Below are 50,017 nucleotides of genomic sequence, written 5' to 3' on the forward strand. Positions count from 1 at the left end.
GGAAAAGACACACTTTTCTTTACTTAACCCCATATTCACTTTCACGAATATGCCCCTTTTACCCGTGCTGAGTGTGGAGAGAGAACTGTGTAACTACTGGATGGTCACCTCGACATGTCGCTCGCGCGGAGCCACACCGAAGTAGCTGCGCCCAATTGGCTCCCACGTCTTCGAGTTGGCGTTGCAGCGAACTGTCTGTCCGGCGAACTCGTCAACCAGGAATCCCCAGCTCAGACGACCAGTTTCACCCTTGCGCACTTCGTATGGTCCGATCTTCTGCCCGAGGCTCCAAACCATCTCTCGGGAGTATTCCCAGGAGTACTTGCGGTTGAGCTCCTTGCTGACCTTCACACTGACAGAGATATTGGTCCACCACTTCTTGGTCTTGGACTCCTTGATGGTCTGCGTCAGCGGAATCGGCTCATCACCGATGTCATTCTTCGTAGAGACAACGCCCTCAACGTCGTAGCGAGAGCCGGTGATTTCCACGAACTCAGCCACCGAACCCGGAGCTTCACAAGTGGTTCCCGGTGCCGGACCGCGGTCAACTGCCGCCGGCTTGGGCACTGGTACCCACTCCTCCGGCGCGAACGGTTCACCGGCTCCTGGATTCGGGGCAGCCACCGCTGTCGGAGCACCGAGTCCGAGCGCAAAGACCGTCGTCAAGCACATGGCGACAACACGCTTTTTCATAACTGCTCCTAGTCGTTAATCGTGGCGGATGCCGGGCCGCCGTCACCGGAGTTACCGCTGACAGGCGCCCACTGCTGACGGTGCTCGCCCTCCTTGGTGGTCTTGTGCCAGACCACGAAGCGAGTCGACGGCCCCTTGCCGTTGTACTCACCGAAGTAGGGCTCACCGCGCCACAGGCCGGTCTTCTGGTCACAGGTGCGAACACGGCCAATGAAGGACTTCATGTGCACGCCGTAGTCTGCGCGAACAGTCTCACCGGGGTTGACGGTCACCGGGCCCAGCTTGTCGCCAACCGACCACTGACTGACCTCGACGATGCCGTACTTGTTCTTCACCCCGTGGAGGAACACGTCCCACATATTTCCGGAGCTCATGGCCTTCACAGACTCGTTGACTCCCTCTGTCACCTCGAGGGTGTACTGAATAGGGCGGTCAGTGCGGTTGATGAATGAGTTAGTGCCGTTGTAGCGGTCCCATTCGTCGGTAATCCACTGCTCCCAGGGGTGACGCTTGGCATCCTTGACCGGGTCACACTTATCCGTGTTGGTGAAACCGGTGTGGTGCTCATCTTGGTCAGGGGTCTGGGTCAGCGGGGTCGCCGCGACCTGTCCAACGATGCCTGGCGCAAGAAGACTTGCACCCATCACCGCGCAGGCCAGGGCCTTCTTTTTCACGCTCAACATGGAGAAACTTCCTTCTACTTCGAGGCTTTAGGGGCTCTGGCCGCCTTAAACGGCGTACTCCTTGACCTGCGGAGCAGCACCGTCGACGGAGCGATCAGCTTCGTTGGCGCGCATGGAAACGCGAATGTGACGCTCCTTCGGGATGGTGCCCCAGTACGGACGACCCGCGTCAATCCACTTTCCGCCCTTACAGGTCAGGTGAGTACCTTCGAAGGACTGATTCAGGAAGCCATACTCCAGAACACCGGTGTAGCCAGGCTTGACTGGGTACGGGCCGAGGGTCTGGCCAACTTCCCAGGTCTGAGTGGACTGGTAGCCGGCGCTAAAGGTGACATGGAAGAGCTTGAGCAGGTCGAAGTCGACCGAACCGCCGACGTTCCAGGACTTGGTCTTGCCCTCCTTCAGGGTCTGGGTCAGCGGCAGGTCGGTGTCGCCGTAGTTAGCGACAGTCGCAGTACCTTCGACCTCGAACTTCGAGCCGGTGATCTTCAGGGACTGGCCGGACTGGCCTTCAACGGAGCAGGTGCCACCGACGGTGCCCGGGGTAGGGGCTGGGGCAGCTTCCGCCATCGGGGCGACAGCCAGCGAGGACATGGTAACCAGGGCTGCAATGGAGCCGGAGAGCAGGGTCTTCTTCACGGCGAAATCCTTTCAGGATGTGACGAGCAACTCGTAAGGAAATACTTGAACTGACACCTGCAAAGGTAAGTCGAAATTCAGCGTTTTGTAATGGAAAATTTTCGACTGACTTTACGACGGCCGCAGCGATTATCCACATAGTAAAAATGGAATCCCACCGATTTCTGTCACGCGAAAATACGACATCTAATTGACCCTGACCAGCAATTATGGGCGCAACAATAAGATTTCGTCGATCAATTTAAACGCATTAGAACTACGCCTTTTGAACCAATTCAAAAATGCCTCGGTCGGCCACTTGGTACTAGACAATCAACATTTCGGCCACTAGCCCACCTACATAAAGACACCAGAGAGTAGCCGAATGGCCACCCCCAGGCGCGGGCAGGTAGAGAGACCTCCACACTTCACACTCTTGATTAAATAGTTATGATTTCTTTATTAATCACTGGCGAAGTCCGGCAGTCCACAAAGCCCTGACACTTTGCCGAGGCAGATATCTTTCGGAGTACTACCTAATGTTTCGACGCACTTCCGTTCTTGCTACCACCATTGCATCCGCAGCACTTTCCCTGAGCGCGCTGACCGGCGCTCCGGCCGCTACCGCAGCACCGACAGCTACAACCAGCAGCGACGACCTGCAGGTTAAGGAATACGCTCTTTCCGATACCTTCTCTTGCGACTACTACAACCTCCCGTGGTGCCGCTAAAGAGCGCTGACCCCCTACCCCTCCTCTGCCGCCCCTTCACGTGAGCGCGGCTACTTCGCGGTGCCGTCGAGCCCCTCTAGCAGTGTGGCAAAATCCGTGACATTAGTATCCACCCGCGTGTTTGTACTGCGTCGCTGGTTCGGCTCGCCAACACCCCGATTCCCCTCGCTGGCCCCGCCCGCTGAATGCTCCGCACCCTTTTCTTCAGCTTCGTTCCCAAAATCTGGACCAAAACCGACTACGGCCGAGCGAACACCGACAAGGTACTCGGCAAGCTCACGAGCTGCACGCACCACGCGATTATTCATCTCCGCGCCGGACACTCCGCCGGCGCCATTTCCGGCACCATCGCCAGCACCAAAGTCCTCAGTGGCTGCAAATACAGCAGTCGGCATAACCGTGCCGCGCAGGTAGCTAAACAGCGGACGCATCGCATACTCCAGCACCAACGAATGCCGTGCTGTGCCAGCCGTCGCAGCAATAATGACCGGCATGGAAGTCAGCGCATCCTTATCCAGGGCGTCGAAAAACATCTTGAACAACCCAGAGTAGGACGCTGCGAACACCGGGGTCGCGGCAATCAATCCATCAGCACCGCTGACAGTATCGAGGGCGGTGCGCAATTTTTCGTCGTAAAGCCCTGTGGACATCACAGTGCCGAGACTGACAGCGAGTTCGCGCAGCTCAATGTACTCGATCTCGAGACCTTCGCCGCGCTTGGAGACCTGCACGTCAACAGCTTCCGCGATGCGATTCGCGAGGATGCGCGTGGTCGATGGGTCGGAAACGCCAGCGCTTACTACGACAAGCTTTCTCACTGCTGATTCCTTTCCGCCGGGCGGACCAGCAGGTGCGGGGAATCTGCGCCTTCGGCGACGAGCGAGGCGTGCGTCGGCGGGTCGGAGGGCACGTGTGCCGGACGGCGGCGCTCGAACTCTTCACGCAGGACCGGAACGATTTCGGTTCCCAGGATCTCAACCTGCTCCAACGCCATCTCCAGCGGCAGGCCGGCATGATCGATGAGGAAAAGCTGGCGCTGGTAGTCACCAACGGCATCTGCATAGCCCAGGTAACGTTCGATGATTTGCTCAGGCGTGCCGACGGTCAGTGGAGTGATGTTCTCGAATTCTTCCAACGATGGCCCATGTCCATAGACCGGGGCATTGTCGAAGTAGGGGCGGAAAATTTCCTTGGCTTTCTTCTCCGCCTCAGCGGCGAAGACCTGCCCACCAAGTCCGACAATTGCCTGATCAGCAGCACCATGACCGTAGTGCTCAAAGCGCTGGCGGTAGAGATTGACCATGGCTGTGGTGTGCTCGATATTCCAGAAAATGTGGTTATGGAAGAAGCCGTCCCCATAGAAGGCGGCCTGCTCAGCAATCTCGGTGGACCGGATTGAGCCATGCCACACGAAAGGCGCTACCCCGTCGAGCGGACGCGGAGTGGACGTAAAGGACTGCAGCGGCGTGCGGAATTGACCTTGCCAATCCACACTCTCCTCACGCCAAAGGGTGCGCAATAGGTGGTAATTCTCAATGGCCAGCGGAATCCCCTTGCGGATATCCTTGCCAAACCACGGATAAACCGGCCCGGTGTTGCCGCGGCCCATCATGAGATCCATGCGGCCTTCGGAAAGGTGCTGGAGGTAGGCGTAATCCTCGGCGATGCGCACGGGGTCGGTGGTGGTAATCAGCGTTGTCGAGGTCGACAGAATCAGATTTTCGGTCTGCGCTGCGAGGTTTGCCAGCAGAATCGGCGGGTTCGCCGGGGCCACAAACGGTGGATTGTGGTGCTGGCCGGTAGCAAATACATCAAGGCCAACCTCTTCAGCCTTCTTCGCTAGCGCGACAGTTGCCTTAATTCGCTCATGTTCAGTAGGGATTTGTCCGGTCGTGGGATCTTTTGTGACGTCGCCAATTGTAAAAACTCCGAATTGCATGGCTCCATATTAAGACCTTTTTGTTGACACGTCATCCCTCACCGGCTTATAGTTGACACGTCAACACCGGGAGTTGGTTCCGGCGGACAAAAATACTTCGAAACATTCGAGATACTTTTAACTTTTAGGAGATTCACTATGGCTCTTCAGTCTGGTAACTACGTTCTTGATGCACAGCACTCCACCGTTGGATTCACCGTTCGTCACGCTATGATCACTAAGGTCCACGGTCAGTTCACTGAGTTTGAGTCCGTTATTAATTTTGATGCCGACAAGCCGGAGAATTCCACGGCAAAGGCGACCATTCAGGCGAACTCCATCAACACCAACAATGAAGAGCGCGACAACCACCTGCGCTCGAAGGACTTCTTCGGCACCGACGAAAACCCGACCTTCGAGTTCGTTTCCACCGCTATCGAGCTCCAGAGCGAAGAAAAGGCCACCGTTACCGGCGACCTGACCATCAACGGCATTACCAAGCCGGTCACCCTGGATGTCGACATTTTCGGCTCCGCTGAAGACCCATGGGGTCAGACTCGCGTTGGCTTCGAGGCAGCTACCAAGATTGACCGCACCAATTTCGGTATCGATTACAACGCTCCTATTAAGACTGGCGGCCTGCTCCTTGGCAATGAGATTTCCCTGCAGATCGACGGCTCCGCAGTCAAGCAGTAACTAGCAGCCGGAACCCAGCAGCCAGAACCCCAGAAAAGCGTCCTGCATCCTCATGCAGGGCGCTTTTGCGCAATCAATGTGCAATTAATCTGCCCCCGCTGTGAGAAAAGCATGGTGCGGGAGCAAAAAAGTGGCATGCTTAGACAGGTGAGTTCCAGTAAAGACACTTCCCAGGGCACCGAAACCACCAACGAGACAACGCAGGACGCTCAGACTGCGCAGGCCGCTCAGGCCGAGCAGTCCCGCGCCGCCCGCGTTGCCGCCCGTCGTGGAAACATCAAGGCACCTCGCCGCACTCCGCTGAAGACACTGGACCAATCCTCCAAGCTGCAGAACGTCCTCTACGACATTCGCGGTCCGGTGACTACTCTCGCCGAGCAGATGGAGGCCGACGGCCACCGCATCATGATGCTCAACACTGGCAATCCGGCGAAGTTCGGCTTTGATGCACCTGACACCATCGTGCAGGACATGGTCCGGGCCCTCCCCCACGCACAGGGCTACTCCGAGTCCAAGGGTATTTACTCCGCACGCCGTGCCGTCGTCACGCGCTATGAGATGGACCCGGATTTCCCCCGTTTCGACGTCAACGACGTCTGGCTGGGCAACGGCGTCTCCGAGCTGATTTCCATCACCACGCAGGCGCTGCTCAACGAGGGCGATGAGGTCCTCATTCCAGCTCCGGATTACCCGCTCTGGACGGCAGCAACCACCCTCGCCGGCGGCAAGGCCGTCCACTACACGTGTGATGAGGAGAACAACTGGGCCCCGGATGTCGAAGACATTCGCTCGAAGGTGACGGATCGCACGAAGGCGATTGTCATCATCAACCCGAACAATCCGACCGGCGCGGTCTACACACGCCAGACACTCGAAGCCATCGTGGATATCGCTCGTGAGCACTCACTCCTGCTGCTTTCCGACGAAATCTACGACCGCATCCTCTACGACGATGCAGAGCACATTTCCACTGCCTCCTTGGCCCCGGATTTGCTCTGTATCACCTTCAACGGCCTGTCCAAGACCTACCGTGTGGCCGGCTACCGCGCTGGCTGGATGGTGCTGACTGGCCCGAAGCGCCACGCAGAGGGCTTTATCGAGGGCATCAACTTGCTGGCCAGCACCCGTCTATGCCCGAATGTCCCTGCTCAACACGGCATTCAGGTGGCACTTGGCGGTTACCAGTCCATCGAGGACTTGATCCTGCCAGGGGGTCGCCTTCTGGAGCAGCGCAATGTCGCCTACGAGGGACTGACCTCAATTCCGGGCGTGAGCTGCGTGAAGCCGATGGGCGCCATGTACGCATTCCCGAAGCTGGATCCGAACGTCTACGAAATTCACGATGACGAAAAGCTGATGCTCGACATCCTGCGTGAAGAGAAGATCCTGATGGTCGGCGGCTCTGGCTTCAACTACCCGACGCCGGATCACTTCCGAATTGTCACCCTGCCGTGGGCACGCGACCTGAAGGAAGCCATCGAGCGCCTGGGCAACTTCCTGGTCAGCTACAAGCAATAGCAGTACTTAAGGTTGCGCACGCTACTGGTTCTGCCCTTCTCACATATCGATGCGCTATTCACTTATGGACACACTGGAGCGCATCGATGAGTGAGTATTGCATCGATAGGTGGGCCATAGCGCTGATGACCACGGCTCGGCGCGCCGGAATGGCGGTACGCCTTCCGGTGCTGGTGCAGCGATTAGGTTATTAAGGGTGGGCAGGCATTCAAAAGATTCAATGAACTCTGACAACCAGCAACCTTTTCGCGTTGCTCCGGGTTCCGACATAGGTGCGCATCTCGACGTACTGAAGAACTCGAACAACGGCTCCCCTACCGGCCGGTTCCGGGCTGTCAATGCCGCGAATCAACCCAACTCTGCAACTTCGGCTGCCCCAGCACGACATGCAGAGCCTGCCGCACATTCAAAACCAGCACCGGCACGGCAAAACGAACCTGCGCAAGCCAAACCAAAACCAACGAAACCGCGGCACAACCCCACAAGAGCACGTCGCTTGCTGGCCACAGTTCTCACAGTTGCTGGTATTGCCACTTTCCTCGCAGTGATTGGGCTCTGGCCATCGGGTGAAGCTCCGAGCCCAGGGCCGGGATTCCTGCAGTCACAGACGTCAGCTGCAGAGACGGTTAAGGGAACCGTCGTAAAGCACAGCGTCGGCGCGTGCAATTCGCCTGACAACGGACGTGTCTTCGACGACCAGCCGCGGCCAGGGCTGACGGCTTCGCTCAACGACTCAGCTGCGCCGAAGTGCCAGCTCTCGGTCATTGAACTGACCTCAGGCCCAGACGAGGGCAAGAAGACTCTTTTGGAGGCATCCGGCCTGCCCGGCGAGATTGAGCTGGCGGAGGGCGACAAGGTCGTCCTGGCAATTCACCGCCCAAACGCGGCCGGTACCGGAGCTGTCGACAATGGTGCCGTGCCGGATCCGGGGTTGATGACACCAGCTCCTGGCGTTGTTCCCGCGCCTGCCCCTGAGGGAGCAGAGGGGGAGCCTGCTCCTGATGCTGAGGCTCCGGCACCGACTCCGGCACCAGCTCCGGCACCAGCTCCGGCCCCGGAGCAGGAACCAGCACCTGAATCCGGCGCAGAAGCTCCTGCTGCTCCTGCTCCACCCGCACCACCTGCCCCCGAGGCTCCCGCGGCCGACACTAACGTCGTCGATCTCGCACCTCATCAGGTTGTCGACACCGCTAGCATCGGGAACACCTACACCTTCCTGGACATGGATCGCACCACGACAATCTGGTTGTGGCTCGGCGCGGCAGTACTTCTCATCATCCTCGTCGGCATGACTCGCGGGGTCTTGAGCCTCATTGGTCTTGGCATCACGTTGGCCGCAGTGATGGGATTTCTGGTTCCGGCACTGCTACGCGGCGGCGATCCTGTGGCCTTAGCCATCACGGCGGGCGCGGCGATTCTCTTCCCAGTGCTCTTCCTCGTTCATGGCATCAACTGGAAGTCAGCTTCCGCACTGGCGGGAACACTCACCACGATGGTGCTGGCGGCGGGCCTGGCCAACCTCGCAATCTCCACGTCGCAGCTACGTGGTCTCGGCAACGAGGACAACCTACTTATTCAGCTTTACCTGCCTGACGTCTCCGTCACAGGTCTGCTTCTGGCGGGATTCATCATCGGCGCGTTGGGTGTGCTTAACGACGTCACCATCGCCCAGGCCTCTACCGTCCAGGAGCTCTACGAAGCAGCTCCGCGGTCGCGGCCTATGGAGGTCTTCCGCTCGGCAATGCGCGTCGGTCGCGACCACATCGCGTCGATGGTCTACACACTAGTACTGGCGTACCTCGGCACCGCACTGCCGCTATCGATTTTGTTAAGCGTCTCCGACCGGCCGCTGATGCAGGCGTTGACCTCCGACGTCGTGGCCACAGAACTGCTGCGTTCCACCATCGGTGCGGTCGCTTTGGTACTCGCGGTGCCGATTACCACCCTCATCGCCGCCTATACCGTGGCTCCGGAGGGTATGAAGTTTCCGAAGCGCTCGAGAGCGGCCAGTATTTAGCCGCGGCCGAGGCAGGTGACATCCCAGCCTGCGGCACGCCACTGATCGGTTGGCAGGCAGTTGCGGCCGTCAAGCACCGCTGCGCGCTTGACCAGTTTCTTCGCAACCACCGGGTCGATATCGCGGAACTGCTGCCACTCGGTGGCGACGACAACCATCTCCGAGCCTTCCAGAGCTGCTTCGATGCTCGGTGCGTACTCCAAGGTCGGGAAATTCTTCTTGGCGTTCTCCATGGCCTGTGGGTCGTAAACGCTCACCGAAGCGCCTGCCAACGACAGCGAACCGGCAATCGACAGCGCCGGGGAGTCACGCACATCGTCAGAGTTCGGCTTGAAAGCCGCACCCAGCACAGTCACGGTGTGACCGAGCAACGAGCCACCGAAGCTGCCGCGTACCAGGTCAACGGTCTTTTCACGGCGACGCATGTTGATTGCATCGACCTCGCGCAGGAAAGTCAGCGCCTGGTCAACGCCCAGCTCACCAGCGCGGGCCATGAATGCGCGGATATCCTTCGGCAGGCAACCGCCGCCGAAGCCCAGCCCCGCATTGAGGAAGCGGCGGCCAATTCGAGCGTCCATACCGATGGCGTCGGCAAGCGTGGTGATATCCGCACCTGTGACCTCACAGATTTCAGAGACCGCGTTGATGAAGGAAATCTTGGTGGCGAGGAATGCATTCGCCGACACCTTCACCAGCTCTGCGGTGGCGGTGTCCGCGACGATAAACGGCGTCTCACGCTCAAAGATAGGGCCGAAGCACTCGCGCAGACTTTCCTCAGCGATCGATTCGACTTCCTGACCTGCACCATTGAGGATCATGCCCGGCTTCTGGGTGCCCAGCACCACACGGTCCGGCTCGAGAGTGTCCTTCACCGCGAAGCCCTCGCGCAGGAACTCCGGGTTCCAGGCAATCTCGAGACTGGTGTTCTTCAACTCATCGTCGCCGGATGCGGCGCGCTCACTGATCATCTCCGCAGCCAGCTCCTGCAAGCGCGGTGCGGTACCGACGGGCACAGTGGACTTACCAAACACTAAATGCTTGCCGACGACGCGCTTGGCCAATTCGGTAACAGCTGCGTCCACATAGCGAACATCGGCTGCGTACGAGCCCTTGACCTGCGGAGTTCCGACACCTACGAAGTGGACGTTCGCAAATTCAACAGCCTCGTCGTAGTTAGTGGTGAAACGTAGTCGCCCCGACTCAACGTGCTTCTTTAGCAGTTCGGGCAAGCCGGGTTCAAAGAAAGGAACTTGGCCTGCGGACAATGCCTCAATCTTGGCGGGATCAACATCTACGCCGAGAACCTCGTGGCCTAACTCCGCCATCGCCGCGGCATGAGTGGCGCCAAGGTAACCCGTACCAATAACCGTAATACGCATAAGGGCTATTATTTATCGAAAGATAAAAGGCCCTCAAGCCGATTTAACCCTTAAATGGTGTGAACTAAAGGCCCATATTTAGGCTTTTCACCTGCGGAAACTCTTTATTGAACAATTGTTTCCATTTCTTCACCGAGAATTCACTCGGGGCTATTCACAATTCATTTATATTCCGAGTTCATATCCCGAGTTTCAGGTGCCTTATTCCTCATCACGGAAGTTCAGGTACGCACGCGACGGCGTCGGGCCGCGCTGCCCCTGATACTTCGAACCGAGCTTGCCGGAACCGTAAGGCACTTCTGCCGGCGAGGACATCTTGAACAGTGCCAGCTGGCCGACCTTCATATTTGGCCACAGTGCGATAGGCAAGTTCGCCACATTGGATAGCTCCAGCGTGATGTGACCTGAAAACCCTGGATCAATAAAGCCGGCGGTCGAGTGCGTTGCCAGGCCCAGACGCCCCAGCGAAGACTTACCTTCCAGGCGGCCTGCCAAGTTCGGAGGAATAGTGAAGTACTCCAGGGTCGATGCCAGGACGAACTCGCCCGGGTGAAGAATGAAGGGCTGCCCTTCTGGAACCTCGTGCGGGGACGTCAGTTCTTCCTGCGGCAACTTCGGATCGATGTGCGTGTACTGCGAGTTGTTAAAAACTCGGAAGAACTTGTCCAGACGCACGTCGATGGACGAAGGCTGAATCATCTTCGGGTCAAAAGGATCAATGCCGAGATGGCCGGAGCCTTCGGCATCGATAGCGGCACGAATATCACGATCTGAGAGCAACACATAGACCAGCTTAACCGCTCTGTAATGCACAGCGTGCGCGGGTTGCAGGATATGCCCGCGATAAATTCAGCGGAGCTGCTGCCAACCAATTTTTTCGACGCGAATCGAGAGTGCTACATTGAAGTTACAGAGGGCGACTGATTTCCTGCATGCCACACCTACTGTGCCAATCCCGTGGCGTGCTTTTAATCATTCCGCCTACTGTGTGCCGATGTAGTTCAATGGTAGAACTCCTGCTTCCCAAGCAGGCGGCGCGGGTTCGATTCCCGTCATCGGCTCCACTTAGACGTCGAAAATGATAAGTAGGCGTTTGCGTTAGCGAGTATGCCCCAAGGGGGTCAAGAAAATCGCTTGCGTTAGCGAGTGTATAGCGCGTTAACTCTGACCTGTAGAAACACTTTCCTCTCTTTCGGCTGAGTGAGCGTTTGCGTTAGCAGGCGTTGATTTGGTCGAGGTGGATAGCGTGGTCGGCGACCTCGGTAACGAGTTCAGCATCGTGGGTGATGACGATGACGACGGCACCAGTGTCAGCGAGTTTACGCATTACTCGGGAAATCGCGACAAGGTGTTTGTAGCCAACACCGGACGTGGGCTCGTCGAAGGTGTAAACTTTCTTGTTCGCAGCAAGCGCTGTAGCAATAACCAGACGTTGACGTTGCCCGCCAGAGAGTGCTTGCGGATGATCAGCCTCGTGGTCGGCAAGGTCGAGTTCTTCAAGGATCGCGTGGGCATCGATGTGTTGCTTTTCGGCTTTGGTCGTGCCGAGCGTGACTTCGTCGATGACGGTATCTGAGAACAACTGTCGGGTAGGGTCTTGCATCACAAGGTAGGCGTCGCGGCTGGTGAATTTTTGTCCGCCGAGTGTGATGGATGCATGTTTGGCTTTTTCTAGTCCGCAAACAATGCGTGCCAGTGTTGATTTGCCTGACCCGCACGGGCCGAGGAGTGCCGTGATTTTCCCTGCCGGAAACAACACGTGGTTAATATTGAGGACTGTGTTTCCGTGGCGGTAGGCAAAGGCGAGGTTGTCGATTGTGAGCCCTTCACCTTCTGGTTCGGGCAGGCTCGGCATGGATACGGGCACTAGGGATCGCAGCCCAAGCTGTTTGCGCTCCTCATCCGAGGTAGCGTAGAACTCTTCGCCGGTTGCGGTGAGGACAATCTTGCCTTTGTCGAAGCAGTAGACACGGTCGACGATCCCGGAAAGGAAACTTAGCCGGTGTTCAGCAATGATGATGGTGTGTCCATCGGCTTTGAGCCTGGCGATGAGTGTGGCGAGTTGGTCGATAACGTCAGCGGACAAGTTCGCGGTTGGCTCGTCAAAGACGATCAGCGACGTGTTGTTGCACATGGCGACGGAGCAGGCCACGCGTTGCATCTGTCCGCCTGATAGTTGTGTGACGCGGGATTCCAGCAGGTCGGCGATACCTAACTCGGCTGCGACCTCGTCAATGCGGGCACAGATCTCCTGCGGGTCGCGGCCGAGATTTTCTGGGCCGAAGGCGAGTTCTTGGCGCACGTGGGTGGTGTAGAACTGGGTGCGCGGGTTTTGAAACACTGTCGAACAGTGGTGGGCAAGGCGTGGCAGGTCTGTTTGTGCCACGTCAATGTCGTCGACTGTGACGTTTCCGGTAAGGTCGCCGTCGTGGAAGTGCGGGATGAGCCCGTTAAATAGCCGTAGTGCGGTGGTTTTTCCTGACCCGGATGCGCCACACAGCAAGGTGACGGTTCCGGGTGTGATGGTGATGGTTGCGTCGTTGATTGAGGGGTGGTCTGCTCCTCGATAGGTGAAGGTGACCCTAGTTGCTTGGGCTATTGTCATAGGACGATTCTCCATATCGCGAAGCCGATAACGATGAGCAGAATGACTGCGTCGACCACTCGGAATTTCACGACTGTGACTGAGGTGGGCTTTGCGGTTCCGCCCAGTCCGCGCACGAGGGCGGCCGATGCCAGTTCGTCCCCGCTGCGTACCACGGTCGATAGCAGAGGGATTGTGAAGTATTGCGCCGCACGCAGTGAGAGCACGGACATGCCGCGTAGTTTCATGGCATCTGAGATCGCTTTAACTTCGTGGCCGATCACGGGCAGCACACGTAACGCGACTGAGATCGGGATCGTGAAACAGGTCGGGATTCGTGAGCTGGCGAGTGCTTTTTGCAAGGTGGCGGGTCGGATTACGCCGATCGCGTAGGCTCCCATTCCTGCGCTGACGCTGAATCGCCACATCCACTGCAGAAACAGCACGAGGAACGCGCTGGCTGTTGATTTCCAGACCAGGGGTATCACGAAGACGAGTGTGCCGAGAGCCGCAAACGTGGCCAGGTAGACGGCCACCCAGCTCGGGCGCACGAGCGTGTTGGGGTTGATCGTAGCGCTCGTCAGCATCACGGCGGCGAATCCGCCCAGAGTACACACGAACCACGGCGAGTAGGCACTGTAGATCGTGGTGGAGACGATGACGAGCGCTGCGATAATGGTGCGCGGGTCGGGAAGTTTAGACAAGACCGGCCCGTTCAAAGTGTTTGCGCGCGACCCTGGTTCCCAACAGACCAGCAAGCCAGCCCACGATGAGCATCACGCCGAAGAAGCCCAGCAGAATCGGAATCGTGACGACCTGTGCCATCTTGGCGGCATACTCGGCACCCATTTGTTCGGCGATCTGCGACATATATGCGTCTTGGTTCATAAATAGCGGAATCCACGGGGAAACATAGATCGGCAGAATAAACAGTGCATATGCCAGCGGGACACGAACTTTCACGCTCTTCGGCCCCTTGGTGATCACCAAGTCAGCGAGCAGGCCGAACACAGCGGCGATCGCAATTCCTCCCACCCAGTGGCCGGTCACGAAGAAGAGGATTTCGATGATAATCAGCATGATTGTCAACGCCCCCATCTTCGGAGTGCGGGCAGTAAACAGCGCAAAGACGATGCCGTTAACGAGGATAGAAAGCAAGAAGCCGGCATACATGGCAGCCGGAATGAACCCGAGCATTCCGAATGCAAACACGATGACGAACATCAAGGCAGTGAAGACGCCGATATTGATGAAGTCGCGCGCGTTGAGGCGCGAGGATGTGGGTGTGGACATAGTTTTTCCTTTTATGTGCTGATATGCGCTGTGTTTAGACGAGTTGCCATCCGCCTGCGTTGATGCGCTCTTGCCAGAAATCGCGGTATTGACCCGGCTGGTTGACCAGCTCGTCGTGGCACCCGCGCTGGGCGATACGCCCACCGTGGGAGAGCACAATAATTTGGTCAGCTTGTCGAATGGTTTCAAGTTTGTGGGCGATCACGATCAGCGTGGAGTGCTTGCGTAGCTCATTCATCGCCGCAACAATATTGGCTTCATTTTCCGCGTCCAATGCGCTGGTGGCCTCATCGAAAAGCACGATCGGGGCCTTCTTCACCAAGGCGCGAGCGATAGAGACGCGTTGCCGTTCCCCACCTGACAGTGCACGCCCGCCAGAACCCGCCAATGAATTCCAGCCATCTGGGAGGCGGTTGACGATTTCCGTCACGCCCGACAGGTCAGCGGCCCACCTGATTTCTTCATCGGTGGCTTCTGGGTTGCCAAGGCGAATGTTGGCTTCGAGAGTGTCGTTGAATAAGTAGACGTCTTGGAAGACAAGAGACACCTGGCGCATCAAATCTTCGGTGGTCTGCTCGCGCACGTCCACTCCGCCAACGCGCACGCTGCCGGACTGCACATCCCAGAAACGTGCAACCAACCGGGCGATCGTCGTCTTCCCGCACCCAGATGGACCAACCAGGGCACACATGCCACCTTGCGGGACATGGAAGGAAATATCACGGAGAACCGGGGTGTCCGGATCGTAGCCGAAGGTGACGTCCTCGAAACGAACATCACCAGGGGCGTTTATCGGTGTAGAGGCATCGGGTTCGGACAGTTCGGGGGCATCCATGACCTTGTCGACGTGGTTCATCTGCTGGCGGCGTTCTTCCAGCCCGGTCATGCAGCCACCGATGTCTTGGAGCATGGTGGTGAACCGCAGGCACATGCCGATTGTGACCACGGCGTTCAGCGCATTCATTTGCCCGCCGAGGGCGAGTTGGGCGGTCAGCCAGATCATCACCACAATGAGCGCTTGAACGAACATCCCATTAATCAGGTTCGCTAGTGTTTCGATCCACAATGCTTTGCGACCCTTGCGGTCAGCCTGTTTGAATGCCCGATCAAGGGCCGGGTAGTCGTCGGCGACATGGCAGGAGCGCAGCGCGCCTTGGCAGGTGGCGAATTCGACCATGCGAGCCGCCAGCTCCGATTCGGCTGGTTCGGAAACCTTCTTGCCCTTATCGAGAAGCACACGGGAAATATGGAGGAAGGCAAGCATGATCGGGAACGCGATCGTCAAGGTCAGTCCCAGCCGCCAATCCCAGAACCAGGTTCCCACAGTGATCACCAGCACGGCCGAGAGTTTTTGGACGAGAGAGAAAATGAAATGTGCCGCCGACTCGCCCAAGTTCATCATTTCCTGGGTGACCATGCGCGACAGCCGTCCAGAGCTACCCGAATCGAACACTCCCAACGGTAGGCGGGCTACTTTGTTACCTACTGCCTGGTGGACGTCGTGAATGAATCCAAGCGCGCCGATATAGCCGGTGCGCATGCCATAAAACTCCGTGCCCACGCCCAGCACCGCGAACACCGCCAAGGCGATGAGCCAGCCCCAAAACGACAGCCCCCACACCGGCATTCCGGTCGCCAAGGCGCTTGCTGCAGGGAGTAGCGCGAGCAGGGCAAAGCCGTGACACAGTCCTGAGACCGCACCCCACGCTTGACCAACCGAAAGGTCTCGCCACGAGGCGGGTTCCATCAAACGCTTAAAGCGTGGCAGCAATAGTTGATTCATCGTGTCATCTCCTCGCATGCACCTTGGGCAAGAAGTGCCTGATAGTGCGCATTACCCAACAACTCGTCGTGTTTACCGACCACAGCAATGCCCCCGCGTTCCATGACGACAATCTGATCCGCGCCCCTGATCGAGGCCAGTCGGTGGGCGATCACAATCACGGTTCTGCCTTTGGCAAGAGTCGAGAGAGCTTGTTGGATTTTCGATTCCGATTCCGGGTCCGCCATCGCCGTCGCCTCGTCCAGCACCAACACTGGGGCATCAACCATGAGCGCCCGGGCGATCGCGATACGGGCTGCCTGCCCGCCCGAAACGTGGGTGTCCTCCCCCAACACAGTGTCGTAACCATCTGGCAGGCTCATGATGAACTCGTCGATCTGCGCTGCTCTCGCCGCCTGCCGCACCTGATCCAAGGTTGCGTCTCGCGCGCCCAGGGCAATGTTGTTGTGGATGGTGTCGCGAATAAGCTGTGCATCTTGCAGGACGAATGCGACCGTCGAATACAACACATCCTGGGAAATGCTCTTTAGATCAACCCCGCCGATGGTGATCGTGCCAGCGTCCGGGTCATCAAAGCGGGCCATCAAACTCGCCAACGTCGACTTCCCCGCACCCGACGGGCCAACCAGCGCGGTCACCGTGCCTGCCGGAATGCTCAGGCTCACCTCGTCTAATGCCTGGGTGTCGTCATAGGCATACGACACACCCCGAATCTCGATATCATGACCGTGTGGTGTCTGTGGCGCATCGGGCTGACTCAACGCCGGTAGCTCCATGACATTCACCAGCCGTACTGCCGCTGAACCTGCGAGCTGATAAGACCAGGCGATGGTTGCGACTGCCATCAACGCTCCCGGCAGCACCAAGGCAATCAACGTCGTCGCTATCACCTCGTAGATGCTCACCCAACCGGCGTTCATCATCAACGCGCCACCGCCAAGGTTCACGATCAACAACACCGGGATCGACACCCACGAAAATGAGGCGACCGACATCGACACCAGCGGCATACACCACGCCCGGTAGAACTTAGAAAACTCGTTAGCTGCATCTAAATAGGCTTTATGTGCTTGGCCAACCTTGCCGAACGCTTTCACCACTGAGATACCGGCAACGAACTCGGCCATCGTTGCCGAAACCTGAGCAAGCTTGGTGTCCATTTCCGCGGTCTTCTCATTCATCCCACGCATCGACATGCCATACATGCCCACATAAACCGGAATCGTCGCAATCGACAGCAGAGCGAGCCGCCAATCCACCACGAACGCATAGGCCAACAAGGCGAGCGGGGAGACGATTGCGTTCAGTTTCTCGATCGGCCCGTGTGCGATCACTGTGTGCACCGTGGCCGTATCATCCTGAATGGTCTTGCGGATCTTCCCTTCGCCCTCGCGGGTAAACCACGACAGCGGAGCAGTCGACATTCGGGCGGCAATTTGCCGACGCATCTGATTACGCAACGACAGGTCAATAAAATGCGTCACGCCCAACGCAACAAAATACAAAGTCAACCGCGCCATGTAAGCAGAAACAAGGAGCATCACGATCCAGTTCACCCGCGCCGGGTCCACCCGGTCTTGCATCAGCGCAGCTCCCAGCTCCACCAAAGCCACATAGGGTGCGATAGCCAACACCCCAGAGGCGAACGTTAAGGCCTGCGCGATAAACAGTTTGCCTTTCACCGGCTGCGATAGCTGACGGATCGCGTTCTGGCCAGCGACTGATTTTTCCTTCGCCGACCCATACTCGCCTTCAACAACCCGATCCGTTGCACTTTCGTTCACGTAAGCACCATCCTTCTTAGGCATGCCTAACCTTACTATATTTCTGGGAGGTGTGTCTACTGTGCACGTCAACTGATACGAACATCACCCTTTCAGGGCAATCCTCACCTGTTCACCGGTGCGGAACACGAACCGGATCGCGTCCTCGGTGACAATGGCGTGGTCGATAAGTGCGCTCCATTGTGCGGGGTGAAACTCGCTCACAGGTTCCCCTGTCAGATCATTCAGGGTTGTGGTGATGGCGGCGTGCTTGGCGGTGTTCGCTGCGATATCTTTTTCCAGGCTTGTTCTACGTGCGAGCGTCTTACGGTAGGTAGTATCGAGTTCGGCGTACGCGGATTGGCAGGCGTCCTGGTCGAGCGCACACCGCTGGTTTTCCGCAATCAGCGCTTCGATCTGCTCGTCTTTCACCGTCGCGCTGCTGCAGGGATGTTCGTCTGTGTATTTATGGTTGCATTGCCAAACTGCGTCTTTGCATTTCGTGTTCGACGCCCACGTTTTACGCCCATACCACGCCCCACACCGAGCACATTCCAGCCGGGTGGAGAACAACCCGACTTTCGCTGACTATATGTTGCCATGCCTGGTGGCGAGTTCGTATTGCATCTGATCCCAGATACGCGGTTCGGTAATCGGCTCATGATTACCTGATACATAGTATTGGGGTACTTCGCCTTCGTTGACCTTCATCTTCTTAGTAAGGAAATCGGTGGTGAACGTCTTTTGCAGCAGGGCGTCGTCCTTGTATTTTTCGTTGGACAGGATGGAGCACACTGTCGAGGTTGACCACACTTCTTTCCCGCGCGGGGTGAGAATCTTGCGGGCAGCGAGCTCGGTTTTAATCTCACTGATCGCTATCCCATCAAGGAACAGCTGGTAGATCAACCGCACGGTCGGAGCCTGCGTCTCGTCGATGACGAGGCTTCCACCCTCGCCTTTCTTATATCCGAGTAGCACCAATTACCCATAATCCCCACGCCGACTCCCGTTTCGAAGGAGTCGGCGCGGGGGCTTTTGCGTGGGTATGGAGCTGATTCAGGGGCGCAACCTAAGCCGACGGCGACGACGACGGCGACGGCGACGGTGCAGTGTATCTCAGCCACCGCAACACTGCTTTAACACGACGGTTGCTATCCTCCGGCTGGAAGCCGAGCTTTAAAAACACATTCGCCACATGCTTACTCACTGCACCAGCGGTCAGCACCAGGCGCTTTTCCATTTCCTTATTACTAAGCCCCTGCGCCATCAGGTCGAGCACTTCGCGCTCGCGCGGGGTCAGCGCGGCGATGCCGTCCTGCTTTGCAGTAAGCAGCGTTGCGACCACTTCAGGGTCAACCACGGTACCACCACCACGCACTTCTTCCAGTGCTGCGACGAAGTGGTCGACATCCGAGACGCGTTCCTTAAGCAGGTACCCAAAGCCACCATGCTGCAGCAGGCGATCCAGATAACTGGCCGCTACGTATTGACTGAGCACCACAACCGGCTGGTCAGGGTTGTCCTGGCGAAGTGTGGAGACCGCGAGCAGTCCGTCGTCACGCATGTTCGGCGGCATCCGGACATCGGTGACGATGACATCGAACGCTTGCCCTTCGGCGGTGGCGAGCAGCTGATCCGCATCGCCGACGGCGACGACCTCGTGCCCCAGCGCCCGCAGCAGGCCGGTTAGCCCCTCGCGCAGGAGTACGGAGTCCTCTGCCAGCAGTATTTTCATCGTGTCCTTCCTTGGCGAACGGGCAGTTCCAACCGCAATTCGGCACCACCGTCGGCGTTGGTGAGCGACACGGTGCCACCGAGCGCTGCCGCCCGTTCCCGCAGGCCTGCAATGCCGGTTCCATCGTCATGCTTTACGAGGTCTACAGCGTCCGCCCCCGATGGTGCTTCCAGGCCTACGCCATTGTCGCGCACGGTGACCGTAAGCGTACCGAGATGGGACACGAGCGCCTTCTTTGGAGCCTGAACCGCAAGAGTGATCTCGGCGCTGTCGGCGTGACCATGTTTGGTGGCATTGGTCAACGCTTCCGCTGCACAGTGGTACGCCAGCAACGCTGTGGTCTCATCGAGCGGGCCGAAGTCGGAGACACCATCTTCATGGACGGCTACCTGCATTCCGGAGTGCGCGGCCAGTTCCTCCACTGCTGCCACCAGACCGTTTTCAAACAGTACCGGCGGAGCAATGCCAAGCACCACCGAGCGCAGCTGTGCAAGCGCCTGCGTTGCATTGTTATCGGCGGCGGTGAGCGCCTCGGCTACCTCTTCTTCAGTCTTACCCATGCGAGCAGCGGCAATGTTGAGTTTCAAGGCGGTCAGGTGTTGCTGAGGGCCGTCGTGAAGCTCGCGTTCGATGCGGCGGCGCTCGCCTGAGAAGGAGTCAATGAGCACGTCGCGGGATTGGGTAACTTCTTCGCTGGATGGTGCGAGGATGACGCGGGAGAGCCAAATGGACAGCAGGCCGGCACCGAAGTTGATGGCGATGGTCAGCGCCAAAAAGAGGATGGCGAAAACCCAGGCAACAGCAATTTTCTGTGTTGGGTCCGTCAGAGTCCAGCTGAAAAACTGCACTTCATCAACCAGGAAAGGTGCAGCGAAGAGCACACCGACAGTGAAGCCGCCGCCGACCCACGCTGTGAAGGTGACAAAGCCAATGGCCAACTGGACGAGCAAGTTGACGAAGTTGCGGATGTCGAACCAACGATTGGTCACGCGGTTGGCAATCGGGGTGCCGGACCACGATGCCACCCAGCGAGAGAGCCAGTCGGCACCTCGGCCGATGAGCGGAATCCACGGCAGAAGCACAACAGAGGCAATCAAACCCGGAATGAACAGCAGTCCGAGAATAAAACTCCAGGCCAGCGCGATTAAATTCTTTTTCTTTGTCATAGGTTCAAAGCTAAGTTGGCCCGGGTTCAAATGCAGTGGAGCTAACTCCCCTAAATTCAGTCGAGCTGAATACGCCCCGGCTTCTTTTCACCGATACCTCGGTCGGCCAGTTCGTCATCAATGTACGTTGGCCGACCGACAGCCAGCCCAAGCACTGCAAGCACGACCGTAGTACCAAGCAGTACGACCAGAATAGGTGTCCACGTTTCCGTCGTTCCAGCGGCCACACCCACCAGGAATGGCCCGACTGCGGAGAAAATGTAGCCGATTGGCTGCACGAAGCCGGACAGCCGCGCGGTCAGCTCATGGCTGCGCGTGCGGCCCGGAATCAGCGCGATAGCCATGGGGAAACAAAAACCACCCACGCCCAGCAGGAACGCAGCCCCAATCGCGTATCCAACACCAGTTTCCGCCGCTCCCCGCTGGTCGATCAGAATCATCAACGCGTACCCGAGGAAGAAAAGGCAGCCGAGACCAAAGGCGACGTAGGACATGGTGCGGAGCCGTGCAATCAGCGGTGGCATCAGCAGACCGCCGATGATGCCCAGCCCTTGAACAATCATGGATGCCGCGGTAGCTACGCTGACGCTGATGCCTGCGTCGATAAGCATTTTCGGCATCCAGCCCATCAGCACGTAAGCGTTCATCGACTGCACGCCGAAGAAAACTGCCAGCGCAATGGCTGTCGGAGACTTCCAGATTGGCGTGTTTGCCGAGGAGCTGACCGAGGCCTTCGGATAGTCGAATCCGATGCGCGCACGCAGCGGCAACCACACAACGAGCTGAACAAAGGCGGTGATCGCCCATACGGCAATCGCCCAGCGCCACATATCGACGCCACCTGTGGACGCTTCGGGTGAATCGCTAATCAAAAACGCCGTCGCCGGCCCCAGTCCGCCCCCGAGGGCGAGCATGCTCGAGTACAACATCATCAGCACGACGGCATGACGGCCGCCATGCACCTTGATCCACGCAGGTAGCAGTACATTTCCCAGCGCAATACCCGCAACCGACAACGCCGTAAACAGAAGGAATAGCCAGATGCTGCTCACCCACGGGCGCACCGCAAGGCCGACGAATAGCAACGTCGCAGACAGTGTGAGTGCACCGCTTAAGCCCATTCGCTTGCCGACGGAAACCGCGGACAACCCAATCGCGAAAAATGCGAGCCCCGGAATCGCCGTAATCAGACCACCAAAGGCGGAGGAAGCGCCAAGGTCGGATAGGAGCTGATCAAGCACCGGACCAATTGACGCGATACTCGGGCGCAAATTCAGCGCCGCGACGATTACGGCGATAACAAGAACGGGAACGCTGAGCGCGATGGCATTCTTCGAGGACCCAGCAGCCTTTGGCTGTGGTTGCCCTGGTTTTTCTTCTATCGCCATAACAATGGACGTTACCGCTTCCTGCTAATGACTCTCTAGCCGACCCGAGCCCGCTGGTTCGGGGAAGCTTAAAAAACTAGCGTGCTGAATGTTGCTGTTGTCCTATCCTGGACTACAGCGACATCTCTTTTTCTGTATCTATTGACAGTCTTTCGGCTATCTCTGACGTAAGGATTGAACTGAAAATGGTTGAACCGATTTCTGATTCCATGCTCATTGCCTATGACGGCTCCGACGAAGCCAAGCGGGCGCTGGCCTACGCCGGAAAACTGCTGCGCGTTAAGAAGGCCTACATTCTGACTGCCTGGGAGCCTCTACAGCGTGCTGCTGCTCGCACTGCTGGCGCCTCCGGCATGATGCAGCCCGACTGGGATGCCACTACTGAAGACGGCGATCCGGCACACGACGAGGCTGTTCGTATTTGCCGTGAGGGTGTGCAGATTGCCGCTGAGGCCGGCTTCGTCGCCGAGCCTTACTTGGTAGAGACCGAAACTACTATCTGGTCGGCCATCGTCGATGCAGCTCACGACCTCGATGCGGGCGTGATTATCTCCGGCACTCGCGGTGTGACTGGTTTGCGTGGTCTGTTTACCGCCTCGACCTCTGACGCGTTGCTGAAGAATGCTGGCCGCCCGGTCCTTGTCGTTCCGGGGGAAAAGGAATAATTTCTAGAAAACTTTTAAAAACTTACTTAGCTGATAGAAAATGGGTTAATCTCTCAACTAAGAAAACTCAATGACCGCTGAAACCACCCAAAATTCAAGGCAGGGAGAGATTCCCAGCTGTTCCACTGGTTTACAGATGTCACAGAGTGTAGTTTTATAAACAGTATTGACTTAATGCACACGAGGAGTCCTCAACATGGCATACGAAACTGATTCCGAGCAGCGTCGTAGCGTTGGCCCTGCCCTGGCCTCGGCGCTCATTGGCGCCCTTCTCGGTGGTGCCGCTATCTTCGGCATCGGCCAGGCTCTGACCGAAGACCGAATTCCGGAAGCACAGGCTGTTTCCACCGATGACGCTCTGCTTGGCGGTGTCGAGTACGGTCAGCGTTAAGCCCTTAACGCTAACCCTCCTTTAACGCTATGCCCACCTTTGTTCGAGCGCGTAAGCGCGTGCTTGTACCTTGGTGGGTTTTGCTGTGCCTGCTGGCATTCATCCAGTCCCCCGGCAAGACTGTCGCTGACACAAAGCACGACCTGACAGAAGACCCCATCGGGTTTTTGTCCGCCTCGCTCAACATGTGGTCAGACACCATGCCACTGGGACAGCTCCAAAACCAGGCATATGGCTATCTCTTTCCACAGGGCACATTCTTCGCGCTGTTCAGCTTGCTGCCCGATGTCCTAGCGCCCGGCTGGATCATCCAGGCGCTGTGGTGGAGTCTTACTCTCTGCTTGGCTTTTACTGGCGCATATCGCGTGGCCGAAGCTATAGGCGTCGGCACGCATACCTCTCGCGTACTGGCGGCGTTGTTGTACGCGTTGTCGCCGCGCGTGATTACGACGTTGGGCGCGATTTCGTCCGAGACCTGGCCCGTAGCGCTGGCACCGTGGATTCTGCTTCCGCTCCTGCGGGTCGCGGCCCGGCGCGAGGAACTGCCCTGGCGTGCGACTGCCCGTGCCGTATTGCTGTCCGGTCTAGCGGTACTGTGCACTGGCGCGGTCAATGCGGTCAGTACAGCTGCGGCTTGCATCCCCGCAGGTCTGATGCTGCTCTTCTTCGCTTTTACGGGGCCTCGCCGCGGGCGTGCGTGGGCGATGCTCGGCGGTTGGCTGGCTGCGTGTGCAGCGGTCAGCATGTGGTGGATCGTGCCGCTACTACTGCTGGGCAAGTACTCGCCACCGTTTACGGACTACATCGAGTCCTCCGGCGTGACCACTCGTTGGTTGAGTCTCGGCGAGACGCTCCGCGGCTCCACTTCGTGGACCCCGTTTGTCTCTTTCGAGCGAGTCGGCGGAAATGCGCTGGTCGCGGAGCCCATCCTCATTTACGCCACTCTGGCTGTGGCGGCGATTGGTCTGCTTGGCTTGGTCATGCGCTCACTGCCGCTGCGTCGGATGTGGCTGATGATGCTGCTCATCGGGCTTGTCATCGTGGCGGCCTGGACGGAGCCATTCGGGCTGGTGTGGGAATCGGCTCGAGAGGTGCTCGATTCCACGCTCGCAGCAGTACGCAACCTGCACAAATTCGACACAATTGTGCGCCTGCCACTTGTTATCGGCTTCGCTCATGCGACAGCCCAGCTGCCATGGCCGTGGCGAGAGTCGGCGAACGAGCACAAGAACGAGCCGGCGAGCGATTCAGCAGCCACTGGCTGGCAGCAGTGGCTGCACCCTGAGAAGCACCCGCGCGCTATCGCATCGATGCTGGTTCTGGTGGTTATCGCCAGTGCCACCGCACCTGCGTGGAGCGCCCGTCTCGCTCCGGCAGGCGGTTTTTCCGAGGTTCCGGGCTACTGGCACGAAGCGGCCGACTGGCTGAATGAGCAGGGCGAGGACACCCGCACGCTGGTGATGCCGTCATCTCCGTTTGCTGATCAGACATGGGGCAATACTCGCGACGAACCGCTCCAGCCGCTTGCCGACGTGCCCTGGGCCGTCCGCGATACCGTGCCGCTAGTACCCCCAGAGGCGATTCGCGGCCTCGATGGTCTGCGCAATTCGCTGACTCGGGGCCGCGAGGTACCGGCACTGGATGCCACCCTGCGCAACAATGGCATCGGCTATGTGCTGGTCCGCCACGACTTGAGAGTTACCTCGAGGGGCGATTCGCCGCGCGCCATCACCTCCACGCTGCAGGACTCCCCGACCATGGAAAAGGTGGCGGAGTTCACGGACGAGGACGGCCATACCGCTATCCAGATTTGGGGCGCGGGCCCGAAGGAGCTGCGCAATCACGCCCTTTCGCCGCGGTTGGTGGACACTACACAGGTGCCGCTGGTCGCCGGTGGTCCTGAAGTGCTCCCGCGGCTTGATGAGGTCGATTCCGATGCCCCGGTGCGCATCCTGTCCGGTAAGAACGCCGGCACTGTCACCGACACTCCCGCACGCCGCGGCCGCAACTATGGTGAAGTCGTCGGAGCGGAGTCGGCAATCCTGGCCGAAGACGAGGACTCATATGTCCGCAACCTCGTTCCGGACTACCCCGTCGCGGGACTGCCACTGACGCAGACAGCAACGGGTCGCGCCACAATTGAGGTTTCATCGTCGGCCTCTGAGCCATACAACGTCGGTGGTGCATCGGCTGACCACTCGGTCAACGCAATGCTCGACGGCGACACCTCTACCTGGTGGGAACCCCTGGCAGGCAAGAGTCAGGCTGAGTGGGTCAAGCTGTCGTGGAAGGAACCGACCGATAACGCAGTGCTCAGCCTGACCGGTGCTCGCGTTCCGGCGCAACTGCGCATCCAGACCGATACGGCTTCCAGCTCCGTACAGTTGGTCCCGGGTGAGACGACCCACATTCCGCTGCCCGGCGGCAAGACCACATCTGTGCGCATCACAGCAAAGATTGCTCCTGTGGGGTTTGCTATCTCCGAGCTAGGACTGGTGATTCCAAAGCGGGACACTGGCTTCGACGCATTCGAATCCACCAACTCCGATTCCGATGAAGAGGCGGGACTTTCCGCCGAGGATATAGCAGAGGACCTCACGCCGGTTCGTGTCCCGGTGGTACCGAATTCCTCGTCGCTGGCTCAGCGTTGGGTCTTTGGCCAGGAGATTCACGAGGGCACGCTGGTGCGCCTGTTCACCGTTCCGAAGCCGGTAAAGGTGAAGGTCGATGCTGATACCTGCCGCAGCAGCATCGGAGACCCGTGGGCCAGCCTCCAACGAGGTGACGGTTCTGATCACCGCGAGCTGACCTGTGGTGAAGAGATTGAGCTCTCGCCGGGGCCATGGCGCATCGATGCCAAGTCCGATTGGGTATCGCTCACCTCGACTGGCTACTTCGCGCCGTCAGCCGAGCAGCAGAAAGCCACGCCAATCGACCTGAACAGTCCTATTGACCCTGCCGACCACGATCGCATCGTGTGGCTGCCAATCTCTGTCAATGCCGGCCACGAGCTTCGTGTCGGAGGTGCCGCCATGAAGCCGGTAACGGTCTCTGGTTGGCAGCAGGGTTGGACAATTCCGGCTGGAATTGGTGGTGCAGTCGAGCTGACCTATCCACCGCAGCAGACCTGGCGTACTGGAATCCTCGCAGGCGGCGCACTCGCAGCTGTGTACGCACTGGTCGCTGTGGGGCTGGCTTTCGCTTGGCGACGATTCGCTCTCACCGCCCCGATTTCCGTATCTTCGCTGGGCAATGACTTGCCGCGGGCGGCTATTGGCATTGCGGCTGCCGCGACAGTGACCCTGGTATCCAGCTGGCCTGGTGTGGTCGTTGCCCTCGTCGTGGTTGCCGCTACCCTTGGTGCGGTTTTCTGGGCACGGAAGCGTGGGGACGTCGTCAAGCCATGGCTGAACGTGCGAAACGCACTAATTGTGGCGCTTGCTGCGACGATGTCGATTGCGGGCTTGGTGCTGGCGGCGAACCCATGGCCAAAGGATGACTACGCCGGTGCCGGCTGGCCGCTTCAGTTACTGCTGACGGCGGCGCTGACAATCGTGGCGTGCTGCTCGATGCTTTCCGGTAGCGGTGCTGATGACGACACCGACAGAGATGCTAGCGACACCGACAACACCGCTGATTAAAAGCCGTTAGCGGTTGACCCAGACGCGTGCGAAGAAGCGGCGGGCAGGTTCCTCGACGAGCGCGTAGGAGGCGGCGGCCACCGGAATCGACAGTGCGACCGTGACAATGGTGACACTGAGCAGATGTCCGGTGAACAGCTTCACGCCAAGCAGCGGGAATGCAATGGAGAGCATCGCCACGTGCCAGAGGAAGATGCCGTAAGACCAGCGTCCCAGCGCCTGCATGATGGGGTGTTCGAGGAAGCGCGATTCCGGCGCCATCGTCCAGGGGCCGATGATGGCGGCACCGAAGACCAGCCCACACAGCAGGCGGCGAGTGAATTCCCAGCTGGTCAGTTCGACGAGTCCTTCGGGGCCCAGGTAAGAAGCCAGCACCAGCGCACCAACGGCAATCGCCAGCCACAGTGGACGGCGGCGAGCCCAGCGCTGCATGGTTTCCACCCTCGCGCGGGCAGCATCGGTATCGACGCCCTGGAGCGATTCCAGCTCGGCGAGAATCATGCCAGCTGCGAACCAGGAAAAGTATGCAATCGGCTGAATATGCGGGTTAACGCCTTCTGGGTACGGCAGTGGCAGGTAGGGCCAGCCGAAGCTCAAGATCGCAAGCAGGGAAATTGCCACTATGCGGCGCCCCTGCTGGCGATGCGGGTCCAACCGGCTAAGCCCAATGGCAAACAGCGGCAGCGCGATGTAGAACGCGACCTCCACCGACAACGACCACAGGTGCGTCAACCCACCGTGCAGCGAGCCGGAGAAATACACCTGTGTCAGCGTCAGATTTGTTAGCCAAATCTTGAGATCCGCGCCGCGCCCCACCGGCAGTGCGATGAGCACAATAAGCACTAGCACCCAGTACGCGGGCATAATGCGCGCGACGCGCTTCTTGTAGTACTTCGCCCAGCTCTTCTTCCGTCCGCCGTCGGCATCGGACAATGCTTTACGACGGGGAATTCCGCCGTAACCCGAGCGGTGAGAACGCCACAACAGGAATCCGGACAGCACGAAGAAAACGGCCACGAAGAAGTCGAAGCGGCCGAGGATGCGCTCCCACAGGGCTCCCACATCATGCCCGGTCTGGAATGCGACGTGCGTGCCGATGATGCCCATCGAAGCCACAGCTCGCAGGCCCTCCAGCGAAGGCAGGAAGCCTGGGCGGAATGTGGTGGCAGAGCTCGATGCAGTGCTGGATCCCGAGCTGGATACAGTGTTCGGCGTAGAGTTCGGCACAGAGCTCGACACTGTGTCTTGCCCAGCGTTTGGCGCTGCCGCATATGCCTTGGACGTCATAGTACTTTCTTACACGGATACCGGAATGAGTAAAATCACTTGTATTTTATTATGAAATAAGTCCTGTTCAGGCCGGTTTTTCCAAAACTCTTTTGTTTTCCCGACAAGTTATTTTTAAAAAACACACCACATAACTCCTAACTTCCTGCTAGGTTTTGCAGCAGAAAGTTACGTACAGTTAAAGGACTATCCGCTGATGAAGAGAACTCTCGGACATGCACTGATTATTATCGGTGCTGCATTGATTGTCATTGCCGTCCTTCTGCCAACCTTCCTGGTGCCTCGCCTCCGGGTCATCCCACTTGACACTGTGAGCGATACCATCACGGAGGTGCGCGACGGCACTCTGTTGGACTCCAGCCAGCTGGGCAAGAATGAGCCAACGCCAAACCGCAAGAATGACCCGCGCTGCAAGGCAGAGACGGACGAAGAGAAGCGCGATCTCCCGGTCCACTGCTTCATCAACGACAAGACTCCGATGCAGTCGAAGCGCCACGTTGAGATTGAGGAGCCGGCTGACGACAAGATTGCAACTCTCCAGGTCGGTACCACTCTGCTGCGCGATGACCGCGAAGAGCCGAAGAACCTCATCAATGCGACCCTCGACCGCATCACTGTTGACCGCAGCACTGCGTACCCGGTAGATGACCCGATCTCCAGCGTTGCTATTAACGCACCGCAGGGTGGTTCGGACACCAAGCCGCCGACGTTCACCCGTCCGGGCATCCAGTACCAGTTCCCGTTTGGTGCTGAGAAGAAGTCCTACCCGTACTACGACGTCCAGGCGATGCGTAACTTCGAGATTGACTTTGTCGGTGAGGAAACTCAGGATGGCGTCAAGGTTTACAAGTACTCCATGACCATTCCGCCGCAGAACCTCTACGAGTCCCTGACCGAGCACTTCACTCGCGACGGCCGCAAGCTCACCGAGGCTGACAAGTCCTCGCTGGCTTCCATGCGCCTGAGCTTCCCGGCTCACAAGTGGGGCCTGGAGGGTGACGACGACGTCGAGCTGGATCGTTACTACACCAACGTCCGTACTGTCCGCGTCGAGCCGACCTCTGGCGTGATCGTCAACGGTACTGAAGAGATGTTCATGTTCTACGCCAAGGACGACAAGGAAGCGGAAGAAATTGCTTCCAAGGCTGGCCGTGAAAAGGAGGCCAAGGAGCAGAACCGTACCGCGATGAAGTACACCGCTCAGTGGGACGAAGGCTCCAAGGGCCGCCAGATGGACCGCGCTAAGGAAGCCCGTAAGTCGCTGACTATCGGTGGCACTGTCGCACCGTGGATTCTCGGTATCCTCGGCCTGGTTCTCATCGTGATTGGCTTCCGTGTTCGCAGCAAGTCCGCCTAAGACGCGAAACTACGGTGCCACAGGCTCTCGCTTACCCTAAGTTTCACTGAGGAAAGCGAAAAATAATTTAATATAGGGCACGTGACACAACGTTTCCGCACTACTCTGACCCAGTCGGCTCACTCTCATTCGGAGCGAGTCGCCTGGGTTTTTGTGTTGTCGTGGATTCTCCTGCTGACCGCTGCCGTGTGCTGGCCGCTCTTTGTGCCCCACAAGGCCCCGGCCGATGGTCGCTTTGGGGCACCGATGTTTCTGCTGCGCGACATGGTCATCCCCAATCACCCACCGCTTACCGACGCGGCCCTGGGACTCGGCCCCGCTGCGGCACGAGCTGTTCCGCAGGACACCGCACTGTGGGCACTGGGCTACTTTGTGGATGCCAGCCATTGGGTGCGCTTCGGCATGGTGGGCGCCTGTTTGATTGGTGGTCTTGCAGCTGCTGAGCTCGCCCGCAGGTTCACTCGCCACGGCTCGGGCACCAGTAGCGCATCCGGTGCGGGCCTTGTACCCATGACTCCGAGCTTAGCCAGCCAGCTGATTGCACCGACGATGCTGCTCTGGAACCCGTTTGTGGTCGAGCGTTTGCTCCAGGGACAGTGGTCACTGGTCATCGCCGTATTGCTGCTTCCGGCAGTTGTTCTGGCAACGCAGATGGGTAGTGCCTTGTGGCGCACCAGCGCAATTGCCGCTGCGGGTCTCACGCCGACCGGTGCCCTTTTGGCTGGTATCACCGGCATTGTTACCGCTCGCAATAGCCGCGACCGCGCTTGGATTGTGGCCACAACAGTAGCGGTCAGTTCACCGTGGCTAGTGGCATCTTTGCTGAACCCGAGTGCAGCTGGGTCCTCTGATGCGGCTGGCGCTGCCGCATTTGCGGCCAGAGCAGAGGCACACGTCGGCACGCTCGGCAGCCTGTTGGGATTGGGTGGCATCTGGAATAAGCAGGCTGTGCCACTGACGCGCGAGGTTGGTTTTTCGGCGATTATGGTGCTGGCACTCCTGGTGCTTATGGGTCTGGGATTCCGTCGTGCCTGGCATTCGCAAGAGCGCTGGCGGGGGCTGATTATCACTGGCGCCACGGCCATCATGCTCGTCGCTCTCGCCGCAACAACGCCGGGCATTTTGATGATGGGTTGGGCGCTGGAGCACATCCCGGGCGCGGGCCTGCTTCGTGATACGCAAAAGTGGATCGCGCTCGCCGTCCCCGCCTATGTCATCCTCGCCGCAAGCGGTGCGGAATACCTGGCACGCCGCGCTCGCGGGGCCACCGCCAACATCGGCCAGTGGTTGGCTACTGGCGTCAGCGCGCTCATCATCATCGCCGCTGTCCCCACGCTGCCCGCCGATGTCGCTCCACTCCGCCCCATTCCGTCATGGGAAGGCTGGTCGGCGGTTTCCGGTGTGGTCGCGCTTGACGACGATCGCGTTGCGGTTCTACCTGCCGGTTCTTACCGCATTATTAATGGGCGTCCTGTCCTCGACCCGGCTACGAAGATTTTGCCCGCTCCGGTGGTGAGCTCTGGCGAACTGATTGTCTCTGGGCAGTCGGTGTCTGGCGAGGGAGCCACAACCGTTGAGCGCACGCTGCTCGGTGGTGCGAAGAGACACGAGGAGCTTGAGTCTGCGCTCCAGAGTCTTCGAGACCAAGGCGTTGGCTGGGTCCTAGTGGAGAATTCGCCCGGCAACTTCGGCGACTCCGCTGACATTGTGGCAGCGTTAGACCCCGTCTATGAAACCCCTGACCTGCAGCTATACCATGTCCCCGGCGTTATCGAGCCGGCCACACAACCAAGCCAGGGGGCCTATGCAGCTGCGTGGACAGCCTTTGGAATCTGGACTCTTTGCCTACTCGCTGGGCTGCTGGCGGGGCTACTGACTGGAGTAATGGAAGCGCTACTGCCCCGCCGCAGGTAGCAACTTATCCAGTGTTGGGTTTTCCAAGACATTCAGAACTGCCTCACCGGTCTTGTCCCAGCCAAATTCCGCGGCACGGGCGACGCAGGCCTTGGACATTGCGCGATGCAGTTCGCCGTTATCGAGAATCTGTCGTGTCTTGGCAATCAGGTCAGCTTCATCGCTGGCCAGCAGGCCAGTTTCGCCGTCGTTGACCGAATCGCGCAAGCCCGCCGAGGAGCGATAACCGACCGTCGGCACGCCGTGCTGCGCTGATTCGATGACGGCGAGCCCCCAACCCTCCTTGCGAGAAGGCATCAGGTGCAGACACGCCTTGGAGAGGATGCGGTGTTTGTCCGCCTCGGTGACCTGCCCGTGGAAGACGACGTGGTCCGAAACGCCCTTGTCACGGGCATATTCCACGAGGTTGTCGTGCCACCACCCCGAGCCAATAACATCGAGAATCGCACCTGGACGATCTTGTACAAGATCTGCAAGCACATCGATGGCGTGCTCAATCTGCTTATGCGGAACCAATCGCGACAGCGTCACCAAATGCGGTGCTGGACCGTCGCACTCGGATAGGTCCGCCATGATTTCGGTCGACTGCAACTCCTCCGGAATCGGGTCCACACCATTGCGGATTACCGCGATGCGCCCCGGCGACACTCCAAGTTCTACCAGTTCAGCGGCACTTGGCTCGGAAACTGTGATGTAGCGGCAGCGGCGGTGAATCATCGGCGACAGACGCGACTCGATGAACCACCCAAGCTTGCTAATAATCGGCCCTGCCACTGGCCACTGTTCGCGGTGGCAGTGATGTGTTAGCAGCACCGTCGGTGCGCCGGAGAAAATCCGCGCGAAAAAGGGGACACCGTTTTGGGTGTCGACCACGACATCCGGCTTGCCGCCGAGCACCTTGGCAATTGGGCCCACGCCAAATCGCGCACCCAGCATCGCGGTCCAGGAGCGCACATAGACGGAGAAGTTTCCACCAGCGCGGGAGAACGTCACGCCATCACGACGCGAAAGGGCTGGTGCGTCTGGGTAACTGGCCGTGCGGAACACCACGGTGTGACCTTGGTCGGCAAGGTAACCTGCGACGCGCTCCAAATAGCGCTCACTACCTCCACCTTCGGGGTGACCAGTGTCGCGCCAACACAACAGTAAGATTTTCATAACAATATGAGCCTAACGCTCGGCGCGGCTTTCGTTGCCGCTTTAGCTCAAATCCATACTCCCAAACCCAACCAGTCCATTAGATTGTTTGACGTGACCAGCTTTCGCTTTCCCGCTTTTATCGTCCCGCCCGCTCTGAAAGAGCTGCGCAGCTTTGCTACGCTGTCGCGCTCATTCGGGCTGCTCAACGACTTCAAATACGAGCAAACCGATCCCGATATCTTCTACGGGCACCTGGCTGAGGACACCATCGGCCTGTTGGAAGGCATCGCAGCTGGGGCGGATGGTGCGGCGGGGTCGACGGACACAGGGGGCACGTCGTCAAGCGTTACGACGAATACCGCACTGCGTGGCAAGCGCATCCTTGATGTCGGCGGCGGCCCTGGGTACTTTGGCCGAGCATTTGCCCAGCGTGGCGTGGAATATTACACCTGCGAACCCGATGTGGGCGAGATGGCGGCGGCGGGTATCAAGCTGGAGTCGTCGGTACGCGGATCGGGGCTGGAACTGCCGTTTCGCGATGACGCGTTTGACCTGACGTACTCGTCGAATGTCGCCGAGCACGTGCCCGAGCCATGGACGATGGGCGAGGAAATGCTGCGTGTAACCAAGCCGGGCGGACTGGTCGTTTACTCGTACACCATTTGGTACGGCCCGTTCGGCGGCCACGAGATGGGGATGACGCATTACCTGGGTGGCGACCGCGCGCGGCGCATGTATGAGAAGAAGCACGGCAAGCGACCGAAGAACTATTTTGGCGAGTCCCTGTTCAAGGTCGGTTGCGGTGAAGGATTGAAGTGGGCGCGCGCTGCCGCGGAGGCCGGCGACTGCGAGCTGCTGGCCGCTTTCCCGCGCTACCACCCGTGGTGGGCCTGGTGGATGGTGCACGTGCCGGTGCTGCGCGAGTTCGCGGTGTCGAACCTGGTGTTGGTGCTGCGGAAGCGGTAGGGGGTTCATAGAGGAAGCCTTTAGAGCCCCTGAACGCAAACCGTCACCCTAGCCCCCCAATACCACCCCTGCTTTTAGGATAGCCTGCCCTTTGTTACTGTTTCCGACATTCGGTAGAATGCTGGGCTCGGGAGTACTCAACGAGACTCTTCGCACAAACAAAGGACCTACATGAACAAAACCTTCAGGACCCTGACAATCGCGGTGGCCAGCGGAGCCATCGCATTCACCATGGCAGCCTGCGGAAGCAGCGACACGAGCAGTGAAAACAACGCCAGTAGTGTCAGCGCCTCGGACGCCAACACACAGCTCCCTGTGACCATCAAGCACGCGTTCGGCGAGACCACTATCAAAGAGGCACCGCAGCGAATCGCGACTGTCGGCTGAGCGAACCATGAAGTACCGCTTGCTCTGGGACAAGTGCCCGTTGGCATGAGCAAGGCCACCTACGGTGACGATGACGGCGATGGCATCCTCCCGTGGGTTGAAGACAAGCTGAAGGAACTCGGCGCAGATTCCGGCGACAAGAAGCCGGTGCTCTTCGATGAAACCGACGGCATCCCGTTTGAAAAGGTCGCAGACACAAAGCCTGACATTATTCTTGCTACTTACTCCGGAATTTCTCAGGAGGACTACGACACGCTCTCCAAGATTGCGCCTGTCATTGCCTACCCCGACATGGCATGGGGCACATCATTGGAAGACATGATTCTGATTAGCTCCAAGGCGATCGGCAAGGCCGATGAGGGCAAGAAGCTGTCCGAGAACTTGGACACCACTATTGCCGACGCTCTTGAGAAGTACCCGAACCTCAAGGGCAAGAAAGCACTCTTTACCTCCTTCGGTGGCAGCTCCGACCCATCAAAGCTTGGTTTCTACTCCACCGAAGATCCACGCATGGGATTCCTTGTAAACCACGGTCTTGCAGCACCGAAGATCGTCGAGGAACAGTCCAAGACTGCTGACAAGTTCTGGGTTGAAGTCTCCACTGAGAACCCGGAGCAATTCGATGACGTCGATGTCATCATCTCCTACTCCTCGGGCGATAAAGCCGAGGATGAAAAAACGTCAAGGATATGCAGGCGGATCCACTGCTTTCCAAGATTCCGGCGGTGAAGAACGGCAACATTGCCTTCCTTGAAGATGGCCCGCTAGGAGCCGCCTCGAACCCCTCACCGCTCTCCATCCCTTGGGGCATCGACCGTTACTTCGCAGCGCTTAACGAAGGATTGAAGAAGTAATAGTGCCAACCTCAGTCCATGCTGCTTCAACAAAGTCCACTCCCCCTCCTTCGACGACCACCAAGTCAGCTGTATTTGTTCTCTTGCTGATACTTGGACTGGTATCGGTGGTCCTGTCGGTTATGTTCGGCATACGCAGTATTACGTTCACCGAGGCGCTTTCCGCCTTAGGTGGAGCTACCGACACCGCGGGAGAAGCTGCAGCGTGGACACGCATTCCGCGTACCGTGCTGGCACTGTGCGCGGGTGCAGCGCTCGCCACCTCGGGCGTAGCCTTTCAAGCTGTTACTCGAAACCCGCTTGCGGACCCCGGAATATTCGGCGTTCTTGCTGGCGCTTCTCTAACAGTTGTTATCGGTATCACCTTTTTCAACATCAGTCGCACACTGCCGACAATGCTAGTTGCGTCAATGGGCGCCTTCGCAGCTGCAGTGTTTGTCTACTGCGTGGGATCAATCGGCCACGGCGGAGCCACTCCACTCAAGCTAGCTCTTGCTGGAGCTGCCACGGCCGCCGCCCTATCTAGCTTGACCAGCGCCATCTTGTTGCCGCGCGCCGATGTCATGGACGAATTCCGCAACTGGCAAATCGGCTCCGTCAGCGGTGCGCAGTGGGAATCACTGACGGTCGCTTTCCCGTTACTTGGGCTCGGGTTCGTCATCGTCTTTTTAACCAGCAGCGGCCTCAACGCACTCTCCCTTGGCGATGATGTCGCCACCAGCCTCGGCATCAACTTAACCCGCACGCGAGTCCTGGCAACACTCGGCGCGGTGCTGCTCTGCGGGACCACCACTGCCGTCACCGGTCCGATTGCCTTCGTCGGTCTCATCGTCCCCCACGTACTCCGGATGATCCTTGGAACCGACCACCGCGTTCTCATCCCAGCAAGCGCTCTGGCAGGAGCAGTATTGCTCACGCTTGCTGACACCGTCGGGCGCCTCGTCGGTGACCAATCCGAGATTGCTGTCGGCATCATCATGCCCTTCCTCGGAGCTCCACTGTTTATTTGGATCGTGCGACAGACAAGGATGCGGGAACTATGACAAACCTCGCCCCCGAAACGCGCCCGCAGAATAGGGCCAGCGAATTAGCGACCGCTATCCAAGAACAACGCGGTCACGCCCGAATTCGTTTTACGCTCACATTATTGGTTCTAGCAGCGATTACGGCCGTACTGTGGCTGCTGAGTCTCATGCTTGGAGATTCCTTCTATTCCCTTGCCGATGTCATCGGCGTCATTCGCGGTGACACCGTCCCCGGGGCATCTTTCACAGTGGGAGAGCTACGCCTACCACGCGCCACGATTGCAATTGTCGCCGGCTTCGCGTTTGGCGTATCAGGAACAATCTTCCAAACGATGCTGCGAAACCAGTTAGCCTCACCGGACATTATCGGTATTTCCGCTGGTGCGGCCGCTGCTGGTTCGACCATGATTGTGCTGTTTCAGGCCTCTCAGACTGCCGTGTCAACGGTGGCGCTGATGGCGTCGTTAAGCGTGGCCGCTCTGACCTACCTGCTGGCGTTGAAATCGGGATTTGCCGGCACTCGCCTGATCCTGACGGGAATCGGCATTGCGGCGATGCTGCAGGCATGGACCACCTACGTGCTGTCGAAGGCTTCCGCGTGGGATCTGCCGACGGCCACACGTTGGTTGACTGGATCGCTGAATAACATCTCGTGGGAGCGCGGATTACCGCTGGTTATTACCGTTCTTGTCGTAACACCGCTGCTCTTGATTGGTGCGCACAGGCTATCAATCTTGGAGCTTGGCGACGACATCGCCACCTCACTCGGACTGCGCGTGAACCTGCTTCGCGGAGCTCTTATTGTCGGCGCCGTCATGCTCATCGCAGTGGCGACATCCGCAACCGGACCAATCTCATTTGTCGCATTCATGGCAGGCCCGATCGCGATGCGAATCTTTAGGCCCGGCGCGAACCTCATAGTGCCATCTGGATTGGTTGGAGCATTCTTGGTGCTTGTCGCAGATTTAGCCGGCCAATACCTCTTCGGCACGCGTTATCCCGTCGGAGTTATTACCGGCGCGCTCGGAGCACCCTTTTTGATCTATCTGCTCGTCAGAACATCTCGATAGCTGCGCTTTGTTCATCAAACCAAGGAGTCACTCACCGTGTCCGCACAACTGAATGCTCAGTCCCTTACTTCTGGATATGGGGAAAAACCCATTGTGAAAGACCTGACTTTGTCATTCGAAGCAGGCAAGATTACTTCGATTGTCGGACCAAATGGTTGTGGCAAATCAACGTTTCTACGTACGCTAGCTCGTTTGATTCGGCCATCAGCTGGATCCGTCGAGCTGGACGGCAAGGAGCTAGGTTCCTATTCTTCCCGCGAATTGGCAAAGCGGCTCGGACTGCTTCCGCAGACCCCTATCGCTCCTGACGGCATCACTGTCGCAGACTTAGTCGGCCGTGGTCGAACCCCCTACCAGGGAATTCTGGGTCGCTGGAGTTCAGCCGACTACGACATCGTCACCGAAGCTATGGAAGCTACCCGAGTCGCAGACCTCGCAGGGCGGTGCGTCGAAGAGCTCTCCGGCGGCCAGCGTCAACGTGTGTGGATTGCAATGGCACTCGCACAACAAACCGATGTGCTGCTTCTCGACGAACCTACAACCTACCTAGATCTAAAACATCAACTAGAAGTCCTGGATCTACTAACTGATCTCAATCAACGCCGAGGCACCACCATCATCATGGTGCTGCACGACCTCAACCTGGCTGCTCGGTATTCGGATGCTCTCGTCGCCATGCGCGACGGACGACTGCATTCCGCAGGAGCGCCTGTCGACGTGCTCACACAAGAGCTGACCCGGGAGGCGTTCGACCTCGAATCGCTGATTATTACCGATCCGGTCTCAGGGCTACCCACTGTTATGCCTGTGGGCCGCCACCACTCAAAACTAGCCCAGCACTAGCTCAGTAGATGTAAGCAACTCATCAGAATTAAGGATTCCTATGGGATACCAGCCACACCGCGTCCGCGTTGCCCACACGCGACAGATTTCCCCGCACTTTCAGCGCATAACACTTCACGGCGTGGAGAATGTCGGTCCGAAGGACACGATTCGGGACGTCCGTATCAAAGTCATTATCCCAGCAGCTGGTCAGCTTCCAGAGCTGCCGGAGGAGAATTGGTTCGCTACCTGGCAAACCCTTGACCCCGAGACTCGCGGCTATGTCCGCACGTATTCCATCCGCGCTTTTCGACGCAACTTGCCAGACGACGCTCCCGATGAACTCGACATCGATTTCGTGCTACACCCCGATGCCACTGGACCAGCCTCTGCGTGGGCTGCAAAGGCACAGGTCGGCGATGAGCTGCTCATCATCGCACCGACACGAGATGATGAATCCGGCAGCGGCATCGAATTCGCCCCTGGAGCTAGTAGTCGCATCGTGATGCTTGGAGATGAAACTGCCTTACCTGCAATTGCGAAAACCCTGGAGGAATGGCCAGCGGGAGTGCAGGGAGAGGTGTTTATTGAGATTCCATCTACCAGCGATGTCCAGAAGCTAGAGGTGCCATCTGGAGTTTCGGTGAAGTGGCTGGCTCGAGCGGAAGATGAGCACGACACTTCGGGCGAGCTGCTGTACTCCAATCTGGTGAAGCTTGTCAGCAATGCGCTAAGCCCGGTCGCGCGAGAATCACTGTCAAACGTTCTCGAGGGGAATGCGGCAACCACTGCGTCGACAGGCGAGGATGACCCCAACTTTCTGATGTGGGAGACTCCAAGCTATTCCCAGTCAGGTGAAGATATTTCCAATTCCAGCGGCGAAGACACGGCCAACGCCGGATCTCCGAATCCGACACTAACCGGGACTTACTTTTGGATTGCAGGTGAGTCTTCAGCGGTGATTCGGATGCGGAGGCTGCTGGTGAAGGAATGCCACGTTCCGAGGAAGCAGGTGTCGTTCATGGGATATTGGAAGCGGGGTCAGGCAGCGAAGGGATAGTTTTAAATCTCTTGCGCTGCCAACCGGCTGAGACTCAGCCGGATTGGAAGGCTGACTGTCCTCAAACTACTTATGTAATTACCCCCGGTTTCTCCCATAACCGCAGGTGGGAGACTACAGCGAGTCAACTTCCTCCCCAGCACCCCTCAAATCACCCCCGGCAATCCGCCATTCGTTATAGAGTGACGCACGACACTTTACGACGAATCTGTGAGGTAAAAACACATGACTTCCGCCACCATTCAGCCGGGCGGCGAAGCCTTCATTTACGAGGCAATTCGCACCCCGCGCGGCAAGGGCAAGAAGGACGGCTCCCTCCACGAGGTACGCCCGGTATCGCTTCTCGTCGGCCTCATCGACGAAATCCGCAATCGTTTCCCTGACCTGGACGAAGAGCGCATCAGCGACCTCATCGTTGGCTGCGTCAGCCCGGTCGGCGACCAGGGTGCGGACATTGCCCGGACCGCAGCACTCACCGCAGGTCTGCCGTACCGCACCGGCGGTGTCCAAATCAACCGCTTCTGCGCTTCGGGCCTCTCCGCCATCAACTTGGCTGCTCAGAAAGTCCGCTCCGGCATGGACGAGCTCGTCCTCGCCGGTGGCGTCGAGTCCATGTCCCGCGTGCCAATGATGTCCGACGGCGGTGCAATGGCGATGGACGCACAGGTCTCGTTTGCGACCGACTTCGTCCCGCAGGGTATTTCCGCTGACCTGATTGCATCGCTCGACGGCTTTGACCGTGAGTCCCTCGACGAGATGGCAGCACTCTCCCACGCTCGTGCCGCAAAGGCTTGGTCTGAGGGCCGCTTTGACCGCTCCGTCGTCCCAGTCAAGGACGCTAACGGCCTGACCATCCTCGATCGTGATGAGACCATCCGCGAAGGCGTCTCCGCAGAGTCCCTCTCCGGCCTGCGCGCAGCCTTCACCATGATGGGTGAGCAGGGCGGCTTCGACGCAGTTGCACTGAAGAAGTACCCGCAGCTTGAGCGCATTAACCACGTCCACCATGCAGGTAACTCCTCCGGCATCGTCGATGGCGCTGCACTGACTCTGGTTGGCTCTGAGAAGGCCGGCGCAGACATGGGTCTGACCCCACGCGCACGCGTTGTCGCCACCGCCGTCAATGGTGTCGAGCCGACCATCATGCTCACCGGTATCGAGCCGGCTGTCCGTGAGGCTCTGGCCAAGGCCAACCTGACGGTCGACGATATCGACGTGTGGGAAATCAACGAGGCGTTTGCCGCCGTCGTCAAGCATGCTCAGCAGAACCTGGGCATCGACTACGAGAAGCTCAACATCAACGGTGGCGCAATGGCCATGGGTCACCCGCTGGGTGCAACCGGTGCCATGATCACCGGCGCCGCAATCGACGAGCTGCACCGCACCGGTGGCCGTTACGCCCTCATCTCGCTCTGTGTGGCTGGCGGCATGGGTGTTGCAACCATCATCGAGCGCGTCTAAAGCAAACCGGAACGAAACTCACAGCGACAATTACCGCGGTCACACCGCGATAACCACAAAGGACTGACTGATTTATGAGCACAGATAACATGTTCCGGTGGGATCAGGACGACGCCGGAATCGTCACCCTCACCATGGATGACCCGAATGCGCCGGTCAACACCATGAACAAGACCTTCCAGGACGACATCCGCGCCACCGTGGAGCGCCTGGAAAACGAAATTGGCGACGGCTCTGAGACCTCCATCAAGGGCATCATCATCACCTCTGCGAAGAAGACCTTCTTCGCAGGCGGCGACATCAAGCAGATGTCCAAGGCCACTGAAGACGATGCAGCTGACATGTTCGGCATGGTCGAGGACATGAAGGCCTCCCTGCGTCGCTTGGAGAAGCTCCCGGTGCCGATTGTTGCTGCCATCAATGGCGCAGCACTGGGCGGCGGCCTCGAGGTCGCGCTGGCTGCTAACCACCGCGTTGCTGCCGATGCCCGCGGTTCCAAGATTGGCCTGCCAGAGGTCACCCTCGGCCTGCTGCCGGGTGGCGGCGGTGTCTCCCGCGTCGTGCGCATGCTGGGCATCCAGGACGCGCTGATGAAGGTCATTCTGACCGGCGCCCAGATGAACCCAGGCAAGGCTCTCGCAGCTGGCCTCGTTGACGAAGTTGTTGCTCCGGAGCAGCTCATCGACACCGCTCGCGCATGGCTGACCAGCGAAGACGCCAAGGCAGCACAGCCGTGGGACGAGAAGGGCTTCAAGATCCCGGGTGGCGACCCGAAGACTCCTAAGTTCGCGATGAATCTGCCGTCCTTCCCGGCAAACCTGACCAAGCAGCTCAAGGGCTCCCCGATGAAGGCTCCCCGCCTTGCGATGCAGGCTGCTATCGAGGGCTCTCAGGTCGACATCGACACCGCACTGCGTATCGAGTCCCGCTACTTCACCGAGCTGGTCACCGGCACCCAGTCGAAGAACATGATGCAGGCGTTCTTCTTCGACCTCAACCACGCTCAGGGCGGCGGCTCCCGTCCGCTGCAGGCTGATGGCACCCCGTACCCGAAGCGCGAGTTCAAGAAGGTTGCCGTTGTCGGCGCCGGCATGATGGGCGCAGGTATCGCCTACGTGTGTGCAAAGGCTGGCATGGAAGTTGTCCTGAAGGACATTTCCCTGGAGAACGCCGAGCGCGGTAAGTCCTACTCTGAAGGTCTGGAGGCCAAGGCTCTCAAGCGCGGTCGCACCACTGAGGAGAAGTCCGCAGCGCTGCTGAACCGCATCAAGCCGACTGAGTCCTACGACGACCTCTCCGACGTCGATCTGGTCATCGAGGCCGTCTTCGAGAACACCGACCTCAAGCACAAGGTTCACGCCGAGATCGAGGCTGCAGTTCCGGAGACCTGCATCCTGGGCTCCAACACCTCCACCCTTCCGATCACCGAGCTGGCTTCCCACGTCAAGCGTGAGAAGGACTTCATCGGCCTGCACTTCTTCTCCCCGGTGGACAAGATGCAGCTGATTGAGATCATCTCCGGCGACAACACCGACCCGGCTATCCTCGCCGCTTCGCTGGACTTCGCTGTTGCAATCCGCAAGATCCCGATTGTTGTCACCGACTCCCGCGGTTTCTACACCTCCCGCGTCATCGGCACCGTCATCAACGAGGCCCTGCGCATGGTCGCTGAGGGCTACGACCCGGCCATCATCGAGGCCGCTGGTCGCCAGGCTGGTTACCCGGCACCGCAGCTCCAGCTTGCCGACGAGCTGAACCTCAAGCTCATGGAGAAGATCGCTGGCGAGACCCGCGCTGCCGCCGAGGCTGCAGGCCAGACCCTGGACGAGGGCGGCGTACCGGCTCTGGTCGAGGCCATGCTGCACAAGTTCGAGCGCCCGGGCAAGCTCGAGGGCAAGGGCTTTTACGAGTACGTCGACGGCAAGCGCTCCGGTCTCTGGCCGGGCCTGTTCAACGAGCTCCGCGAAGAGCTGAACATCACCCCGATCGCTCCGGAGGACACCGACCTGCAGGAGCTGGTTGACCGCATGCTCTTCATCGAGGCCATCGAGACTCAGAAGTGCGTCGACGAGGGCGTTCTGCTTCACGACGCCGACGGCAACATCGGCTCCATCTTCGGTATCGGCTACCCGGCCTGGACCGGTGGTACTCGCCAGTTCATTAAGAACTACGACGGCGCCACTGTTGTCGACCCGGCCGCAGCTCACCCGGAGCGCCGCGGCGTCGCGGGCTTCGTCGAGCGCGCCGAAGAGCTGGCCGCTAAGCACGGTGAGCGCTTCAACGCTCCGGAGTCCCTGAAGAAGTAAGGCTACCCCGAGCGCACCCCGGTTGCTGGAATTGTTCCAGTAACCGGGGTTTTTCGCCTTCGAGATCACCTCTACGCGCGTAGCACCGCTGAACGCACCAGCGCGCCAACCCCAATTCGGCCTACCCGTTAAACTGCGCACATGGCTCGAAATGTCGCTGATCTTCCCACCGCACTGCCTGAACTCGCTATCTCCCAGGAGGGATTCGCCGCCCCATCACCGCAGCTGGTCATGCTTAACGACGAGCTCGCGACCCAACTCGGTCTCTCCCCACAGTGGCTCCGGTCAGACGCTGGCCTGAAGTTCCTCACTGGCCGCGGCGCCGATCACGGAGTCGGCCAGGAAACCGATACCCCACTCGGCGCATACACAACCCCGATGGCCACGGCCTATGCCGGCCACCAGTTCGGCAACTTCGCAGGCCTACTCGGTGATGGTCGCGCGCTCTTGCTTGCCACAGTTGAGGCTGAACCGGGGCTGACTGGGCTGCACTGTCCGCCTAACCAGCCCGACTGCCCCAAAGAGACAACCCACAGCGACAACACCCAGTCCTACGAGATTCAGGCGAAAGGCACCGGCCCCACGCCCTTTTCCCGTGGCGGTGACGGCAAAGCCACGCTGACCTCCGCGCTGCGGGAGTACCTCATCAGCGAAGCCATGTATGCGCTCGGCATCCCCACCACCCGCGCGCTGGCGGTCATCAAAACCGGCGAAGAGATTTACCGCGGCTCGCAAACCCCATTCGACAACACCGACCCCACCACCGAACTTCAACCGGGTGGCATCGTCGTGCGCGTAGCATCCAGCCACCTGCGAGTTGGCACGTTCGAGCTGGTCGCTCGCTCCGGAACGGACACCGGAATCATGGATCGGCTCATCGAGTTCGCCGCGCAGCGGCATGGCTACGAGGGTTCGGCGGAGTCGGTTCTCCGGGACGTCGTCAAGCGGCAAGCTAATCTCGTTGCGGCGTGGCTGGCCTGTGGATTTGTCCACGGCGTGATGAACACCGACAATGCCAGCATCGCGGGCGAGACCATCGACTTTGGGCCGTGTGCGTTTCTGGATGCGCACGATCCGCGGGCGGTGTTTAGCAGCATTGATCGAGGCGGTCGATACGCGTTCGGCGCGCAGCCGACGATTGCCGGGTGGAACATGTCGAAGCTTGCGGAGACTTTGCTACCGCATTTCGCAGGCACCCCGGAGGAAGCCCTCGCACGCGCCCGCGACCTCCTGGGCGAATTCGCCGACGAGTTCACCGATGCGCTCAGCCGCAGGTGGCTGCCCAAGTTGGGGATTCTCCCCTCGCTTTACGACGACCCGCTGGCCATCCCCCTGGTGCAGCAGTGGCAGGCGTTGCTGGCGAAGTTTGGGCTCGACCATACGAATGCTCATCGGGCGCTGATTGAGGTTCTGGCCGATGGTGATGGGGATACAGTTGCTGCGTTGGCTGCGCTGACCAGGCTGACCGCTGATCCTGCGTTCCCCGCCGCCGCGGCTGAGTGGGGGCAGTTGTGGAAGCAGACGCGGGAAGAGCTGGGAATCGACCAGACGACGGCCCTGACACTTATGGAGGAAACGAATCCGCTGTATATTCCGCGAAACTACCTGGTCACGGAAGCGTTAGCGGCGGCAGGGGCGGGGGATCTGACCGACTACCGGCACCTGCTGGAGGCGGTAACCAACCCCTTTGAGTCGCAAGACGTCCCTGCGGGGTTCACGGAGCCGGCACCGCGGGAGTTGGGTGCTTTCCACTCGTACTGTGGGACTTAATGCGCTGCCTCTCCGCCTCCTCCAAAGTCCACTTCCTCTTCCAAAGCCCACTTCACGACACAGGTGTCACCTCGTGCCAGCTGTGGAGGTGGCATGAGGTGACACCTGTGTCGTGAAGTCGCGGATGGGGCCGGACAGGAGCCCGGCGGTGGGACAGCCAGAAATTCAGCAGCCCCAACCCCTGCGGGGGTGCCAGGATGTTACAACGTTGCACCACTGCACAGGATTAACTCCCCAATCGAGGGTAAAAGACACCGTCAAATAAGGGATGGTTCGCCTGATTAATACTCATATGTTTTTTGGACTTGTATGGTTAGAGACTGTATTGAACGGTCGTATCCAAACCTTAGAGCCCACCACACCCAAGTTGTCACCACCACCATTGCCTATGCAGGTGGGAGGTGGGTATCTAAGTCATTTGGAGTGAGCCGATCACCAAATTCATATCGCCTATCTGGCAGAATCTAGAAAGGCTCGCGATGCATAGACCCGTTGCCTCCGGCCCCTTCCACACCCGGCAGAAACTCCGGCGGAAGCTCCGACAGCGAGAGAAGTCCCGTGCCACAAAACTGCACGCAACAACGCTCAGCGGAAAAGGAAAGTTCACGCTGCATGTCCGCCAGATCCTGGCGGCTTTGCTGGTAATCGCCTTGCCAGGAAGCGCGCTCGCTGCCTGCAGCACTGACCAGCAACAGGTCGGCGCGGGGTTCATTGTGGTCCAGAACTCCGAACCACAGTCGCCGCTGTACACCACTGACACCAATGAAACCGGTGGTGGCGATATCCTCCGCATGCTCTACTCAGGTCTGGTGCGCTACGACACCGACGGCTCGATGATCCTGGACCATGCGGCAGAAATTAAGCCCAACGAGGACTCGACCCATTTCGACATCACGCTAAAACCGGGCTGGACCTTCCACAACGGCGAACCAGTCACCGCGCAGAGCTACATCGATGCCTGGAATTACGCTGCCTACGGCCCGAACCTGCAGAAGCAGCAGTCCTTCTTCGCCAACGTGCAGGGTTTTGATGCTGTTTCGGGAGAAAAGGCCACGGAGAAAACACTCTCCGGCCTGAAAAAGGTCGATGACCTGAGGTTCACCGTGGATCTGACCAACCCAGATTCTTCCTTCCCGCTCAGCCTCGGCTATGTCGCGTTTATGCCGCTGCCGAAGGCCGCGTTCGAAGACAAGAAGGCTTTCGGTGAACACCCAATCGGCAATGGACCGTACAAGATGGCCGAAGGCCGCGCTTGGCTGCACAACAACCAGCTAACTGTGGTTCGCAATGATGACTTCGCCGGTGAGCACAAGGCCCGTAACAACGGCCTGGTATACCGCTTCTACTCGGACGTGGACACCGCATATGCAGACCTCCAGGCCGGCCGCCTGGACACGCTGCCACGCACAATTCCACCAACGGCTCTCGCCAGCTTCCAAACCGACTTCCCCGACTCCAGCGCAAATGTCCCGACCTCGTCTTCGCAGTACTTCGCAATTCCGCGAAATCTGCCAGGTTTTTCGGGTGAAGAGGGCAAGCTTCGTCGTCAAGCGATTTCTATGGCGATTGACCGGAAACTAATCACTGAGAAGATTTTCTTCGACACCCGCACCCCGGCGCGCGAGTTCAGCTCGTTGACGCTCGGTGACCTTGACCCGAACGTACCTGGCCAAGAGGTGCTGGAATACAACCCGAAGAAGGCCCGCCAACTGTGGGCCGAAGCCAACAAAATTGCGCCGTTTACCGGCTCGTTCGACATCGCCTACAACGCCGACGGCGGACACCAGCAGTGGGTCGAAGCGGTGACCAACATGATTGGCGAGACCCTCGGCATCGATTCCCACGGCAAGGCCTACCCGACCTTCAAGCAGCTGCGCGATGAAATCTCCAACGAGACCATCACCAGCGGCTACCGCACTGGCTGGGCAGCTGACTACCCATCTGTGGCCAATTACATGCTTCCGCAGTTCGTCACCGGTGGCTCCTCGAATGACAACCACTACTCCAACCCGGAGTTCGACAAGCTGATTCAGGAGGCGGCCTCGGCAAAGAGCGCAGAAGATGCCAAGCCGATTTATGTCAAGGCTCAGTCTGTGCTGATGGAGGACCTACCAGCGATTCCGCTGTGGTACCCCAATGCTTCGGTGGCGTGGAACCCGAAGCTGCGCAATGCCGTAGTGATGTGGGACGGCATCTTGGACTACCCAATGATTGAGAAGGACTAGCACCATGGGTTGGTATATCGGAAAGAGACTCCTGCAGATGGTGCCGGTATTCTTCGGTGCCACACTGCTGATTTATGCAATGGTCTTCGCCATGCCAGGCGACCCCATCGCCGCACTAGCTGGCGATAAGCAGCTGCCACCGGAGCAGGTCGCAGCACTGCGCGCCCACTACCACCTGGATGAGCCTTTCCTCGTCCAGTACTGGGAGTATCTCAAGGGCCTGTTCACCCTGGATATGGGCGAGACCTTCTCCGGTCGCTCGGTCGGCGAGGAAATCGCGCTGGCCTTCCCTATTACAATTCGCCTGGCTCTGATGGCCGTTGCCATTGAGGCCATTTTCGGTATCGGCCTCGGCGTTATTGCCGGTATGCGCAAGGGCGGCTTCTTCGACTCCACCGTTCTGGTGATGTCCCTGCTGGTTATCGCAACTCCGACCTTCGTGCTCGGCTTCGTGGCCCGCTACCTCTTCGGTGTGCGCTGGGAGATTGTCTCCCCCACCGTTGGTAGCGATGCCTCCTTTACCTCCCTGCTGCTGCCGGCATTCGTGCTGGGTCTCGTCTCGGTTGCTTATGTTCTGCGACTGACGCGTTCCGAGGTCTCGTCGGCACGCCATGCTGACTTCGTACGCACTGCCCGCGCCAAGGGCTTGCCAACCTCTGAAGTCACCCGCCGCCACATCTTGCGCAACTCGCTAATTCCCGTTGTGACCTTCATCGGCGCTGATCTCGCGGCTCTGATGGGCGGCGCAATTGTCACCGAGGGCATCTTCAACGTGCCAGGTATCGGTGGCCTGATCTTCCACGCCGTCCAGATTGGTGAAGCTCCCACCGTGGTCAGCATCGTGACCATCCTGGTGGTTATTTACATGTTCGCCAACTTGCTCATCGACTTGCTCTACGCAGTCCTGGATCCGAGGATTCGTTATGCCTAAGCCAGATTCGACGCAGTTAGATTCGACTCAGCCAGAAAAGCAGGCCAACGCCGTGCATACCGGCACCGCACAGTCCGGCACCGCGCAGGCCCCCGCCGCCCAGGCGACGAACCCCGACCACTCGCAGTTGCCGGATACCCCGCCACTGGGGCTCTGGGGTTCGGCCTGGCAGAACCTGCGTTACCGCCCACTGTTCTGGGTTTCCGCATTCATTATTTTGCTCTCCATCGCAGTGGCCGCATTCCCGTCGCTGTTCACCTCTGTGGACCCGACGGCGGCAAACCTGCGTGACTCGCTGGCCCCAGCCCGCGACGGCCACCCGATGGGCTTCACTCAGCAGGGCTACGACGTCTACGCCCGTGTCATCTACGGTGCCCGCGCCTCGGTCATCGTCGGCATCGGCGTCACCCTGGCCGTGACCGTGGGGGGCATCATCCTCGGTGCCATCGCTGGCTATCTCGGCGGTTGGGTCGACGCGGTGCTCTCCCGCATCACGGACATGTTCTTTGCCATCCCCCTGATTCTCGCCGGCATCGTGCTGATGCAGCTGTTTACCGAACGCACCATTTGGTCCGTGGTCTTCGTGCTCGCTGCTTTCGGCTGGCCGCAGATGGCGCGCGTGGTGCGCTCCTCGGTGATCTCAGTGAAAAACGAGGAATACGTCACCGCCTCCAAGGCGCTCGGTCTGTCCAGCACTGGCATTCTCTTCCGCCATGTGCTGCCGAACTGCCTCGCCCCTGTCATCGTCATGGCCACGACCTCGCTGGGTATTTACATCGTCGCCGAGGCCACGCTGTCCTACTTGGGCATTGGCTTGCCGACGACCACCGTTTCCTGGGGCAACGACATCTCTGTCGCACAGCAGGTGCTCCGCCAGGCCCCGTCCAACCTGTTCTGGCCAGCACTCGCCCTGGCGATTACCGTTCTCGGCTTCATCCTCATGGGTGACGCTTTGAAGGATTCTCTCGACCCGAAGGAGCGTCGTCGATGAGCACCGACACCAATACTTCCGCAGCGCCCATTCTCACCTTGAAGGATGTCTGCATTGGCTTTCCGACGACCACAGCGTCCGGCCGCCGCAGTAAATCGTTGACCGATGTGGTGCATGACGTCGACCTTGAGGTTTTCCCCGGTGAGACGGTCGCCATTGTCGGCGAGTCCGGCTCGGGTAAGTCCACCACTGTCCACGCCGCGCTGGGGCTGTTGCCCGGTGATGGTGAAGTCACCGGTGGCACCATCACCTTCGATGGCCGTGACATCACACACTTGACGGACCGCGAGTTTGTTAGCATCCGCGGCAACGGCATCGGCCTGGTTCCGCAGGACCCGATGACCAATCTCAATCCGGTGTGGACCGTCGGTTCCCAGATTAAGGAGGCGCTGCGCGCTAACAACATCGCCACTGGCTCTGAGGCCCACAAAAAGGCGATTGAGCTGCTGGAACAGGCCGGCCTGCCAAACGCTAAGAAGCGCATCGACCAGTACCCGCACGAGTTCTCCGGTGGTATGCGCCAGCGCGCGCTTATCGCGATGGGCTTGGCCGCGCACCCAAAGCTGCTGATTGCCGATGAGCCCACTTCCGCTCTCGACGTGACCGTGGCGAAGAAGATCCTCGACCACCTCGACAAGCTCACTAGCGAACTCGGCACGTCCGTGGTGCTTATTACCCATGACCTCGGTTTGGCTGCCGAGCGCGCTGACCGACTCGTCGTTATGCAAGCAGGACGTGTCGTGGAGACCGGCCCTGCCCTGCAAGTTCTCACCCGCCCGCAGCATCCATACACCAAGCAGCTAATCGCGGCGGCTCCATCGCTGGCTGCCCGGCGCGGTGATCGCGTGGTGGCGGCGCCGACGACATCGGATGCGGACCAGAAGGAGATTCTGGTCGCGAAGAACTTGGTGCGCGACTTCGCCATCCGCGGCGACCGTCCGTGGCGCAAGGATTCCTTCCGCGCCGTCGATGACATCAGCTTTACGCTGCGTCGCGGTCGCACCATCGGAATCGTGGGCGAATCCGGTTCGGGCAAGTCCACTGTCGCCAACATGGCGCTGGGGCTGCTCGATCCGACCGAAGGCGAAGTGCTTTTCGACGGCAAACGCGTCCAGGGCCGGAATCGTAAAGAGGAGCTGGAGCTGCGGCGTCGCATTCAGCCGATTTTCCAGAACCCGTATGCGACGCTGGACCCGATGCGCACGGTGCATTCCTCCATCGAGGAGCCGCTGCGGATTCACAAGATTGGCACCAAGAAGGAGCGTGAGCAGCGCGTATTCGAGCTTCTCGACCGCGTCGCTCTTCCCGCGGAAATGGGGCGCCGCTTCCCCGGTGAGCTGTCGGGTGGTCAGCGTCAGCGTGTGGCGATTGCGCGTGCACTGGCCCTGAACCCTGAGGTTGTGGTCTGTGACGAGGCGGTGTCAGCACTCGACGTGGTGGTGCAGGCTCAGGTGCTCGAACTGCTCGCTGAGCTGCAGGAAGAGATGGATTTGGCCTACCTGTTTATTACGCACGACCTCGCTGTGGTGCGGCAGGTGGCTGATGAGGTCATCGTGATGGAGCACGGCAAGATGGTTGAACACCGTCCGACCGACAATCTCTTCGACCACCCGGAGAAGGAATACACCCAGCGGCTGCTGGACGCCATCCCTGGTGCGTCGTTGGATTTGGATCTGTAGCTGGGCGGTGGCCTGTTTCCCCAGGGCACTTCGCTCCGCCCCCCTTCTGGGCCACTTCACGACACAGGCGTCACCTCGTACCAGCTGTGGAGGTGGCATGAGGTGACATA

Annotated in this window: 40 protein-coding genes, 1 tRNA gene and 1 pseudogene; 23 read left to right on the plus strand and 19 right to left on the minus strand. The window is 59.1% G+C overall.

The genetic code is table 11. From position 1 onward, the window contains the following. Window positions 1–93 precede the first annotated feature (93 nt). The 3 genes from HMPREF3135_RS00005 to HMPREF3135_RS00015 are packed head-to-tail and all read right to left on the minus strand — an operon-like array spanning window position 94 to window position 2,015. A complete protein-coding gene (locus HMPREF3135_RS00005; RefSeq protein ID WP_005511781.1) occupies window positions 94–693 on the minus strand; it encodes a hypothetical protein in 600 nt (199 codons plus the stop codon). 8 nt (window positions 694–701) lie between these two features. Beyond that, window positions 702–1,376 carry a hypothetical protein gene (locus tag HMPREF3135_RS00010; RefSeq protein WP_070437203.1) on the minus strand — a complete coding sequence of 225 codons (675 nt, stop codon included), beginning with the start codon at window positions 1,374–1,376 and terminating at the stop codon, window positions 702–704. 45 nt (window positions 1,377–1,421) lie between these two features. Next, the gene (locus HMPREF3135_RS00015) at window positions 1,422–2,015 is read right to left on the minus strand and encodes a hypothetical protein (RefSeq protein ID WP_016421574.1); all 594 of its coding nucleotides are present in this window, start codon (window positions 2,013–2,015) and stop codon (window positions 1,422–1,424) included. 518 nt (window positions 2,016–2,533) lie between these two features. Here HMPREF3135_RS00015 and HMPREF3135_RS00020 point away from each other — a divergent pair. Further along, window positions 2,534–2,725 carry a hypothetical protein gene (locus HMPREF3135_RS00020; RefSeq protein WP_049191052.1) on the plus strand — a complete coding sequence of 64 codons (192 nt, stop codon included), beginning with the start codon at window positions 2,534–2,536 and terminating at the stop codon, window positions 2,723–2,725. A 50-nt stretch (window positions 2,726–2,775) separates the two neighbouring features. Here HMPREF3135_RS00020 and HMPREF3135_RS00025 read toward each other — a convergent pair whose 3' ends face one another. Together HMPREF3135_RS00025 and HMPREF3135_RS00030 are read right to left on the minus strand one after the other, a co-directional pair. After that, window positions 2,776–3,543, minus strand: a complete 768-nt coding sequence (locus HMPREF3135_RS00025; RefSeq protein ID WP_070437205.1) for an FMN reductase — start codon at window positions 3,541–3,543, stop codon at window positions 2,776–2,778. Further along, the gene (locus tag HMPREF3135_RS00030) at window positions 3,540–4,664 is read right to left on the minus strand and encodes a CE1758 family FMN-dependent luciferase-like monooxygenase (protein ID WP_070437207.1); all 1,125 of its coding nucleotides are present in this window, start codon (window positions 4,662–4,664) and stop codon (window positions 3,540–3,542) included. Before HMPREF3135_RS00030 ends, HMPREF3135_RS00025 begins: the two co-directional genes overlap by 4 nt. A gap of 138 nt (window positions 4,665–4,802) precedes the next feature. Between HMPREF3135_RS00030 and HMPREF3135_RS00035 the strand changes: the two genes are divergently transcribed. From HMPREF3135_RS00035 to HMPREF3135_RS00045, 3 genes are all read left to right on the plus strand, one after another. Continuing rightward, the gene (locus tag HMPREF3135_RS00035) at window positions 4,803–5,339 is read left to right on the plus strand and encodes a YceI family protein (protein WP_070437209.1); all 537 of its coding nucleotides are present in this window, start codon (window positions 4,803–4,805) and stop codon (window positions 5,337–5,339) included. Window positions 5,340–5,486: 147 nt separating this feature from the next. Further along, window positions 5,487–6,857 (plus strand): pyridoxal phosphate-dependent aminotransferase, encoded by a 1,371-nt coding sequence (locus tag HMPREF3135_RS00040; RefSeq protein ID WP_269667829.1) that lies wholly within the window; start codon window positions 5,487–5,489, stop codon window positions 6,855–6,857. Between the two features lie 496 nt (window positions 6,858–7,353). Next, window positions 7,354–8,874 (plus strand): YibE/F family protein, encoded by a 1,521-nt coding sequence (locus tag HMPREF3135_RS00045; protein WP_070437211.1) that lies wholly within the window; start codon window positions 7,354–7,356, stop codon window positions 8,872–8,874. Here HMPREF3135_RS00045 and HMPREF3135_RS00050 read toward each other — a convergent pair. Then, entirely contained in the window at window positions 8,871–10,253 is a 1,383-nt protein-coding gene (locus HMPREF3135_RS00050; RefSeq protein WP_070437213.1) for a UDP-glucose dehydrogenase family protein, read from the minus strand. The two genes, HMPREF3135_RS00045 and HMPREF3135_RS00050, sit on opposite strands and share 4 nt — an antisense overlap. Window positions 10,254–10,454: 201 nt before the next feature. Further along, window positions 10,455–11,036, minus strand: a complete 582-nt coding sequence (dcd, locus tag HMPREF3135_RS00055) for a dCTP deaminase (RefSeq protein ID WP_038626826.1) — start codon at window positions 11,034–11,036, stop codon at window positions 10,455–10,457. A gap of 207 nt (window positions 11,037–11,243) precedes the next feature. Between dcd and HMPREF3135_RS00060 the strand changes: the two genes are divergently transcribed. Continuing rightward, a tRNA-Gly gene (locus HMPREF3135_RS00060) sits at window positions 11,244–11,317 on the plus strand. Between the two features lie 149 nt (window positions 11,318–11,466). Here HMPREF3135_RS00060 and HMPREF3135_RS00065 read toward each other — a convergent pair. From HMPREF3135_RS00065 to HMPREF3135_RS00110, 10 genes are all read right to left on the minus strand, one after another. Then, window positions 11,467–12,858: an ABC transporter ATP-binding protein gene (locus tag HMPREF3135_RS00065; protein ID WP_070437215.1), complete on the minus strand. Its 1,392-nt coding sequence runs from the start codon at window positions 12,856–12,858 to the stop codon at window positions 11,467–11,469. Then, on the minus strand, window positions 12,855–13,541 hold the full coding sequence (locus HMPREF3135_RS00070; protein WP_070437217.1) for an energy-coupling factor transporter transmembrane component T family protein: 687 nt from the start codon (window positions 13,539–13,541) through the stop codon (window positions 12,855–12,857). Before HMPREF3135_RS00070 ends, HMPREF3135_RS00065 begins: the two co-directional genes overlap by 4 nt. After that, entirely contained in the window at window positions 13,534–14,130 is a 597-nt protein-coding gene (locus HMPREF3135_RS00075) for an MptD family putative ECF transporter S component (protein WP_070437219.1), read from the minus strand. The genes HMPREF3135_RS00070 and HMPREF3135_RS00075 overlap by 8 nt, the downstream gene beginning before the upstream one ends. 34 nt (window positions 14,131–14,164) lie before the next feature. Then, the gene (locus HMPREF3135_RS00080; protein WP_070437222.1) at window positions 14,165–15,913 is read right to left on the minus strand and encodes an ABC transporter ATP-binding protein; all 1,749 of its coding nucleotides are present in this window, start codon (window positions 15,911–15,913) and stop codon (window positions 14,165–14,167) included. Continuing rightward, complete coding sequence (locus HMPREF3135_RS00085) at window positions 15,910–17,697, minus strand: ABC transporter ATP-binding protein (RefSeq protein ID WP_070437316.1); 1,788 nt, start codon at window positions 17,695–17,697, stop codon at window positions 15,910–15,912. The genes HMPREF3135_RS00080 and HMPREF3135_RS00085 overlap by 4 nt, the downstream gene beginning before the upstream one ends. Before the next feature lie 84 nt (window positions 17,698–17,781). Next, window positions 17,782–18,249 (minus strand): recombinase zinc ribbon domain-containing protein, encoded by a 468-nt coding sequence (locus HMPREF3135_RS11485; RefSeq protein WP_224433374.1) that lies wholly within the window; start codon window positions 18,247–18,249, stop codon window positions 17,782–17,784. A gap of 15 nt (window positions 18,250–18,264) precedes the next feature. Next, window positions 18,265–18,654 (minus strand): recombinase family protein, encoded by a 390-nt coding sequence (locus HMPREF3135_RS11495; protein ID WP_070429408.1) that lies wholly within the window; start codon window positions 18,652–18,654, stop codon window positions 18,265–18,267. A gap of 91 nt (window positions 18,655–18,745) precedes the next feature. Continuing rightward, entirely contained in the window at window positions 18,746–19,411 is a 666-nt protein-coding gene (locus tag HMPREF3135_RS00100) for a response regulator transcription factor (RefSeq protein WP_070437225.1), read from the minus strand. Then, complete coding sequence (locus tag HMPREF3135_RS00105) at window positions 19,408–20,577, minus strand: sensor histidine kinase (protein WP_070437227.1); 1,170 nt, start codon at window positions 20,575–20,577, stop codon at window positions 19,408–19,410. Before HMPREF3135_RS00105 ends, HMPREF3135_RS00100 begins: the two co-directional genes overlap by 4 nt. A 56-nt stretch (window positions 20,578–20,633) precedes the next feature. Next, window positions 20,634–21,965 (minus strand): MFS transporter, encoded by a 1,332-nt coding sequence (locus HMPREF3135_RS00110; RefSeq protein WP_083280580.1) that lies wholly within the window; start codon window positions 21,963–21,965, stop codon window positions 20,634–20,636. A 185-nt stretch (window positions 21,966–22,150) separates the two neighbouring features. Here HMPREF3135_RS00110 and HMPREF3135_RS00115 point away from each other — a divergent pair, with 185 nt between their 5' ends. From HMPREF3135_RS00115 to HMPREF3135_RS00125, 3 genes are all read left to right on the plus strand, one after another. Beyond that, the gene (locus HMPREF3135_RS00115) at window positions 22,151–22,630 is read left to right on the plus strand and encodes a universal stress protein (RefSeq protein ID WP_005510532.1); all 480 of its coding nucleotides are present in this window, start codon (window positions 22,151–22,153) and stop codon (window positions 22,628–22,630) included. A 196-nt stretch (window positions 22,631–22,826) separates the two neighbouring features. Further along, complete coding sequence (locus HMPREF3135_RS00120) at window positions 22,827–23,021, plus strand: DUF2613 domain-containing protein (RefSeq protein ID WP_005510537.1); 195 nt, start codon at window positions 22,827–22,829, stop codon at window positions 23,019–23,021. Between the two features lie 29 nt (window positions 23,022–23,050). Beyond that, entirely contained in the window at window positions 23,051–26,662 is a 3,612-nt protein-coding gene (locus HMPREF3135_RS00125) for an alpha-(1->3)-arabinofuranosyltransferase domain-containing protein (protein WP_070437228.1), read from the plus strand. Between the two features lie 6 nt (window positions 26,663–26,668). On the opposite strand, the gene HMPREF3135_RS00130 is transcribed toward HMPREF3135_RS00125, so the two are convergent. Beyond that, window positions 26,669–27,949 (minus strand): acyltransferase family protein, encoded by a 1,281-nt coding sequence (locus HMPREF3135_RS00130; RefSeq protein WP_070437230.1) that lies wholly within the window; start codon window positions 27,947–27,949, stop codon window positions 26,669–26,671. Between the two features lie 196 nt (window positions 27,950–28,145). Here HMPREF3135_RS00130 and HMPREF3135_RS00135 point away from each other — a divergent pair, with 196 nt between their 5' ends. After that, complete coding sequence (locus HMPREF3135_RS00135) at window positions 28,146–29,306, plus strand: cell envelope lipid trafficking protein PgfA (RefSeq protein ID WP_048734381.1); 1,161 nt, start codon at window positions 28,146–28,148, stop codon at window positions 29,304–29,306. Window positions 29,307–29,387: 81 nt separating this feature from the next. Then, entirely contained in the window at window positions 29,388–31,220 is a 1,833-nt protein-coding gene (locus tag HMPREF3135_RS00140) for an MmpA family trehalose lipid delivery protein (protein WP_070437232.1), read from the plus strand. Here HMPREF3135_RS00140 and HMPREF3135_RS00145 read toward each other — a convergent pair. Then, window positions 31,200–32,378: a glycosyltransferase family 4 protein gene (locus tag HMPREF3135_RS00145; RefSeq protein ID WP_069358925.1), complete on the minus strand. Its 1,179-nt coding sequence runs from the start codon at window positions 32,376–32,378 to the stop codon at window positions 31,200–31,202. The two genes, HMPREF3135_RS00140 and HMPREF3135_RS00145, sit on opposite strands and share 21 nt — an antisense overlap. Before the next feature lie 93 nt (window positions 32,379–32,471). On the opposite strand from HMPREF3135_RS00145, the gene HMPREF3135_RS00150 reads away from it, so the two are divergent. The 13 genes and pseudogenes from HMPREF3135_RS00150 (at window position 32,472) to HMPREF3135_RS00210 (ending at window position 49,907) form a co-directional block, all read left to right on the plus strand. Beyond that, entirely contained in the window at window positions 32,472–33,326 is an 855-nt protein-coding gene (locus HMPREF3135_RS00150; protein ID WP_141739555.1) for a class I SAM-dependent methyltransferase, read from the plus strand. 171 nt (window positions 33,327–33,497) lie between these two features. Then, window positions 33,498–34,567: pseudogene (locus HMPREF3135_RS00155) on the plus strand (iron-siderophore ABC transporter substrate-binding protein). A gap of 122 nt (window positions 34,568–34,689) precedes the next feature. Next, a complete protein-coding gene (locus HMPREF3135_RS00160) occupies window positions 34,690–35,610 on the plus strand; it encodes a FecCD family ABC transporter permease (RefSeq protein ID WP_070437322.1) in 921 nt (306 codons plus the stop codon). Then, complete coding sequence (locus HMPREF3135_RS00165) at window positions 35,607–36,662, plus strand: FecCD family ABC transporter permease (protein WP_049171768.1); 1,056 nt, start codon at window positions 35,607–35,609, stop codon at window positions 36,660–36,662. Before HMPREF3135_RS00160 ends, HMPREF3135_RS00165 begins: the two co-directional genes overlap by 4 nt. 36 nt (window positions 36,663–36,698) lie before the next feature. Continuing rightward, window positions 36,699–37,505 (plus strand): ABC transporter ATP-binding protein, encoded by an 807-nt coding sequence (locus tag HMPREF3135_RS00170; RefSeq protein ID WP_070437234.1) that lies wholly within the window; start codon window positions 36,699–36,701, stop codon window positions 37,503–37,505. Window positions 37,506–37,545: 40 nt separating this feature from the next. Next, entirely contained in the window at window positions 37,546–38,544 is a 999-nt protein-coding gene (locus HMPREF3135_RS00175; protein ID WP_070437236.1) for a siderophore-interacting protein, read from the plus strand. 225 nt (window positions 38,545–38,769) lie between these two features. Beyond that, window positions 38,770–40,005 (plus strand): acetyl-CoA C-acetyltransferase, encoded by a 1,236-nt coding sequence (locus tag HMPREF3135_RS00180; protein ID WP_069358928.1) that lies wholly within the window; start codon window positions 38,770–38,772, stop codon window positions 40,003–40,005. Between the two features lie 74 nt (window positions 40,006–40,079). Continuing rightward, window positions 40,080–42,311 carry a 3-hydroxyacyl-CoA dehydrogenase NAD-binding domain-containing protein gene (locus HMPREF3135_RS00185; RefSeq protein ID WP_070437238.1) on the plus strand — a complete coding sequence of 744 codons (2,232 nt, stop codon included), beginning with the start codon at window positions 40,080–40,082 and terminating at the stop codon, window positions 42,309–42,311. A gap of 141 nt (window positions 42,312–42,452) precedes the next feature. Continuing rightward, window positions 42,453–44,081: a protein adenylyltransferase SelO family protein gene (locus HMPREF3135_RS00190; protein WP_070437240.1), complete on the plus strand. Its 1,629-nt coding sequence runs from the start codon at window positions 42,453–42,455 to the stop codon at window positions 44,079–44,081. Between the two features lie 479 nt (window positions 44,082–44,560). Continuing rightward, window positions 44,561–46,306 carry a peptide ABC transporter substrate-binding protein gene (locus HMPREF3135_RS00195; RefSeq protein WP_070437242.1) on the plus strand — a complete coding sequence of 582 codons (1,746 nt, stop codon included), beginning with the start codon at window positions 44,561–44,563 and terminating at the stop codon, window positions 46,304–46,306. Between the two features lie 4 nt (window positions 46,307–46,310). Beyond that, on the plus strand, window positions 46,311–47,237 hold the full coding sequence (locus HMPREF3135_RS00200) for an ABC transporter permease (RefSeq protein ID WP_016421610.1): 927 nt from the start codon (window positions 46,311–46,313) through the stop codon (window positions 47,235–47,237). After that, window positions 47,230–48,228, plus strand: coding sequence for an ABC transporter permease (locus HMPREF3135_RS00205; RefSeq protein ID WP_070437244.1), 999 nt, complete (start codon window positions 47,230–47,232; stop codon window positions 48,226–48,228). Before HMPREF3135_RS00200 ends, HMPREF3135_RS00205 begins: the two co-directional genes overlap by 8 nt. Next, window positions 48,225–49,907, plus strand: a complete 1,683-nt coding sequence (locus HMPREF3135_RS00210) for a dipeptide ABC transporter ATP-binding protein (RefSeq protein ID WP_070437246.1) — start codon at window positions 48,225–48,227, stop codon at window positions 49,905–49,907. The genes HMPREF3135_RS00205 and HMPREF3135_RS00210 overlap by 4 nt, the downstream gene beginning before the upstream one ends. Window positions 49,908–50,017: the final 110 nt, after the last annotated feature.

The organism is Corynebacterium sp. HMSC14H10, from assembly GCF_001807105.1.
In the GTDB taxonomy this organism is placed as follows: Bacteria; Actinomycetota; Actinomycetes; order Mycobacteriales; family Mycobacteriaceae; genus Corynebacterium; species Corynebacterium jeikeium_D.

Coding starts and splice junctions, on each gene's coding strand:
- HMPREF3135_RS00200 (WP_016421610.1), top strand. CDS start 46,311: ATGGGTTGGTATATCGGAAAGAGACTCCTGCAGATGGTGCCGGTATTC.
- HMPREF3135_RS00175 (WP_070437236.1), top strand. CDS start 37,546: ATGGGATACCAGCCACACCGCGTCCGCGTTGCCCACACGCGACAGATT.
- HMPREF3135_RS00120 (WP_005510537.1), top strand. CDS start 22,827: ATGGCATACGAAACTGATTCCGAGCAGCGTCGTAGCGTTGGCCCTGCC.
- HMPREF3135_RS00065 (WP_070437215.1), bottom strand. CDS start 12,858: ATGACAATAGCCCAAGCAACTAGGGTCACCTTCACCTATCGAGGAGCA.
- HMPREF3135_RS00050 (WP_070437213.1), bottom strand. CDS start 10,253: ATGCGTATTACGGTTATTGGTACGGGTTACCTTGGCGCCACTCATGCC.
- HMPREF3135_RS00160 (WP_070437322.1), top strand. CDS start 34,690: ATGTTCGGCATACGCAGTATTACGTTCACCGAGGCGCTTTCCGCCTTA.
- HMPREF3135_RS00195 (WP_070437242.1), top strand. CDS start 44,561: ATGCATAGACCCGTTGCCTCCGGCCCCTTCCACACCCGGCAGAAACTC.
- HMPREF3135_RS00125 (WP_070437228.1), top strand. CDS start 23,051: ATGCCCACCTTTGTTCGAGCGCGTAAGCGCGTGCTTGTACCTTGGTGG.
- HMPREF3135_RS00080 (WP_070437222.1), bottom strand. CDS start 15,913: ATGAATCAACTATTGCTGCCACGCTTTAAGCGTTTGATGGAACCCGCC.
- HMPREF3135_RS00135 (WP_048734381.1), top strand. CDS start 28,146: ATGAAGAGAACTCTCGGACATGCACTGATTATTATCGGTGCTGCATTG.
- HMPREF3135_RS00020 (WP_049191052.1), top strand. CDS start 2,534: ATGTTTCGACGCACTTCCGTTCTTGCTACCACCATTGCATCCGCAGCA.
- HMPREF3135_RS00115 (WP_005510532.1), top strand. CDS start 22,151: ATGGTTGAACCGATTTCTGATTCCATGCTCATTGCCTATGACGGCTCC.
- HMPREF3135_RS00185 (WP_070437238.1), top strand. CDS start 40,080: ATGAGCACAGATAACATGTTCCGGTGGGATCAGGACGACGCCGGAATC.
- HMPREF3135_RS00165 (WP_049171768.1), top strand. CDS start 35,607: ATGACAAACCTCGCCCCCGAAACGCGCCCGCAGAATAGGGCCAGCGAA.
- HMPREF3135_RS00105 (WP_070437227.1), bottom strand. CDS start 20,577: ATGACAAAGAAAAAGAATTTAATCGCGCTGGCCTGGAGTTTTATTCTC.
- HMPREF3135_RS00130 (WP_070437230.1), bottom strand. CDS start 27,949: ATGACGTCCAAGGCATATGCGGCAGCGCCAAACGCTGGGCAAGACACA.
- HMPREF3135_RS00190 (WP_070437240.1), top strand. CDS start 42,453: ATGGCTCGAAATGTCGCTGATCTTCCCACCGCACTGCCTGAACTCGCT.
- HMPREF3135_RS00010 (WP_070437203.1), bottom strand. CDS start 1,376: ATGTTGAGCGTGAAAAAGAAGGCCCTGGCCTGCGCGGTGATGGGTGCA.
- HMPREF3135_RS00110 (WP_083280580.1), bottom strand. CDS start 21,965: ATGGCGATAGAAGAAAAACCAGGGCAACCACAGCCAAAGGCTGCTGGG.
- HMPREF3135_RS00005 (WP_005511781.1), bottom strand. CDS start 693: ATGAAAAAGCGTGTTGTCGCCATGTGCTTGACGACGGTCTTTGCGCTC.
- HMPREF3135_RS00030 (WP_070437207.1), bottom strand. CDS start 4,664: ATGCAATTCGGAGTTTTTACAATTGGCGACGTCACAAAAGATCCCACG.
- HMPREF3135_RS00210 (WP_070437246.1), top strand. CDS start 48,225: ATGAGCACCGACACCAATACTTCCGCAGCGCCCATTCTCACCTTGAAG.
- HMPREF3135_RS00100 (WP_070437225.1), bottom strand. CDS start 19,411: ATGAAAATACTGCTGGCAGAGGACTCCGTACTCCTGCGCGAGGGGCTA.
- HMPREF3135_RS00180 (WP_069358928.1), top strand. CDS start 38,770: ATGACTTCCGCCACCATTCAGCCGGGCGGCGAAGCCTTCATTTACGAG.
- HMPREF3135_RS00205 (WP_070437244.1), top strand. CDS start 47,230: ATGCCTAAGCCAGATTCGACGCAGTTAGATTCGACTCAGCCAGAAAAG.
- HMPREF3135_RS00035 (WP_070437209.1), top strand. CDS start 4,803: ATGGCTCTTCAGTCTGGTAACTACGTTCTTGATGCACAGCACTCCACC.
- HMPREF3135_RS00145 (WP_069358925.1), bottom strand. CDS start 32,378: ATGAAAATCTTACTGTTGTGTTGGCGCGACACTGGTCACCCCGAAGGT.
- HMPREF3135_RS00075 (WP_070437219.1), bottom strand. CDS start 14,130: ATGTCCACACCCACATCCTCGCGCCTCAACGCGCGCGACTTCATCAAT.